The sequence below is a fragment of the Fontimonas sp. FW305-C-3 genome (genome assembly GCF_058783185.1).
On the sequence record NZ_JBYSYK010000001.1, the window covers coordinates 1 to 57,671 of the forward strand.

Annotated in this window: 48 protein-coding genes (1 of these 48 running past the window's edge); 23 read left to right on the plus strand and 25 right to left on the minus strand. The window is 59.9% G+C overall.

All coding sequences use genetic code 11. The annotated features are described in order from the left end of the window. Positions 1-163: 163 nt before the first annotated feature. Together AC3WUF_RS00005 and AC3WUF_RS00010 are read right to left on the minus strand one after the other, a co-directional pair. Positions 164-1,639 (minus strand): hypothetical protein, encoded by a 1,476-nt coding sequence (locus AC3WUF_RS00005; protein ID WP_492421129.1) that lies wholly within the window; start codon positions 1,637-1,639, stop codon positions 164-166. A gap of 13 nt (positions 1,640-1,652) precedes the next feature. Then, positions 1,653-4,121 carry a TonB-dependent receptor gene (locus AC3WUF_RS00010; RefSeq protein WP_492421131.1) on the minus strand — a complete coding sequence of 823 codons (2,469 nt, stop codon included), beginning with the start codon at positions 4,119-4,121 and terminating at the stop codon, positions 1,653-1,655. A gap of 133 nt (positions 4,122-4,254) precedes the next feature. Between AC3WUF_RS00010 and AC3WUF_RS00015 the strand changes: the two genes are divergently transcribed. Beyond that, positions 4,255-4,896, plus strand: a complete 642-nt coding sequence (locus AC3WUF_RS00015; RefSeq protein ID WP_492421133.1) for a TetR/AcrR family transcriptional regulator — start codon at positions 4,255-4,257, stop codon at positions 4,894-4,896. Positions 4,897-5,147: 251 nt separating this feature from the next. On the opposite strand, the gene AC3WUF_RS00020 is transcribed toward AC3WUF_RS00015, so the two are convergent. Further along, a complete protein-coding gene (locus tag AC3WUF_RS00020; protein WP_492421135.1) occupies positions 5,148-6,524 on the minus strand; it encodes a serine hydrolase domain-containing protein in 1,377 nt (458 codons plus the stop codon). Between the two features lie 59 nt (positions 6,525-6,583). Here AC3WUF_RS00020 and AC3WUF_RS00025 point away from each other — a divergent pair, with 59 nt between their 5' ends. Together AC3WUF_RS00025 and AC3WUF_RS00030 are read left to right on the plus strand one after the other, a co-directional pair. Next, entirely contained in the window at positions 6,584-7,693 is a 1,110-nt protein-coding gene (locus AC3WUF_RS00025; protein WP_492421137.1) for an NAD(P)/FAD-dependent oxidoreductase, read from the plus strand. 15 nt (positions 7,694-7,708) lie between these two features. Next, a complete protein-coding gene (locus AC3WUF_RS00030) occupies positions 7,709-9,172 on the plus strand; it encodes a M81 family metallopeptidase (RefSeq protein WP_492421139.1) in 1,464 nt (487 codons plus the stop codon). 30 nt (positions 9,173-9,202) lie between these two features. On the opposite strand, the gene AC3WUF_RS00035 is transcribed toward AC3WUF_RS00030, so the two are convergent. Then, a complete protein-coding gene (locus tag AC3WUF_RS00035) occupies positions 9,203-9,838 on the minus strand; it encodes a TetR/AcrR family transcriptional regulator (RefSeq protein ID WP_492421141.1) in 636 nt (211 codons plus the stop codon). A 99-nt stretch (positions 9,839-9,937) separates the two neighbouring features. Here AC3WUF_RS00035 and AC3WUF_RS00040 point away from each other — a divergent pair, with 99 nt between their 5' ends. Beyond that, complete coding sequence (locus AC3WUF_RS00040) at positions 9,938-12,262, plus strand: TonB-dependent receptor (RefSeq protein ID WP_492421143.1); 2,325 nt, start codon at positions 9,938-9,940, stop codon at positions 12,260-12,262. Positions 12,263-12,322: 60 nt separating this feature from the next. Next, entirely contained in the window at positions 12,323-13,159 is an 837-nt protein-coding gene (locus AC3WUF_RS00045) for an alpha/beta fold hydrolase (RefSeq protein WP_492421145.1), read from the plus strand. Positions 13,160-13,464: 305 nt separating this feature from the next. Here AC3WUF_RS00045 and AC3WUF_RS00050 read toward each other — a convergent pair whose 3' ends face one another. From AC3WUF_RS00050 to AC3WUF_RS00070, 5 genes are all read right to left on the minus strand, one after another. Beyond that, the gene (locus AC3WUF_RS00050) at positions 13,465-14,280 is read right to left on the minus strand and encodes an alpha/beta hydrolase (protein WP_492421147.1); all 816 of its coding nucleotides are present in this window, start codon (positions 14,278-14,280) and stop codon (positions 13,465-13,467) included. Further along, positions 14,277-15,227 carry an alpha/beta hydrolase gene (locus AC3WUF_RS00055; protein ID WP_492421149.1) on the minus strand — a complete coding sequence of 317 codons (951 nt, stop codon included), beginning with the start codon at positions 15,225-15,227 and terminating at the stop codon, positions 14,277-14,279. The genes AC3WUF_RS00050 and AC3WUF_RS00055 overlap by 4 nt, the downstream gene beginning before the upstream one ends. Positions 15,228-15,240: 13 nt before the next feature. Then, positions 15,241-15,957, minus strand: coding sequence for a TetR/AcrR family transcriptional regulator (locus AC3WUF_RS00060; RefSeq protein WP_492421151.1), 717 nt, complete (start codon positions 15,955-15,957; stop codon positions 15,241-15,243). Positions 15,958-16,204: 247 nt separating this feature from the next. Next, on the minus strand, positions 16,205-16,831 hold the full coding sequence (locus tag AC3WUF_RS00065; RefSeq protein WP_492421153.1) for a tyrosine-type recombinase/integrase: 627 nt from the start codon (positions 16,829-16,831) through the stop codon (positions 16,205-16,207). A gap of 347 nt (positions 16,832-17,178) precedes the next feature. Beyond that, on the minus strand, positions 17,179-20,484 hold the full coding sequence (locus AC3WUF_RS00070) for a choice-of-anchor Q domain-containing protein (protein ID WP_492421155.1): 3,306 nt from the start codon (positions 20,482-20,484) through the stop codon (positions 17,179-17,181). 173 nt (positions 20,485-20,657) lie between these two features. Between AC3WUF_RS00070 and AC3WUF_RS00075 the strand changes: the two genes are divergently transcribed. Continuing rightward, positions 20,658-20,873 (plus strand): GlyGly-CTERM sorting domain-containing protein, encoded by a 216-nt coding sequence (locus AC3WUF_RS00075; protein WP_492421157.1) that lies wholly within the window; start codon positions 20,658-20,660, stop codon positions 20,871-20,873. A 19-nt stretch (positions 20,874-20,892) separates the two neighbouring features. On the opposite strand, the gene AC3WUF_RS00080 is transcribed toward AC3WUF_RS00075, so the two are convergent. Next, positions 20,893-22,743 carry a sensor histidine kinase gene (locus tag AC3WUF_RS00080; protein ID WP_492421159.1) on the minus strand — a complete coding sequence of 617 codons (1,851 nt, stop codon included), beginning with the start codon at positions 22,741-22,743 and terminating at the stop codon, positions 20,893-20,895. 1 nt (position 22,744) lies between these two features. Next, positions 22,745-23,416, minus strand: coding sequence for a response regulator (locus AC3WUF_RS00085; protein WP_492421161.1), 672 nt, complete (start codon positions 23,414-23,416; stop codon positions 22,745-22,747). Between the two features lie 171 nt (positions 23,417-23,587). Here AC3WUF_RS00085 and AC3WUF_RS00090 point away from each other — a divergent pair, with 171 nt between their 5' ends. Next, entirely contained in the window at positions 23,588-27,109 is a 3,522-nt protein-coding gene (locus AC3WUF_RS00090; RefSeq protein ID WP_492421163.1) for an FG-GAP-like repeat-containing protein, read from the plus strand. A 110-nt stretch (positions 27,110-27,219) separates the two neighbouring features. Here the strand turns inward: AC3WUF_RS00090 and AC3WUF_RS00095 are convergent, their stop codons facing one another. Together AC3WUF_RS00095 and AC3WUF_RS00100 are read right to left on the minus strand one after the other, a co-directional pair. After that, positions 27,220-27,846, minus strand: coding sequence for a tyrosine-type recombinase/integrase (locus tag AC3WUF_RS00095; protein ID WP_492421153.1), 627 nt, complete (start codon positions 27,844-27,846; stop codon positions 27,220-27,222). Between the two features lie 203 nt (positions 27,847-28,049). Then, entirely contained in the window at positions 28,050-29,555 is a 1,506-nt protein-coding gene (locus AC3WUF_RS00100; RefSeq protein WP_492421165.1) for a flavin-containing monooxygenase, read from the minus strand. A gap of 131 nt (positions 29,556-29,686) precedes the next feature. On the opposite strand from AC3WUF_RS00100, the gene AC3WUF_RS00105 reads away from it, so the two are divergent. From AC3WUF_RS00105 to AC3WUF_RS00135, 7 genes are read left to right on the plus strand one after another with little or no spacing between them, the layout of a single operon-like run. Next, positions 29,687-31,024 (plus strand): NAD(P)/FAD-dependent oxidoreductase, encoded by a 1,338-nt coding sequence (locus tag AC3WUF_RS00105; protein ID WP_492421167.1) that lies wholly within the window; start codon positions 29,687-29,689, stop codon positions 31,022-31,024. After that, positions 31,021-32,484 carry a flavin monoamine oxidase family protein gene (locus AC3WUF_RS00110; RefSeq protein WP_492421169.1) on the plus strand — a complete coding sequence of 488 codons (1,464 nt, stop codon included), beginning with the start codon at positions 31,021-31,023 and terminating at the stop codon, positions 32,482-32,484. The genes AC3WUF_RS00105 and AC3WUF_RS00110 overlap by 4 nt, the downstream gene beginning before the upstream one ends. A 21-nt stretch (positions 32,485-32,505) precedes the next feature. Further along, the gene (locus tag AC3WUF_RS00115; RefSeq protein ID WP_492421171.1) at positions 32,506-33,981 is read left to right on the plus strand and encodes a flavin monoamine oxidase family protein; all 1,476 of its coding nucleotides are present in this window, start codon (positions 32,506-32,508) and stop codon (positions 33,979-33,981) included. Positions 33,982-33,994: 13 nt separating this feature from the next. Beyond that, complete coding sequence (locus AC3WUF_RS00120) at positions 33,995-34,648, plus strand: c-type cytochrome (protein WP_492421173.1); 654 nt, start codon at positions 33,995-33,997, stop codon at positions 34,646-34,648. Positions 34,649-34,672: 24 nt separating this feature from the next. Further along, positions 34,673-35,311 carry a hypothetical protein gene (locus tag AC3WUF_RS00125; protein WP_492421175.1) on the plus strand — a complete coding sequence of 213 codons (639 nt, stop codon included), beginning with the start codon at positions 34,673-34,675 and terminating at the stop codon, positions 35,309-35,311. Continuing rightward, entirely contained in the window at positions 35,308-36,003 is a 696-nt protein-coding gene (locus AC3WUF_RS00130; protein WP_492421177.1) for a hypothetical protein, read from the plus strand. Before AC3WUF_RS00125 ends, AC3WUF_RS00130 begins: the two co-directional genes overlap by 4 nt. Positions 36,004-36,052: 49 nt before the next feature. Continuing rightward, entirely contained in the window at positions 36,053-36,721 is a 669-nt protein-coding gene (locus tag AC3WUF_RS00135) for a TetR/AcrR family transcriptional regulator (protein ID WP_492421179.1), read from the plus strand. 176 nt (positions 36,722-36,897) lie between these two features. On the opposite strand, the gene AC3WUF_RS00140 is transcribed toward AC3WUF_RS00135, so the two are convergent. Together AC3WUF_RS00140 and AC3WUF_RS00145 are read right to left on the minus strand one after the other, a co-directional pair. Then, positions 36,898-37,128 carry a hypothetical protein gene (locus tag AC3WUF_RS00140; protein WP_492421181.1) on the minus strand — a complete coding sequence of 77 codons (231 nt, stop codon included), beginning with the start codon at positions 37,126-37,128 and terminating at the stop codon, positions 36,898-36,900. Positions 37,129-37,250: 122 nt separating this feature from the next. After that, positions 37,251-37,709, minus strand: a complete 459-nt coding sequence (locus AC3WUF_RS00145) for an Hsp20 family protein (RefSeq protein WP_492421183.1) — start codon at positions 37,707-37,709, stop codon at positions 37,251-37,253. Between the two features lie 196 nt (positions 37,710-37,905). Between AC3WUF_RS00145 and AC3WUF_RS00150 the strand changes: the two genes are divergently transcribed. Then, positions 37,906-39,339 carry an IS1182 family transposase gene (locus tag AC3WUF_RS00150; protein ID WP_492423507.1) on the plus strand — a complete coding sequence of 478 codons (1,434 nt, stop codon included), beginning with the start codon at positions 37,906-37,908 and terminating at the stop codon, positions 39,337-39,339. Positions 39,340-39,612: 273 nt separating this feature from the next. On the opposite strand, the gene AC3WUF_RS00155 is transcribed toward AC3WUF_RS00150, so the two are convergent. Next, positions 39,613-40,467: an adenylate/guanylate cyclase domain-containing protein gene (locus AC3WUF_RS00155; RefSeq protein WP_492421185.1), complete on the minus strand. Its 855-nt coding sequence runs from the start codon at positions 40,465-40,467 to the stop codon at positions 39,613-39,615. A gap of 267 nt (positions 40,468-40,734) precedes the next feature. Between AC3WUF_RS00155 and AC3WUF_RS00160 the strand changes: the two genes are divergently transcribed. Both AC3WUF_RS00160 and AC3WUF_RS00165 read left to right on the plus strand, forming a co-directional pair. Beyond that, the gene (locus AC3WUF_RS00160; RefSeq protein WP_492421187.1) at positions 40,735-41,646 is read left to right on the plus strand and encodes a DUF4382 domain-containing protein; all 912 of its coding nucleotides are present in this window, start codon (positions 40,735-40,737) and stop codon (positions 41,644-41,646) included. 503 nt (positions 41,647-42,149) lie between these two features. Then, positions 42,150-42,536, plus strand: a complete 387-nt coding sequence (locus AC3WUF_RS00165) for a hypothetical protein (protein ID WP_492421189.1) — start codon at positions 42,150-42,152, stop codon at positions 42,534-42,536. Between the two features lie 357 nt (positions 42,537-42,893). On the opposite strand, the gene AC3WUF_RS00170 is transcribed toward AC3WUF_RS00165, so the two are convergent. The 3 genes from AC3WUF_RS00170 to AC3WUF_RS00180 form a co-directional block, all read right to left on the minus strand. Continuing rightward, positions 42,894-43,115, minus strand: a complete 222-nt coding sequence (locus AC3WUF_RS00170) for a hypothetical protein (RefSeq protein WP_492421191.1) — start codon at positions 43,113-43,115, stop codon at positions 42,894-42,896. Beyond that, positions 43,112-43,675 (minus strand): lipocalin family protein, encoded by a 564-nt coding sequence (locus tag AC3WUF_RS00175; RefSeq protein WP_492421193.1) that lies wholly within the window; start codon positions 43,673-43,675, stop codon positions 43,112-43,114. The genes AC3WUF_RS00170 and AC3WUF_RS00175 overlap by 4 nt, the downstream gene beginning before the upstream one ends. A gap of 754 nt (positions 43,676-44,429) precedes the next feature. Continuing rightward, a complete protein-coding gene (locus tag AC3WUF_RS00180; protein ID WP_492421195.1) occupies positions 44,430-45,644 on the minus strand; it encodes a hypothetical protein in 1,215 nt (404 codons plus the stop codon). Between the two features lie 166 nt (positions 45,645-45,810). Between AC3WUF_RS00180 and AC3WUF_RS00185 the strand changes: the two genes are divergently transcribed. Continuing rightward, positions 45,811-49,602, plus strand: a complete 3,792-nt coding sequence (locus tag AC3WUF_RS00185; RefSeq protein WP_492421197.1) for an anti-phage protein Upx-like protein — start codon at positions 45,811-45,813, stop codon at positions 49,600-49,602. A gap of 220 nt (positions 49,603-49,822) precedes the next feature. Here AC3WUF_RS00185 and AC3WUF_RS00190 read toward each other — a convergent pair whose 3' ends face one another. The 3 genes from AC3WUF_RS00190 to AC3WUF_RS00200 all read right to left on the minus strand — a co-directional run bounded on the left by AC3WUF_RS00190 (position 49,823) and on the right by AC3WUF_RS00200 (position 52,173). Beyond that, positions 49,823-50,542 (minus strand): hypothetical protein, encoded by a 720-nt coding sequence (locus tag AC3WUF_RS00190; RefSeq protein WP_492421199.1) that lies wholly within the window; start codon positions 50,540-50,542, stop codon positions 49,823-49,825. A 287-nt stretch (positions 50,543-50,829) separates the two neighbouring features. Beyond that, the gene (locus AC3WUF_RS00195) at positions 50,830-51,591 is read right to left on the minus strand and encodes a hypothetical protein (RefSeq protein WP_492421201.1); all 762 of its coding nucleotides are present in this window, start codon (positions 51,589-51,591) and stop codon (positions 50,830-50,832) included. A 129-nt stretch (positions 51,592-51,720) separates the two neighbouring features. Further along, a complete protein-coding gene (locus AC3WUF_RS00200) occupies positions 51,721-52,173 on the minus strand; it encodes a hypothetical protein (RefSeq protein WP_492421203.1) in 453 nt (150 codons plus the stop codon). Between the two features lie 368 nt (positions 52,174-52,541). On the opposite strand from AC3WUF_RS00200, the gene AC3WUF_RS00205 reads away from it, so the two are divergent. Further along, positions 52,542-52,997 (plus strand): hypothetical protein, encoded by a 456-nt coding sequence (locus tag AC3WUF_RS00205; RefSeq protein WP_492421205.1) that lies wholly within the window; start codon positions 52,542-52,544, stop codon positions 52,995-52,997. Positions 52,998-53,023: 26 nt separating this feature from the next. On the opposite strand, the gene AC3WUF_RS00210 is transcribed toward AC3WUF_RS00205, so the two are convergent. Then, positions 53,024-53,269: a helix-turn-helix domain-containing protein gene (locus AC3WUF_RS00210; RefSeq protein ID WP_492421207.1), complete on the minus strand. Its 246-nt coding sequence runs from the start codon at positions 53,267-53,269 to the stop codon at positions 53,024-53,026. Between the two features lie 452 nt (positions 53,270-53,721). Between AC3WUF_RS00210 and AC3WUF_RS00215 the strand changes: the two genes are divergently transcribed. The 3 genes from AC3WUF_RS00215 to AC3WUF_RS00225 are packed head-to-tail and all read left to right on the plus strand — an operon-like array spanning position 53,722 to position 55,404. Continuing rightward, positions 53,722-54,495 (plus strand): hypothetical protein, encoded by a 774-nt coding sequence (locus AC3WUF_RS00215; protein WP_492421209.1) that lies wholly within the window; start codon positions 53,722-53,724, stop codon positions 54,493-54,495. A 2-nt stretch (positions 54,496-54,497) separates the two neighbouring features. Further along, positions 54,498-55,070: a hypothetical protein gene (locus AC3WUF_RS00220; RefSeq protein WP_492421211.1), complete on the plus strand. Its 573-nt coding sequence runs from the start codon at positions 54,498-54,500 to the stop codon at positions 55,068-55,070. Between the two features lie 4 nt (positions 55,071-55,074). Continuing rightward, entirely contained in the window at positions 55,075-55,404 is a 330-nt protein-coding gene (locus AC3WUF_RS00225; RefSeq protein WP_492421213.1) for a hypothetical protein, read from the plus strand. Between the two features lie 282 nt (positions 55,405-55,686). Here AC3WUF_RS00225 and AC3WUF_RS00230 read toward each other — a convergent pair whose 3' ends face one another. Then, positions 55,687-56,058, minus strand: a complete 372-nt coding sequence (locus AC3WUF_RS00230) for a hypothetical protein (RefSeq protein WP_492421215.1) — start codon at positions 56,056-56,058, stop codon at positions 55,687-55,689. Between the two features lie 116 nt (positions 56,059-56,174). Further along, positions 56,175-56,480 carry a hypothetical protein gene (locus AC3WUF_RS00235; RefSeq protein WP_492421217.1) on the minus strand — a complete coding sequence of 102 codons (306 nt, stop codon included), beginning with the start codon at positions 56,478-56,480 and terminating at the stop codon, positions 56,175-56,177. A 184-nt stretch (positions 56,481-56,664) separates the two neighbouring features. On the opposite strand from AC3WUF_RS00235, the gene AC3WUF_RS00240 reads away from it, so the two are divergent. Continuing rightward, positions 56,665-57,671 carry the 5' portion of a hypothetical protein gene (locus AC3WUF_RS00240; RefSeq protein WP_492421219.1) on the plus strand. The gene runs 1,225 nt beyond the window's last position, so 1,007 of the gene's 2,232 nt are visible here — the first part of the coding sequence; its start codon is at positions 56,665-56,667; its stop codon lies beyond the right edge, outside the window.

Below are 57,671 nucleotides of genomic sequence, written 5' to 3' on the forward strand. Positions count from 1 at the left end.
TCTACGGTCATCGCTACTCCTTGTAGCAAGGCAGTTTCCTGCCTCATGACCGTTTACACAAAATCTAGGACACGCCCAATAGAGGACAATCGCGACTGACCGTTTTGGGCCGGAGAGTCTGCCGTGCTGATGTCATGCCGCCTCTTCGGCAGAGCTACATTGGCTATCCGACGAGGACCGGGGTCGTGCCGTAAAGTGAGCGCAGTGCCTGTGTCACCGCAGGGGCGTAGATGGTGGAATGTGTTTCACCGTCGAAAGATCGGAACTGGACCGAGAGATCAGGTTGTTGCTTCTGGCACTGACGCGAAAGCGCCTCGGTATCGGGAATGCCGGCGATTTCGCAGAACCGATTGGTCATCTCGTCTCCGCCGACATAGAAGAAAGCGCGGTTCGCAGCAGTGGCGAGCGACCGCGATGCCTGCGGCTCCCGCATCAACCACGAACCACTCATGCCCACGCCGGGGCTGATGGAGATGTAATCCCGAAACGGCGATCGTTCCTGGCAAAGCGAATAGCCGACGAAGGCACCGCCTGCAGAATGTCCGAGAATGCCCAGGCGGCTCTCATCTACGGGTAGCTGCTGTGCAAGCTTCGGCAATAAATCGTCAACCAGAAAGTCGTGGAGCTGTGAGGCTTTGCCAACGCATTGGCGAGCATCTTCTCCGCGGGTCGCGAACAGCGCGCGAAACACACGGCCGAGAGGATCGTCGAATGCGTAGCCATCGGGAGGCGGCGAGAACTCCTCGAACCGACGGAATCCGAATTCTATTGGACCCCCGGCGCGAGGCACGCCGATGCCGATGACAATGACGTCTTCGATTTCGCCGCGGTGAGCCAGACGCGCTGAGGCCTCCGCCGCAGTCGAGAACTCGATGTTGGCGTCGAGCACTATGAGTGTTGGATAGCGGCGGTGAGGATTCGCGGCTGCCGAAGCGGGAAGGACCGCAAAAATTTCGAAGTCGCGTTCCATCTTCCGCGCACGCAGCACATGCGGCCCGTCACTGCAGATGGCAATGGACTTGGACAGCAATCGGCCGAACAATGGCCGCAATGCGCAAAGCGCCTTGCTGACGATGGGCTTGCTGAGCACTGCCAGCTCGCTGCCGTATTGATGCCCGGTCCCAAGCTGTCGACGCAGGCCGCTGACCAGCGCCGACACTGGATCGGCATCGCTCAGCAAGGCGCTGATGCCCGGCAGCGGCTTCAGCGCATCGCCGGCACTACCTGCCAGAGCGTCGGCAATATCCGCGAGTCCGCTGAAAACTGTGACCGGGCCAGCGGTAGTGCGGTAGTTCTTCCGACACCAAGGCAGCAGCTGTTGGGTGAAGAGCGTGCCGTAGCTTTGCACGTCGTCATTACCGATGGGCGTTTCCATGGAGATCACGATGCATTCGTGGATTTCCCGGGTCTGCGCCATCAGGCGGCTCATCTCGACGGCCGATCCGAAAATACCGCAGGCGTTGACCAGCAGAACCAGCGGATATCGACGTCTGGCTTTTGCCTCATACGAGGCAGGCACGGCAGCGCAGATTCGATGGACGACACCATCATTTGTCAACTTCAATTCGTGGCTGCGAACACCGGCGTGCCGGCGAAGCGTGGCGTCACGCAGGCTGATGGAGTAGGGGCTGGTGGACATCGGCATGGTTCCTTCAGAACTCGAAGCTGAGCCGCAGCCCGACGGTGCGGGGCGTCGCTACGGTGTACTGCACCGTAGGGCCGGAAACCGCAGTGATCGCGCGCCGATCCAGCAGGTTGTCGCCGAACAGCTGCACGCGCCAGGTGCCAGTCCCTGCACTGATGTTTGCCTTGAGCAGGCTGTAACTCGGAACCGTGAAGTCACCGAAGTCGATGTCGTTGCCCAGTGCATCCTGCTGGGGCGCGGGCTCAAACACAACAGGCTGCGATTCAATGAAGGACAGCGTGACGCTCGCGTCGCCCGTCAACGCGAACGGCAGATCGAAGGAAGAATTCGCCGTCGTGCTGAAAGTCCACCGCGGCATGTTGGGCAGCCTCGACCCTTCCTGCACGGTCGCGGGATCTTCGGAGCGGGTGACGTGACCCTCGCTGAAGCCGACATTGGCCAGCAGTGTGAGGCTTTGGAATGGCAGCCACGCCACAGATGCTTCGGCACCATAGGCAACCGCGTCTCCGGCGTTGTCGAGATGACCGAAGTTGGAAACCGGAATGCTGCCCAGCATCGCGGTGCCGACGACGGTGCCTTGCATGTCCTTCCAGTCGATATGGTAGACAGCGAGATTGCTGGTCAAGCGTCCATCCAGCCATGTGGACTTGGTGCCGAGTTCCTTGTTCAACACGTAGTCGGGCCGGATGATCGGCGGGCCAGCGTCCAGTGCGGACAGGATGTTGGACGTGCCCGAACGGAATCCGCGACTGACCGCGGCGTAGACCATGTGGTCCTGGTTGAAATGCCAGGACGCAGACAGCTTGGGCAGAAAGCCACTGCTCTTCATGCGCTGCTTGACGTGCACGCTGACCGTTTGGGTCTCGGGGTCGATGTTGTCCGGGTCAGAGCCGATCAGGAAAGCTTCCAGACCGTACAGGTAGGTATCGAAGAAGAAATCGATGTCTTCGCTGAAGTACCGGAGCCCGCCGGTGACGTCGAATTGCTCAGGGATGATGTTCCACTTGAGCTCTCCGTAAACAGCATGCTGGGTGAAGGCCTCATCGCCGAAGCCGTGTTCCTGACGTCCCTGGAGCGGGTAGAAGTCGCCGAGGATGGCGGTGAGCAGGCCGCCAGTGGGATCAACATCAGGAATGTTGTCTTCGCGCTTCTCCTCATCAAAACTCTGATTGCGATCGCGGTAGAAGGCGCCGACGATCCAGTCGAAACGCTCGCCGCCAAAGGACACCAGACGCAGTTCCTGCGAGAACGAATCTAGATCAGTAATGACGCGCGTCGAAGCGTTGCTGAAAACATCGGGCGCCTGGCCGAGGCCCAGCGTCAGGAACTGCCCGTTGATCAGCGTTTGCAAAACAGGCGTGCGGCGGCGCGTATCTTTCTCGGTGTCGTAAACGGCGCTGACCGATGTCAGGTTGGCGAACGGCAGCGTCCAGCGCAGCGTCAGGGCATTGATGGCGAAGTCGGTTATGGCGTACTGGTCTTCCTCGCGTTCGTTCGTCAGATCCTCGATGTGACCGGGTTCCACCACCGGAAACTGCTTCTTGTTGCTGTGGTCGCTGAGGTGCAGGAAGTCCGCCTGGAAAGTGTCGCTGAGCTGCCAGCGAAGCAGGCCGCGGAGTGAGTTGGCATCTTCCTCGTCGGCGTCAGGGCGATCGAGCGAAGTGTAGTCAACGTATCCGCCGGTCCGGCGCTTGGTGCCGACGATGCGCGCGCCGAGGCGGTCGTCCCACAATGGAATGTTCACAGCCAGACGTCCGTCGTAGCTGTCGGCTCCGTGCTGCGTCTGGCTGCCCATGAGGCTGCCGCGCATCTCCCAGTCGTTGAACGACGGCTCACGGGTGATCATCTTGATGGCGCCGCCCATCGAGCCTTCGCCATAAAGCGTGCCCTGCGGACCCTTCAGCACTTCGATGCGCGAGAGGTCGTAGATGTTGAGATCGGGAAACACGCCGGAGCCCTGAATGGCGACATCGTCCAGATAGACTCCCGTCGTCGGCGAGCCGTCGCCGTAGCCGAGATCCGACTCGTTGACGTTGGAGATGCCGCGCATGGCGATCCGCGCCGTGCCGTTCCCGGATTTCTGCAGCGACACGCTCGGTACCTGCATGAGATAGTCCTGCATGCCGGTAGCGCCCGCTCTGTCGAGTGCCCGGCCACCGAAGGCATGCGCACCACCGGCGACGTCCTGGATGCTTTCCTTGCGATAGGAAGCGGTCACGACGATCTCTTCGAGTCTGACGGGGCCGTCTGGCTGTTCAGTCAGGGATTCCGCGACACTGCGGTTGCTGCGAAGTGGCTCTACTTCAATGACGCCAATTTCGGCTTCGGGCGGCCGGGCCTGGACAGCCGGCGTGCTTTCGATAGTGTCAGGTTGGCTTTCTGGCGCCGGTCCATCCTGGGCCAGAACCGCGTCGGCCCAAGCGATTGTTGACGCAAGCGCCGCTGTAACCAGCCACTTCTTGATCCTGGGATTCACGCTCTCTCCTGCCACGCACGCACCAGCGAATAGTTCTTATATAAACAAACTGTTTGTGTAAACAAGTTGTTTATTTATTTATAGCGTTTATCATCTCCAGGCGCAACCCGACCTTCTCAATCTGGATCATTCGATGGCCCAACTGCCGGATAGTGCTCGAAAAAAGCCTCGACTCAGCCGCGAGCAGCAGAGAGCTGCGCGCCTGAATGATCTGCTGGAGGCGGCTCGCACTCTGTTCCGCGAGAAGGGCTACGAAGCCGTCAGCATCGACCAAGTAGCGGAGCACGCCGGCTGCTCGCGCATGCCGGTCTACACGCTGTTCGGCGACAGACACAATCTGGTTTTCGAGCTTTGGCGCAGCACGACGGCCGATGTCGAACAGAGCCTGTTCAAGCACTTTGCTCCCGGCACGGCGTTACGGACGAACCTCAAGCAACTGGCAGAGCTGCTCGCTGAAAGCTTCAACTCGGAAATGCCGGCAAACGATTCCGAACGCCTGTTCTTTGTTGTGCAGACCATCTCGCAAAGCCGGCCGGACATCGCCGAGAAAGTATCGACGCTAGCGCGTAGTGTTATTCAAGACGTGGCGAGATTCATTGAGCGCTGTTCGTTGGCGCGCAACGAGCGCCTGCGTAGCGACGCCGAAACCGTCGCGTCGCACCTGGTCGCCTATATCAATGGTTTGGCTACCGTGCAGTTTCAGACCCATAGCCGTAACGTCAAAGCCAAGGACTTGATCCCGATTTTCAACGCGATCGTTTTCAAGGAAGCATAGGGTTCGTATCGAGCGGGGGGCAGACGTTTGGGTTTTCAGCAGCAATCGGGATTGATGCTGAGGAAGGGTCTAGTAGCCGCAAGAACTAAAGTCAGTAATGTCCGCTTTAGAGCGGCAAATGCACGAAGGGGTATATCCACTTCGGGCTGAAAGTGAGCGTCGCTGAGGTGCCAAAAGCCGCCCTCAAGGAAAATCCGCCGGCAGTCTGGTACCAACCCGAAAGCGGACATGATTTCGCGGAATGCTGCTCCTCAATCCTTGCAGCGCGGGATCATGCGCACGCCCATGCGGCAGAACTTTGCACGGCCTGCCGGCTCGCCGAGGAACAGGATGCGGCCGCCCTGGTCAGCCTGGGGTTTATCAAGAATCGCGAACTCATCCGGAGCGACGGCACGCAGATTCAGTTTCATGCTGAGCGGCAGGCCTTTGGTGTCGATTGCCAGCCTAAGATGTCCAGCCTTGCCGGAAGTAACCGTCACGCTCTGCAAGATACTCGCGTAGGTACCAACGTAACGCTGCGGGTCGAAATGGATCGCAGGCGGCACCACAGGCTTTGGCTCCGCAGGTAGGCCGGCGATCTCGGTGAAGATGGCCTTGCGCAGTTGTTCGGGCAGATTCGCGTTTGGGCTGTTGATCAGCAGAGCGAAAGCGACGCCCTGTTTCGGCAGCGCGTGCAGATACGCAAATTGCGAGGTGCCTCCGTCATGGTTGAAGGCTGGTGCTTCCTTGTCCGGCCGTAAGAACCAACCGAGCCCCATATGAGTGTAGACGCCCCGGCTAAACGGCGGCATCGACACCTGCGGCGCGTGCATCGCGGCGAGCGATTTCCGGGACAGGATCGGCGTCTTGCCCGTCTTGCGGACCGGGTACTGCATCTGCGCCTGTGCGTAGGTCAGCAGTTCCGCGGCGGTCATGCTCAATACCGACCCGGCGCCAGCCATGCTCATCGGCAGGTACGCAAAGGCCGCCAACGGCCAGCGGCCGTTGACGGCGTTGCCGTGGCCCATCGCCATGCGAAAGCGCAGGGCTTCGGCTGGCTGCGTGAGCACGCGCGTCATACCCAGGGGCTTACAAATGCGGTCCAGAACCAGCTGGTTCCAGCTACTTTTGCGTAGAACTTCGATGATGCGCGTCAACACCACGTAGCCGGAGTTGCAGTAAGTCATGTACTCGCCCGGAGTATGCACCTGGCCGAGCTTGCCCATGCCGCGCACGTAGCCTTCGGCGGTGCCGCCGGTCTCGCTATCGGGCGGCAGATAGTCGCCGTCCATCCCGCTGGTGTGCGTGAGCAGATCGCGTACTGTGAGTTTTGCTGCGGTGACATCGGCCGTGGCGAAGTCAGGCAGGTACTGGCGCACCGGGGCATCCAGATCGAGCAGGCCGTCGTCCACCAGCTGCATTGCCAGGGTCGCGGTGAATGTCTTGCTGATCGAGCCGATCTGAAACAGCGTATCTGGCGTCGCTTCAATGCGCTCTGGCGCGTTGGCCCAGCCTGAAGCTGCGGCGTGGATCACGCCGTCCTTTAAAACAGCAAGTGACACTCCGCAGACACGATGCTTCTTTCGAAGGCGATCGAGCGTGGTTTGCAGGTCGTATCCAAGCAGCTTTATGGGGCGGGATTTTTTCATTGAGTGCTTCATGCTGCGTAAATGCATTTACGTATCTAATTTCGTATATATTAATTTATATGAAAAGCTATGACTTTGCGATTGTGGGAGCCGGCATTGCCGGGGCTTCGGCGGCCGCCCGTCTGGGTGGACAGGCCAGTGTGCTGATGCTGGAACAGGAAGCTGCACCCGGTTATCACAGCACTGGTCGTTCTGCCGCCCTTTACAGCGCGCTTTATGGCAACGACACCATCACTGCCATCACCCGCGCCAGCCGCACTTTCTTCGATGCGCCACCCGAGGGTTTCTGCGAATACCCGCTTCTGTCCCCGAGGGGCGTGCTGTTTGCGGGCAGCGAATCGGACGCTCAAGCCATTGCCGAGATTGCCCGTCTGCCACTGGCGCGGCGCATGGACACTGCGGAAGCACTGCAGCTCGTACCGGTCCTCACCGCGGAATTTGCCGCGCATTGCGCCTGGGAGCCGGACGCCTTTGATGTAGACGTGCACGCCTTGCACCAAGGCTTCCTGCGCATGGCGCGGCGCGCCGGTACGGAGTTGGTCTGCCGCGCCGGTGTGACTGCGCTTTCGCGCGAACAGGACGGCTGGCGCATCGCCACCGACAATGGCGAATTCATCGCCAAAGTAGTGGTGAATGCAGCAGGCGCATGGGCCGACCGAGTCGCGCAACTCGCGGGCGCACGCGCGCTCGGCATACAGCCGCTACGGCGCACCGCGATGATCGTGGACGCCGGCTTGCAGGGTGATTTCCGTAAATGGCCGGCGGTGATTGCAGGCGATGAGTCCTGGTACATCAAGCCAGACGCCGGCTTGATGCTCGCTTCGCCTGCGGACGAAACACCGACCGATCCCTGCGATGCACAGCCAGAAGAAATCGACATCGCCATCTGCGCCGACCGCATCGAGAGTCGCACGCGCCTGCAGATCAAGCGCATCGTGCGCTCCTGGGCAGGGCTACGCTCGTTTGCTCCGGATCGCACACCGGTGATCGGCTATGACCCGCAGGTCGAGGGATTCTTCTGGCTGGCCGGACTGGGGGGCTATGGGGTTCAGACCAGTCCAGCACTGTCTGAAGTCGCTGCGGCACTCGCCCTGCGGCAGGAAATCCCGTCCCACATCCTCGGCGAGGGATTTGATCCCGCTGCAGTGTCGCCGAAACGTTTTGTCTGAAGCGGGAATCCGGCAATGAAGATCTTTAGCACCTTCTTCGCAACTGAAACCAATACTTCGGCGGTCGTGCCTACTGGCTTCGCCGACTTCGAGCACGCTGGCGTCTATCGTGGCGACGCCAGCACGCGGGATCCTCGGGGCTTCGGCGCCTCGCAGGTCGAGCTCAAGCGCCTTGCTGCTGCCGACGGGCACACGGTGGCGGAAAGCCTGACCGCGCACGCAATGCCATCGGGCATCACCGTTCGCGCGGTGTATGAACAGTACCGTGACTGGATTCTCGACGATTTGAGAGCGGCAATGCCGGTGCAGGCCGTCGTGCTGGTCCTGCACGGCGCTATGGTTGCCGATGGTTACGATGACTGCGAGGGCGATCTGATCGCAAGGGTGCGTGAGATCGTTGGACCTAGCGTGCCTATCGGAGTCGAACTCGATCTGCATTGCCACATCAGCCCGCTGATGCTCGAAAGCTCCGACGCGCTCGTCTGCTACAAGGAGTATCCGCACACCGACACCCTGGAGCGGTTAGGCGAGGTCTACCGGCTGGTGGTGCGCCAGGCGCAGGGCGAGATCCGGCCGGTGACTGCGCTGCACGATCTGCGGATGATCGGCCTCTGGCATACCACGCGCGAGCCGATGGTGTCGTTCGTCAAAAGAATGCAATCCTTCGAGGGCACGGACGGCATCCTGTCGGTGTCGTTAGCGCATGGCTTTCCCTGGGGCGATGTACCGGACACGGGCGCCAAACTTTGGGTAATCGCGGACGGCGACCTGGTCAGGGCGCAGCAGCTCGCCGACCAGCTGGGCGAAGAGTTCTGGCAGCTGCGCAGCGAGACCTATGCACCGCCGATCTCGATAGCGGCGGCCGTCAGCAGGATGACGTCGACGTGGCAGGGCCCGCTGGTATTCGCCGATGTGGCCGACAATGCAGGTGGCGGCGCCATGAGCGACAGCACGTTCATCCTCAGGGCCATGCTCGATGCCGGGATCACCGACTCGGTCATCGGGGCTTTCTGGGATCTGGGGGCAGTCGCCTTGTGCCAGAGCGCGGGCATCGGCGCGAAGCTGAATCTGCGAATCGGCGGCAAATGCGGTCCGCTATCGGGCGATCCCGTGGATGTGGCGGTCACGGTCAAAGCCATCGTCGAGGACCACGCCCAGTTTGGGCTCAATTTTCGCTGGCCCATGGGCACCGCCGTCTGGGTACGGACGGACGGTGGCATCGACGTGCTTCTCAATTCCGTCCGCTCGCAGATCTTTGCGCGCGAGGCCTTCGAGAACCTCGGCATCCGCCTCGAAGGCCGTCGCGCGATCGTGGTCAAGTCGACCCAGCATTTTTATGCCTCGTTCGCGTCCCTCGCGAAAGAGGTGCTGTACGTGGGCGCGCCAGGGTCGATCACACAGAACTTCGCCGAGATGAACTACCAGAAGCGCGACAATCACTTCTGGCCGCGGGTCGCCGATCCACGTAAACCAACATGACGATCAGGGCCAGCTGAGAGCGTAGCTCCGCTATTTGCTCTTGCCGCCTTTCATCTGAGCCCGAATGCCGGCGCGGAAGAGTTCCAGCAGCTGCCACAACCGCTGCTCACCGGGGCCGCCCAGCGTCTCAAAGGGCGCGAGGTTGATTATCGATTCGGCGTAAATCCGCTCGGTATGCGCATGCTCGAACACGACGGCCTTGATGGCCACGAGCGCGTTGTGCGCCAGCGCGCGATCAAGACCCGCTTTCACCAGCAGTTCTATGCCAGGTTTCACGAGACCGAGCGAGTGCTCGGCCAACTTTCTCTGTTCGACGTCGAAGGATTTGTAGCTGGACTGCAGGGTGACAACAAATGGATACCGCTGCGTCAGCTTGAGCAAAACCTCAACGTAGCTGTCGAGCCAGGCCGTCCAGCTTGCCCCCTTGATGCCCTCGATGTGCATCAGCGCCTGCGTATACATGGCGGTATGCAGCCCGACCTTGTCGCCAAAAAGACGGTAGATGGTGGTCACGGTCGTGCCGAGCGCCTCTGCCAGCGCAGGCAGGTTGATCTCGGAGTCGGCAAGGTCCATCGCAGCGGCCAGGACGGTCTCCCGATCAATGCTTCGCGGTCGACCGCGAGTCCGCTTCTGAACTGCCGGAGCGTTCTTCAACTTCATTTTCATCCAGCCATCTCTTTGTTGTGGGTCGTTGACATCGCCGGTGCGTCTATATTAGCTTAGTTAAATACGTATTTCTTTACGTAATTAAAACCGGAGACACTCGTGAGACATCGCCTGGGTGCGGGAATCTTGACGCTGCTGGCGTCGACACTGGGCGTCTCTTGGGCGCAGGACCCGCCTGAAACGGACACCGTTTCTACGCAAGCGCCGCAGCCGTACGAAGAGACAATCCCGGTCGAAGCCTCTGCCCCGGCACCTGTCCCTGAGGCGGACAAGAGCGCTCCCGTGGTTCTTGAGGAGATCGTGGTAACCGCAAACAAGCGCCAACAGAGCGAGCGCGAGTTGGCAGGCGCCGTGACTGCAGTCACGCGCGAGCGGCTCGACGAGGCCGGCGCATCGAACTTCAGCGAGTACTTGTCGCTGTCGCCGGGTGTGAACTTCAACAGCGGCACGCCAGGCTACTCGGTCATCACCATTCGCGGCATCTCCTCGGACACGATTCCGACGCTCACGCAGACCGCAGTCGGCACCTACTACGACGACATTCCGCTCACCGATCCGGGTACGCCCACGGTCGTGCCGGACATTGACGCCTTCGACGCCGACCGCGTCGAGGTTCTGCGCGGCCCGCAGGGCGCGCTGTATGGCTCGTCCTCGCTCGGCGGCGCGGTGAACTACATTCCGGAATCTCCCGATGCCTACAATTTCGGTTTCAAGGCACAGGCGGTCGGTGACCTGAAAGAGAACAGTTCGCTTGGCGGCGGTGCTCGACTCATGGCGAACTTGCCGCTTCCGATTGAAGGCGCGGGTTTGCGCGTCGTCGGCTATCACATACAGACGCCCGGCTATATCGATAACATCGGACTCGAACGAGAGGAGACCAATTCCTCGACTAGCAGCGGCGGTCGCGCGATCCTTGGCTTCGAGCCGACGCATTCCTCGCGGCTCCGCTTCACCGCGCTGACACAACGCACCACCGTTGACGACGCCGGCTATGTGGACGAGTCGCTCGGCGATCTCAAGAAGACCAGCACCCAGCTTGAACCCAGCAGCAACGAGTTCAAGCTAGGTGCACTGCGCTACGAGATCGATACCGAGTACGGCAATTGGACTCTGGTCGGCGGCTATCAGGACAAAGCCAGCGACCTGAGCTACGACGCGAAGAACGCGTTGGGCCTCGCAGCCACGGGCCAGCTGGCTCCGCTTATTCTCAGGCAGGCCGGTGACGTTAAAGGCTACAGCGGCGAACTGCGCTACATCTCGCCTGAATGGGATCGCTTCGACTTCCTCGCAGGCGCCTCTTACGCGAACCGCGACCAGAACTTCGAAATTGTTCTCAACTCGCAGGATCTAGCGCAGACCGCCGATCTTCTGCGCGCGACGCTTGCTCAACTCGGCATCACGCTGCCGGGCGTGATCGAGGGGGCGACCTCGATTTTCAGCGAGTTTGCCAAGATCGAGGCGCCCGAGACTGCGCTGTTCCTCGATGGCAATCTGCGCATCACCGACACGATCAAGCTGTCCGCTGGCGGCCGCTACTACCACAACGTTGTCGACAGTGACGTACTGGCTCAAGGCCTCCTCGTCCTGCCTGGCGGCGGCACCGAGTACCGCAGACAGAATTCGCAGTCCGCACATGGCTTCAACCCGAAGGTCTCGCTGTCCTGGCAAGCGACACCGGATCTATTGCTCTACACGCTGTACTCACGCGGCTATCGCCTTGGAGGCCCGAACCTCGCACCCAGCACACCGCTCATGCCGATCCCACTGTTCTACGGCTCGGACGAAGTGCGCAATTATGAAGTCGGCATCAAGACCACCTGGCTCGACGGCGCGCTGAACGCGGACCTCACCGGCTTCTGGATTGATTGGGAAGACATCCCGCTGTTGCTCACGAACCGTCTACAGCTGTTCAAGTACATCGACAATGTCGGTAATGCGCGTAGCCGCGGGATCGAAGCAAGCCTTGCCGTGCGACCGCTATCGTTCCTTACCGCGCGCTCATCTCTGACCTGGCTGGACGCGCGCCTGCTCAACGATTTCGACCCGAACAACGGACTGCCCCCTGCGAAGGCCGGTGACCGCCTGCCTGGCTCTCCAGAATGGACCACAGCGACCTCCGTTATTGGTTCGTGGACCTGGGATACGCATATGCCGTCGGTCGCGTTGATTCATCGGTACGAAAGCGCCTCGGCAACCAATCTGTCGTTCCCGGATATTACCAAGGGCGACTTTCATCTTCTGGATGCGCGCGCCACCGCGCATTTTGGCCCCTGGACGATTGCGGCATTCGGCAAAAACCTGACCGACGTGCGCGGCACCAACGCATCCAACAACTACAAACAGCCAACGGGCAACACAACGGTACTGCGCTTCATCACACCTCCGCGTAGTTTCGGACTGGAATTGAGCTATGAGTTCGAGTGACGCAGGCACCGCCGGCCCGAGAAGTTCCGCGAAGTCAATTGCAACAGACCGCAGCCCCCTATGACCACCGCCGTCACCATCAATGTAAACCGCATGAAGCTGGACGATGGCCGCACGCTGGCCTGGGCCGAGTACGGCGATCCACACGGGGTGCCGGTGTTCTACTTTCATGGCGGCGGCGCCTCGCTGATCGAGGGCGGCTGCTTTGACAAGGATGCGTACGATGCGGGCATTCGTTTGATAGCACCGTCGCGCCCCGGTGGCCTGCATTCCACTCCCCGGCCCGGGATGCGGCCCACCGATTTTGCGGCGGACTGTGACCAGCTCGCGACCCACCTGGGTATTGGCAAGTTCGTCGTGACGGGAAACTCGAACGGGGGCCTGTTCACGATGGCAGTCGCGCATCAGTTGCCCGACAGGGTGATCGCCGCAGTTGCGGTCAACTCAACCGTGCCGCTCTACGATCCAGCCGTTTGGCCACTGATTCCGTTCTCGCTCAAAGCCGTCATGCTGTTCTTTCGCGCATTTCCAAGGTCGTATGTGCCGATGAACAAACTGGCGGTGACCACCAGCAGGGACAAACTTTTTCCCAAGGCAGTCGAACCTCACATTGCGCAAATCTACTTCGACAACCTGATGTCGATTTCGCAAGAGAGCATGGCGCCGGAGATCGGCTTCATGAACAGCCGCTGGGGTTTCGATCACCGCGCGATCCGCTGTCCGGTTCGCATTCTTTACGGCGTCGAAGACGCGGGGAGTTGTTACGGCCCCAAGTGGGCGTCCGAATTGCCCGATGCGGAATTCATTGCAATTCCCGACGGGCACCTTCCGATCGCACCAGCAGCACGCCGTATCCTGATCTCGGCCTGGCAAAGCTTGAGCGTCCCCGCCGAGTGACCGTCGACGCCGATCGTGCGCGGCGTTGCGCCGTTATGAACATCTGAGCACGCTGCGTGCGCGGCCATCCGCGGTGCTGTCCTCAGAGCCCCTGAAGTAATGCCCCCTGAGCTCGACCGTCCGCTTCGCATTGCATAGCGGACTATAGAGAGCTGCGGCCCAAGGGCGGCTTTGGGCTGTTAGCTGCCGGCGGAGTCGGGCGCCGACAACATGCCGTTATCGTCGGTAGACAAAGGGCGGCTATGAGCCGGAAGCGGACGTTCGCGAGTGGCTGCTGGCAAGCCACAGACACGCATCAGCAAGCCTCAGCTGCCATGCGTGTACAACCAACGCAGACCATGCGCCAAGTTCAGGAATGGCGCTGTCGCATGCCCGTGCCCGCCATGGATTTCGGCGCGCAACTCGATGCCGGGCTGGCGCGCTGGAGCCAGTGCCTGGATCATCCGGTGCCAGGAAACGCCCAGATCTCCTTCGTACTGGTGGGCGCAGGCATCTTCGTTGTCGCCGAGGCCGAGATAGACTCGGCCCCGCAAGCTTGCTGGCGTGGCGTTCACCAATCGATCAAGCACGGCGCGCCCTGAAAGAGTCCCGGGGCTGGCCAAGATGTAGCGGTCAAAGGCAGGTAGTTGTTCGGCGAGCGCGTAAGCAGAGAAAAGGCCGCCATAAGAGTGACCGAAAAGTCCTGCCGGTTCCGGCGACAGTTCGTACTGCTTGCGCAACAGCGGATCCAGTTCTTCTGCGATAAAGCGAAGGAAGCGGTTGGCTTCGGGAGCTGGCTGGCTCGGAACAGAGGACATGATTCCATCGTTGATGCCTTCTTCGGGAGGCACCAGAAGGCCGTTGCGATGGCGCAAGAGATAGTCCACCGCATCGTGGTGCGAGCGGACCGGGGTACCGACGCCGACGACCATCAAGGGAACGATGGGCTCGCGATCGCGGGCAAGTGCGCGGGCGATGTCGATGGCCGCAGGCGTGTAAGCATAAGGGTCGACGACATACAGCAGCCGGGGTGGCGTTTCGACAGGGCCTGGCACGGGCGACCCCACGATGATTTCCAAGGTCCTCCCGACATGATCGCTGGCGACCTGAAAAATATCGGTCAAGGGAGCGATGCTGTTCATGCCTGCGCCCCTCTCAACTTCTGTTCACGCTTGGCTTGCCTGAACATCCGCACCAGGCCCCACAGCAAACCGAGATAGCCCCGCGGATGGCGCAGGATCATGCCCAAGCCATCCCGGCCCGTGGAGGGTAAATGCCAGCGTAGTCCGTTGATCAGCGCGGTACTGGCGACAGATTCAAAGGTTTCGGCGGTGAGAATGTCAGTCCTGGACTTCAGAAGTGGACGGTGACGTCGTCCAAGTACTGTCGCCATGTCATGAAAACCACGGCTAATGGCACCGTTATGACGAGGAGTCGGCGCGTCGAGTCGGTCTTCGCCGCTGATCGTTAGGTGTAGGCTGCCGCTCAGAGCTCCGCGTGGCGCCTGCAAGATCTTCTGGCGCGTCGGAGAATCGTCCAGCAGTGTCGGGCTTGCAATGATGTAGCGATCAAACATCGGATGCCTTGTGGCGAAGGCATGGCAGGCGAAGAGCCCGCTGAGACCGTGACCGAAGAGCAGGGCTTTCTTGTTCAGGGCGCGGGTGCGCTTCCGCACCGCAGGATCGACCTCTGTGTACAGAAAGTCGAGAAAGGTTTCCGCGGCGGAAAACGCATCTCCTGCGGGATCACCCTGCGGCACCAAGTCCTGTATCTGGCCGCGCCCCAGATATTCCGCATAGTCCGTTGCCGTACTGATGCGCGGCGCTACTGACACCACCGTTACCGGTTGCGTGTTGAGTGCATTGGGTAGCCACAACGAAAGCACACGCATGATGGATGTGGCGAGACCTCCGTGCATGGGGCCGTCAACGACATACAGAAGCCATGCTGGAGGATTGGGAACCCCGGCAACCATCGGGCATATCGGCTCGCTGATCGTGATGTCATAAGCGATGCCAGTGCCGGCGGCTTTCAGGCTGAAACGCTGGCCAAGCGGGTCGATGGGTGCGTTGGGAATGGGCGTGAGCATCTGAGAGGCGCAATCAGCGCTTTTTGGCAGGAGTGGTACGAGCGGGAAGCAAGCCATCGATCAACATGACGAACGATCGGTGGTAAACATCTGAGTTCTCCGACGCTTCGAGCAACTTGGCGGTCTTGGGCGTGAGTGCACCGAACTGTCTGACAAAGGCCTGCATGCCTTGTTTCTGCAGTTTCTTGCTGGGTTGATGAGAAATCTGCAAACCCCAGCCGTACGCCAGGTTGACCACTATTCCGTAGATCATCATGGCCCGCTCGAGATCAATGCCGGCCGAGGTCATGACTTTCATTGCCTTGCCCAGATGTTCCGCGAGTGCTGTCGTGCTGGCCGGTCCGTGATAGGTCCCCAGAGCGGGGTACGTCCGTGTGATCTGCAGCCACTCCACGGACTGTCGAATCAGCTGCTCCCGTAATCCTTGCTGATCGTTCGCGTCCAGCGGACTGATCTTCGCGATGATGCTCGCGGCTATCGCGTCTTCGAGCTCTGCAAGGCTCTTGAAGTAGCGCGAGAAAGCGCCGACCGCGATGTCGGCTTCGCGTGCTACCGCGCGGAATGTCAGGGCATCTGCCCCTTCGCGGGCAAGCATGCGGACGGCGCACTCCACAATTTCCTCATGACTGGTCCGCGGCCGCCGGCCCGGCTTTGCCGCTGTCGCAAGGCTTTTCGTTTCTGGACTTCTGGAGGGCATGTAAATGAGAACAATGTACTCTTTCTTGTACATTGCGGGAAACGCGACGGCCAGTCAAGGTGGGCCCGCCCACATTCCTATCGGTGTCCGATGTTCGCCATCGCCGCATGAGAGCGGCTAGCTAGGAAGGGCGCCGACTACCTCAGCCTATGATTGAGCCCGTCCTGTGCAGTCCGGCGGCTCCATGTCCGCTTTCGGGCAGCCAATTCGGCGTGCCTAGCTTCCGCTATGGGCTGGTTTGCGACCCTCGGTTGCACGCCGCAAACCAGCCACTCAAGCACTAAACCTCTGTTTGCTCTGCCATCTCAAGTGCATCGTCGACCTCGATGCCTAGGTAGCGGACAGTGCTTTCGAGCTTGGTATGCCCTAGCAGTATCTGAATCGCCCGAAGATTCTTTGTTCGGCGATAAATCAGGGTTGGCTTGGTTCGGCGCATCGAATGTGTGCCGTATCCGGATCGGTCCAGGCCGATGCAGGTTACCCAAGCGCCAACGATCCGTGCGTACTGCCGCGTTGAAAGATGCGACGAATGGTGGATCCGGCTAGGGAACAATGCATCGTCCGCCGATAAGCCAGCCTCCTTCACCCAAGCTGAAACTGCATCACGGGTCGGTTCGGTCAATTCAAATTGAACTGGGCGATTGGTCTTCTTCTGCATGACGATCGCCCTTGCCGCGATAGTTAACCCGTGAAAAAGGTCGCGAACCTTGAGATTGACGAGGTCAGAAGCTCGCAGCTTGCTGTCGATCGCCAAGTTGAAGAGTGCGAGATCGCGAACTCGATCGGCAAGCTGCAAGCGGACGCGTATCGCCCAGATGTCCCTGAGCCGCAACGGGCTCTTTTGACCTACAAGCTTTCCCTTATTCCAAGGCCCATGTCGTTCCGGTGTAGAGATTGCCGATTGCATGGCGCTCTCCCGTTTGGATGGATTCCCACTGTGCTCGCTTCATTCCGGGCGTGCTAAGCCCCAAAGCGGACGGATCGACGGGCGGATTGGTGCCAGAAGCGGAAGCCCACGAAGGTCTGCATTTCGGCATCGTAGTGGATCCCTAGTCATCCTTTAACGCGTCGAATAATGCTTACACCTCTGCAGCAGCATTCGGCGCGACTATCCTGTTCGCCAAGGAAAAGAAGCGCGCACCGTGATCGATCCAGAGCTTTTTGAGAACGACGAACTGATCCGGTGCGACCGCACGCAGATTTACACCCATGCTAACCAGTTGCGCTCCACGCGGCGCACGTATCTTTACTCAGTCAGCGTCTTCGGCGCATCGAGCTGTCGTTTCGCACCATTGCGACAAACCAGAGCAGTATCAGAAGCGGAGCGCCCAGAGCTCCGCCGCCCCCGGCACCATCTACTACACCAGTGGTACTGACCGTAAAGGATGCGCTGAACTCGCCGAGCGTGATCGTCGCTGATGCCGATTGCTCCGGTTCCAATGGTGCGATCACCTGCAGCGCGAGCGTATCCCCAGGGCGTAGCGCACCAGGCTCGGTGGTGAATGCGCCGCCATTGACGCTGTAACTGCCGCCGACAATGCTGATCGGCAAGGTGTCGACGAAGCCATCGACTGTAACGGTGTTCGAGACTTGCGGGGTGCCCGGCGCGGCATCGCTGACATCAGTGAAATTGATCACTGAAAACTCGAGGACGCGCAACGTCACACTTCTACTGCTGGCACCGCCTGCGCCTGTGCAGCGCAGGCTGTAGTTCAGAGTTCCCGCTTGAGATGGCGTGACCTCCAGCGTGCCCGACGTGGCACGACTGCCTGTCCATGCACCGCTGGCCTCGCAGCGGTTGGCATTGCTGCTGCTCCAAAGCACGGTCGCCCGACGGCCGAGGGTGATGACTTTAGGCTCGACGGACAGGGTTACTGTCGGCGACGGGACTGGGGTTGGCGTGGGCACCAGCGTCGGCATCGCGGTCGGAGTGGCAGTTGCGCTAGCAGTGGGTGTAGGTGTGGCCGTCGGCGTGGCTGTCGGCACTGCTGTGGGCGTTGCAGAAGGTGTTGGAACGACAGTAGGCGTCGGAGTAGGCGTTGCGACGAGCGCGAAGCTGACATTCACGCTGCGGTTTCGATCCATCGTTACATTACAGGTCGCACCTGAGCAGTCGCCGCTGAAGGTGCTGAAGGTGGAGCCGTTATTCGCCGTCGCGGTCACTGTAACGGCTGTTTCGTAGTCGAAGAGATTCGCGCAGTCGACTGTGCTAGATCCCACAGTGCAGGCCAGGTTGCCAGTGCCGGTTCCCGAGGCAGTTAACTCAAGCGCGTACTGATTGATCGTAAAGGTCGCAGAGAGGCTCTTGTCGTCGTCCATCGTCACCACACAGCTACTTTCGGTGCAGCTGGCTTCCGACCACGTGTCGAAGCTGTACCCCGGAGCAGCGACGGCAGTCAGCGTGACCTCGGACTTCTCAGGGAAGATGCCTTCGCAGCTCGTGCCGCAATCAATGCCTGATGGCTCGCTGGTCACAGTGCCATTACCGACCTTATCGGCGACTAGGCTAAGGCCTCGCAGCTCATAAGCTCCGGCATCGCAGAGCTGTGGCGATGTCGTTCCATCCGGCCGCGGTAGACCCCGCTGATCCGTACCGCGGGCGCTGCACAGTGCGTTGTCTGCTGGAATAAGATCGCGGGCGGGAGAGTCGGACTGCAGCGCCACGGTTTGCGTCGGGCCACCGTTGTCCGCCAAGACGGCAAGCTTCGCATCAGTAACGCCGACCTGATCGCTGGCGCCCATGCCACAACCTGAGTGCATGCCGACAATGTTGTAGCCATCGTTCGTCACGATTGCCGTGCTGGTACAGTCACCGCCGGCGCCAACATTGCCAACCATGACGTTCCCGCCTAGTGTCAGGTTGCCGGAGGGGTGGTTGATCGCACCGCCAAATCCGGACGCGCGATTTGCCGTGAACGTGCTGCCTCTCGCGACGATGCCGGCTGAATGTGCGTTGATACCACCGCCGTTCTCTGCAGCTGTGTTGTTAGTGATCGTACTGGCGCTGAGGTCGAGTGTGCCTCCGGAGACGTAGATGCCCCCACCAAGGGAGGCCTCGTTGTTGGCTACCGTCGTGCCACTGATAGTGAGCAGCCCGGAGAGGCTGATGATGCCGCCGCCCGAACCGTCTGTTCGGTTGTTCTCAATTGTGCTATCGACGATGTCCAGGGTTCCAGAGTTCCGAATGCCGCCACCGGTATTTTGGGGACGACCTCCCCTGATCGTTAGGCCCGCGAGCTTTACACTCGTGTTGGCGAGAATGGTGAATGGACGAACGCCACTCTGGCTCTGGCCATCCACGATCACCCGCTGACCTTCGGCGTCAATGATCAGGTCGTCATCGATGTCGACCATAGAGCTATCTAGCAGAATGGCATCGGTGCCTGGCAGCGAGAAGCGAATGCCGTCGGAGCCTGGCGCGCTGTTGGCGGTGCTGATTGCCTGCCGAAGCGTGCAATCCGAATCGGAGGCGCAAGTGCCAGCCGTATCCGTATTGCGAGCGACGCTCAGCCAGCGCATCTCGTAGGAGCCGATGTCGCAGGCCGCCCCCGAGGGGCGCGCGATGCCGCGTTGATCGATCCCAGTGCACAGCGCGTTGTTCGCGGGAATGGCGTTGAGCGCGAGCGAATCGGGGCGTAATGCGTGGGTTTGCGTTGCGCCACCGTTGCTGGCCAGCGGTGCGACGCTGGCTTCAGTCAGCCCAGTTTCGTCGGTGCCCGCGACGGAACATCCGGACTGCCTGCCAAAAAGGTTATAGCCGCCCGCGTTGACGACGTCGGCGCTGCTGGTGCAATCGCCGCCGGTACCGATATTGCCGACCAACAAGGTGGTGCTCAAGGTCAAAGTTCCATCCGGAATATTGATGCCGCCACCGAAGCCCCCCGCCGAATTGCCGACGATCGTGCTGGCTGTGACCGTCACGCTGCCTTGGGTGCTGTTGATCCCTGCACCATGGCTGACTGAGCTGTTGCCCGAGATCGTGCTGGACGTCAGGGTGACAATGCCTCCTCCATTGAAGAGAGCGCCGCCGCCCGCTGAAAAGTCACCATCCACACTGTTGCCCGAAAGGGTACTGCGGGCGATGCTGATCGTGCCTTGTTGATTAAAGATGCCTCCGCCCGAGCCCCCGAACGCTTGGTTGCCGGAAACCGTGCTGTCGACCATAGCGATCGTGCCTCGGTTAAGTATCCCTCCACCCGAGCCCGCTCGGCCATTACGCAGAGTCATCAGTTCCAGCGTCAGATTGGCATTGGCCGCGACGCTGATCAGGCGGAGATTGGATGCCGACCCCGATCGCTCGAGCATGCCGTTCCGGATGGTCAAGCGGCCGCCGTTGACGATGACTGGCAGGCCGTTGACGGAGTTGTTGGGCGACGTCAGCGTGAACGTCAGCCCTCCCAGATCGATGACGTCGTCTTCGACACTCGCGTTCGCGGAGCCGATGTCGGCGATCAGCGCCGCTACGGTGGTCGGTGCGTACGTTGCGGCCCAAGAGGGCGAAGCGAGCATCCCTGCAAGCACCGAGACGTAAATGCAAGCTTTCCAGCGCCAAGTGATCATGAGCAACCCCCGTTGAACGCCCTGAGCTTAAGTGCAGGATGGCTCTCTTCCAATCACATGAATTGGTGGTCAGGGTTTTCCTGCAAGCGTTAGGAGGGCAGCGACATCTCCACCGACAGCATCTCATGAGTGCGCGCGGGTTTATCGCGCCAGGCGACTCTGTGCAGGTGCGCGTGACCAGCGCATCGGATTCGGAGCAGACGACAAGCGTGACGGTCACGATCGGCAGCGGCAATGCCGCGATCATGGCGAGCTTTGCGGTGACCACAGCGAATGCGACATCGACACCGCCGCCTTCGGGGGGCGGTGGCGGTGGTGCGTTCGGTGCATGGCTGTTGCTGCCGTTAGTGATCGCGGCGTTCGCGCGTCGTCGTCGCGTGCGAACGTGATCGCCCTGCGCGGGGTGATTCAGCCCTGAACCGGAGGAGTCGGAATGCGCAGCTCGACGCGGGTGCCGCGCGACAGTCGCTGCCAGCTTAGCGTGCCGCTGAGGCGTTTGGCGCGGCGCTGCATATTGCCCGTACCGTACTGCCCGGCCCGGCTTGATGCCTGGTGGTCATAGCCGACGCCGTCGTCATCGATGACGATCTCGATCCACTGGCCTTCCCCGCCCGTGCGCGCCCTCAGGCTCAGCTGCCGCGCGCCCGCATGTCGCACGGCATTGATGCAGGCCTCCTGAGTGATGCGCAGCAGTTGAAGCGTGCGGGTCGGGTCCCAGTTCAGGTCGGGCATCTCGCGCAGATCGAAGTCGAGTGCGATGTCGGCGTCCTGACACAACGGTTCGAGGCGATCGCGAAGCAGAGCAAGCGCGTTCGCCGGCGAGCGGTCGACCGGATCGAGTGAGGCGAGGATCAACCGCAGGTCGTCCAACGCGTCGCGAATCGCCTGTGCGGATGGCTCTTCTCCCGCGCCCTGGTTCTCGAGGCGAGCCAGCGCCGCGACTAGAGTTCCCCCCATTCCATCGTGCATGTCCGCGAGCAGGCGCTCGCGTTCATCGGCCAGTGCGCGACTTTTCTCGGCGGCGGCCAGATCCTTGTACGAACGCTCAATCTCTGCCTCGCGGGCGGCGACGCGGGCCGTCAGTTCACTATTGAGCTTCTCCGAATCGGTCAGCGCCCCCACATAACTCTTTAACAGATTGAACGTCGCGGTCATCAGCGTCATTGTCGCCGGAAACACGAAGAACAGGCCGTCGGAACGGTCGATGAAATCGGGAAACCCGATCAACAGCGGGTTGTCATGGGCATTTACGACAAGCAGCAGCAGGCCCGACTGCAGCATCGACACTGGCACATCGCGCCGTGGCTTGCTGTATTCGCGGTTGAAGAAGAACAGCAGCAGAAACAGGGCGCCGGCGAGATCGATCCACAGCGCAGCTGGCTGAATCCAGCCGTACGAGATGTCAGCGCCGAGTGCCACGGTGCCGCCGAGAATCGCCACTGGCGCGATCGCCGCCGAGATCATCTGGCTACGCAGGAATGGCGGATCGAGCGCGTTCAGATAATCCATGCCGACATTGCCTATGGCGATGCCGAACCAGATGAGGACCAGAACGCTGACAGCGTCCCACCACAGCGGCGGTAGCAGCGGGGCGGTTACCAGCGAACAGATTACCCAGGCCGAACCGAGGTAACAGGCCAGCGCATAGTGCAAGAAGAAGCGCGTTTGCGGGCGGATGATCCACAGCACGGTCGCAATCGCACCGATGATCAGCCCGGCGACAACCAGCATCGCCGGATAGGCAACCTTGAGGATCCAACGATACCGGTAGCGCGGCTCCAGCGCCGATTCCAGACTAAGGAAGCTGGCGCCGAGAAAGCCCGAGCCGGGCGGTGCCTCACGCACCCGCAGCGTCAGTTCGTTACTGCCCGTTCTCAGATAGTCATTGGGAAAGCTGAGCAGTAACGGATGGAATCGATGCCTTTCGAGCGGCGCCTGCTCCAGAGTTTCAAGCGCCACGCCGTTGATGCTCAGCTGCGCATTGCTGCCAATGCTCGAGATGTACAGTGCATAAGGCGCATCGCCAAGTCGGTCGATTTCAAAGCGGCCCTTGTAAACCACGGCCCGGGACGTTGTCGACGCCGAACTCCACTGATGCGGCAGCTCGACCGCGGTTTCCTGCGCGTGCTGGTCATAGATCGACCAGCGCACGGCGATGTCGTCCGCAGCCGCAGACTCGCGATGCAGCCATTCGATGCAGAGATACAGCAGTAGGCATAGACCGATATGCGCAAGCACAGAAAGTGCGCGGCTACTCACTTCAGCTCGAACCCTTGGAAATCAGACCGCGCGCCTGCGCTGCATAGACAGCCTCGCCGCGCGAATTGACTGCGAGCTTGCGGTAGATCTGCTTTATGTGACTGCCGACGGTGTTGATCGAAATGCCAAGCTCGGCCGCGATCTGGTTGTACGAACGACCTTTCGCGACGAGCTGCAGCACGTCGAACTCACGCGCTGAGAACGGCGATTCCTCGATCGGTGCGAGCGGCGTCAGTTCTGCGGCACGCGGCGCCCGAAAACGCCGCAGCAAGAAGCGCGCGACGGACGCGCTGATCGGCGATCCGCCATCGACCATTTCCTCCAGTGCGCGCGAGATGTGCTTGCTGCTGGCATCCTTGAGCAGATACGAAGTCGCTCCGGCCTCAATCGCCGCGATCACGTGCGCCTCGTCGCCAAATACCGTGATCACCATGACCTGCGCCGGCCGGCTGTGCTCGACGGCCGCTCGAATCAGCTCGATGCCGTTGCCGTCCGGCAAGCCGAGATCGACTACGACGATGTCAGGGGCGGCGCTGGACAGCGCCGCTAGCGCTTCTACCAGTGTGCCCACGTCGGCGACGACGTCGAACTGCGGTGCGGAGACGATCGCCTGCAGCAGGCGTTGTCTGACCTCCGTGTCGTCTTCGACCAGCAGGATCCGATTTCGGGACATCGGGGCACGTCTTGATGTGATGGACGGGTCGATGATAGCAATCACGGCGGTGGCGCCTGTCGGAAAATTGCCATCACCAATTCCTGTGATAGGCGGGTCACGGTCTGCCTTCTATGCTCCGGAAATCAATGCCGATGAGCACACGCGGCGTCGCCTTCCGGAGAGAGTGTGATGAGGGGCAGTCCACGCGCGGTCGTCATTCCATTGTTGTTGGGAACCGTGCTCGGTTCCGCCATCGGTTCTACAGCATGGGCGCAGGTTGGCCTCGATGGCGACGTCAGCATCAGCGAACCCGATAGCGGCACCGCGACGCTGAACTTTCAGGTCAACCGCAGCGGCTCCAGCGGCAAGGACATCGTCGTCACAGTCGAAACCAACGACCACCCGACCGATCCCGCGCACGCAGGGGTCGACTACGCGCCGCTTGCTTCCGGCACTAAGCTGCGCATTCCCGATGGCTTGCCGTACGCCAACGTGCCAGTGACGATCTACGGCGATCTGCTGCCCGAGCCGGACGAGAACTTCTTCCTGCATCTGACACAGGCGGTTGAACGATCAGCGCTGTCGTTTCCGACACAGCGTCTTCCGTCGGTCCGTAATCTCGTATCGGTGAAGATTGTCGATCTGGATAACGACAGCCGGCCCGATCTGATTGTGTCGGGGGATGGCCTGCTATCTGTGTTTCGGAATTCAGGCCTTGCAACAGGCGAATACCGCTTCAACACGAGCGTGGACTTCCCAATACCCAGCAGCCGGCTCGATGTCGCGGACTTCGATGGCGACGGCAAGCCCGACCTCGCAGCTGTGAGAAGTGGCGGCAGCGAACTGCGTGTACTGAGAAACGTCAGCGTTACGGGAACTCTGGATGCCGCCAGTTTCGACGTATCGGTACTACCTATCCCGGGTTTTAGCTCCCTTATCTCCGTTGCTGCTGGCGATGTAGATGGCGACGGCAAGCCAGATCTCGTCATGTCATCGGCGGCCGTCAGCGGCATCGCCGTGATCCGCAACATCAGCACGCCGGGTGCGGTGGGCTTCCAGCCCAGACAAGTCTTCGCTACAGGGGACACTATACGGGACGTCGCGATCGGCGATCTCGATGGCGACGGCAGGCTGGACTTAGCTGGTACAGGTGAGAGTCCCCCGCAATTAGGTGAGACTATCGGGACAATCTTCGTCTTGCGAAATACCTCGACGCCGGGCGTCATCGACGCCACGAGTTTCTCTGCTGCGCAGAGTTTCTCGGTTGACCTACCCTTTAACATAGCCATCGGCGATCTCGACGGCGACGGCAAACCGGATCTCGTCACAACGGGCAACCGGACCTCCAGTGTCAATGTCTTGCGCAACAGCAGCGTAGTAGGCGTGATCAACGCTTCGAGCTTCGGGTCCGATCAGAGCTTTGCGGTGAGCACCAACCCTAACGGTGTAGAGCTGGTCGACTTGGATAGCGATGGCAAGCTTGATATCGCAGTGTCAAACATCAACGGCGGCAACATCTCTCTGCTGCGCAATACCAGTACGATCGGCAGGATTGACGCGACGAGCTTCGCGCCTCGGCAGAATTTCAGTACGCCTGCCCGCGCCGTTGATCTTAGCTCAGGCGATCTGGACAGCGACGGCAAGCCCGATCTGGCTGTGGCACTCAATAGCGAATCTGGCGGCGCGATACTGCTGCGCAACACCAGTGCAGTCGGAGCAATTGATGCGTCGAGCTTGGACCATCGACGCGCGTTCTCGACCGCCTCGAATCCAGTCGCAATCGCGCTGGGCGATCTGGATGGTGACGGAAAGCTGGACATCGCAAGCGCGAACTTCAGCGCAAACAGCGTTTCGGTGCTGCGGAACATCAGCACGGGCGGCACTATCCTGCCGGGCAGCTTCCAGGCGAAGCAGGACTTCGCAACCGGCATTGGCCCCAACTCGGTCGCGATCGGCGACATCGACAACGACGGCAAGCTAGATCTGCTGACCGCGAATCGCACCAGCGATACCGTCTCGGTGCTGCGCAATACAAGCGCTGCAGGCACGATGGACGCGAGCAGCTTTGCTGAGAAACAGGATTTCGCAACCGGCCCGAGTCCGCGATTTGCCACTCTTGGCGACATCGACGGTGACGGCAAGCCGGATATAGCCGTTGCGAACTTCAACGCCAACAGCGTCTCACTTCTGCGCAATACGGCTGCGATCGGCACGATCGACGCCACAAGCTTCCAGGCGCGTATGGACTACGCGGTCGGTACGCAGCCGAACTATATTGCGATCGGCGATCTCGATGGCGACGGCAAGGCGGAACTAGCTGTCGCCAATCTGGGGAGCGACAGCGTTTCCGTGCTGCGCAACAGCAGCACGTCGGGTGCCGTTGATGCGACCAGCCTATCCATGCCGCAGAACTTCCTGACGGGCTCGACGCCTGACTCGGTCGCGATCGGCGACCTGGATGGCGATGGCAAGGCGGATCTTGCGGTTGCGAATCAAGGCAGCAGTACCGCTTCGGTCCTGCGCAACAGCAGCACAACCGGCGTGATCAACGCGTCCAGCTTCCAGGCACGCCAGGATTTCGCGACCGGCGCGAGCCCGCGCTCCGTGGTCATCGAAGACCTGGACAACGACGGCAAAGCGGATCTTGCGCTTGCGGACAACGGCGATGAGGGCGTCTCGGTGCTGCGTAACGTCGCCGCCGTCGGTTCGATCGATGCAACGAGCTTCGAGCCGGTCCGCACTTACTGGGCGGGTTTCCAGCCGCAGTCGGTTGCAGTCGGTGATCTGAGTGGCGACGGCAAGGTGGATATGGCGGTTGCGGCGAGCGGCAATTCAGCTGTAGCGGTGTTCCGGGCTATCCCGGATGCTGCAGCGTCGATTTCCACGAACGAGGCAACGGGCACGATCCTGGCGAGCGATCCGACGCCAATCCCGACCCCGACTACGGCTCCGACACCGACACCGACACCGACACCGACATCCATACCAACCACGGCCCCGACGCCCACTCCGACAGCCGTACCTACAGCGAGTCCGACGCCGACGCCCGTCGCTACACCCACACCGACACCCTCGCAAACGCCGGCAGTCACTGCAACACCGTCGGCAACGCCAACGATCACGCCATCACCGACCCCCACGGCGACAGCTGTGCCTACGGCGATGCCCACTGCGACACCGACAGCTGCCCCCACTCCAACGCCTGGCCCAGACGTCCGCAGCGCGGTCACGACCGATCCGCAGGATCGCGAGATCGTCCTGACACTGAGCGACAGCGGCAACATTGTCGACTTCAGACGCACGGCGCCGCCAGCGGGCTTGGAAGACGATTTCGCAAACGGCTATTACCGGGTCGAGTTGAATCGCCTCTCGCCGGGCGCAAGCGTCGTGGTCATCATCGACTTCCCGCCCGGCTTCAAGGCCGAGGCCTATATGGCATGCGTTGACGGCACCTGTGCCGAGATTCCCGAGGCCGATTTTGACGGAAACGCGCTGACGCTCACCCTAGTCGACGGCGGCGCAGGCGATGCCGATGGAATTGCTAATGGCGTTGTGACGGTCGAGGGCGGGCCGAAGCTGCGTCGCGGTGGCGGAGGCGGCGCGCTCGATCCTTCGATGCTTCTGCTGCTAATGGCCGCGGGAGCACTTTTACGTCGCTGGTTGATTATGCAAGGCGGGAACTCGAAGCTTTTCTATGTCTGGCACCCCTGAACGCAAAAGCCTGAGTGGCCGCGTCCGGGCAGCTATTCTTATGTCGCGACGAGCCGCTCTGGGCTGGTTTGCGACTCTCGGTTGCAGGTCGCAAACCAGCCACTCAAGCACTAAACCTCTGTTTGCTCTGCCATCTCAAGTGCATCGTCGACCTCGATGCCCAGATAGCGGACAGTGCTTTCGAGCTTGGTATGCCCTAGCAATATCTGAATCGCCCGAAGATTCTTTGTTCGGCGATAAATCAGGGTTGGCTTGGTTCGGCGCATCGAGTGTGTGCCGTATCCGGATCGGTCCAAGCCGATGCAGGTTACCCAAGCACCAACGATCCGTGCGTACTGCCGCGTTGAAAGATGCGACGAATGGTGAATCCGGCTGGGGAACAATGCATCGTCCGCCGATAGGCCAGCCTCCTTCACCCAAGCTGAAACTGCATCACGGGTCGGTTCGGTCAGTTCAAATTGAACTGGGCGATTGGTCTTCTTCTGCATGACGATCGCCCTCGCCGCGATAGTTAACCCGTGAAAAAGGTCGCGGACCTTGAGATTGACGAGGTCAGAAGCTCGCAGCTTGCTGTCGATCGCCAAGTTGAAGAGTGCGAGATCGCGAACTCGATCGGCAAGCTGCAAGCGGACGCGTATCGCCCAGATGTCCCTGAGCCGCAACGGGCTCTTTTGACCTACAAGCTTTCCCTTATTCCAAGGCCCATGTCGTTCCGGTGTAGAGATTGCCGATTGCATGGCGCTCTCCCGTTTGGATGGATTCCCACTGTGCTCGCTTCATTCCGGGCGTGCTAAGCCCCAAAGCGGACGGATCGACGGGCGGATTAGTGCCAGTAGCGGAAGTTCGTGAACGACTGCTTTAGGGTAGATAGGTCAAGCCGAGCCGAGCTGTCTTGCGGCAGCCAGCCCTTTAGTGCGACTGGGAACAGGAAGTAAAGGGTCTAGAAGGCCATCGTCGGCGCGGCGCTGCCGAGGCGGTCGCCGCCGCCATCCCGCGAGGACGTGAATCGCAGGTGTTCGTCTTCGATCTTGGTGCCCAGAAGCATTTTTCGATCGCGCCCGTAGTGCATGTCCACGCGCCACGGCGCGGTCTTCCCCTGACGCGGCAGGTGGTGACCATCGCGGCGCACGTAGCCTGCGCGCAGCGAATCGAGCATGCCTTCTTGCAGCCGGTTGCCTTCGCGGTCATGCGGGGTTGCGGTTTCATAGGAATGCGCTTCCATGTGACGGAACAGACGGCAGAGATAGCCGGCGACGAGGTCGATCTTTAATGTCCAAGAGATATTGGTGTAACCGAATATCCATGCCAGGTTCGGCAGATCTTCGACCAGAACACCCTTGTAGGTCATCTGTTCGCCGAGCTGACGTGGAGCACCGTCAACAGATAGTTGCATGCCGCCGAGCATCTGCAGCTTGAGGCCGGTTGCGGTTACAACGATATCGGCCTCGATCTCCTTGCCGGAGGCGAGCAGTATTCCTTGTGCAGTGAATCTCTTGATGCGATCGGTTTCGATGCTGGCTTTGCCGTTTCGGAGTGCTTTGAACAAGTCGGCGTCGGGAACGACGCAGAGGCGTTCGTCCCAGGGCATGTAGCTGGGTGTGAAATGACGCATGTCGATCTCTGGCCCGACATGCTTGCGCACCCGGGACAGCAGGAGCCGCCTCATCAGGCGCGGCCAGCTCCGACAGGCGATGAAAGCCGCACGATGAAGCAAGATGTTCCGGCTCCGGGCGATACGATACGCCCACGCACCCGGCATCACGCGCGCCAGCGCAGCGGTCAGCTTGTCCCTCGAAGGGATAGAGAACACATACGAAGGAGAGCGTTGAAGCATCGTCACGTGACCGGCCGTTTCTGCCATTGACGGCACCATCGTGATCGCCGTCGCACCGCTGCCTATCACGACGACTTTCTTGCCCTGATAGTCGAGCGCATCCGGCCAGAGCTGAGGATGGACCAGCAGCCCCTTGTAGTTAGCCTCACCCGGAAACTCCGGGCGGAACCCAGAGTCATGGCTGTAGTACCCAGTACAGCCGATCAGGTAGCCGCAACTGTACTCGCGGACCTCGCCGCTGGTATGCCGCGCGGTCAGATGCCAGCGACTCTGCTGGGTCGACCAGTCAGCGCTGGTGACCTGCAGTCCGTATTGGATTCGCTCCGCCACGCCAGCGTCGCGCGCGCTGTCGTCGATGTATTGCCGGATAGCCGCACCATCGGCGAGAACTCGTGCTGACGTCCAGGTTCGCGAGCCGTAGCTGAAGCTGCTCATGTCCGAATCCGAGCGGATACCGGGGTAGCGGAACAGGTCCCAAGTGCCGCCGATTCGGTCGCGCCGCTCCAGGATCGCCAGTCGCTTGCCGGGGCATTCATGGGCGATCCGGCGTGCGATGCCGATGCCGGACAAGCCTGCGCCGATGATCAAAATGTCGTAGTGCTGCGCGCTCACGAGACCACTCCGGAGATCAGATGGAGCCAACAGCCTAGCGGCGATCACTAATTTACACAACACACGTTATTTTAATTGTGCTATGGTCTGTCCCGGATCAATGTCACGGATGCGCACCGGGCGGTCGGAACATGGCAGGCAACTTCCTCATCAACGGCGGATGGCTGGAGCAAGCGGTTCAAACTGAACCGGCGCTCGACCGCGACATCAGTGCCGACGTGGTCATCGTCGGCGCCGGGTACGCCGGACTGTCGACCGCACTGGAGCTCGCCGCGCGAGGAGTGAAGGTCGTAGTGCTGGAGCAGTCATTCGCCGGCTTCGGCGCTAGTGGGCGTAACGCCGGATATCTGGTCGGCGGTCAGGGACTCGAGTACGAGATGTTCCTGAAGCGTGTCGGGCGCGAGCGCGCGAAGCAGATCGTTGGGTTCTACGACGAGGGCGTCGCCTACGTCGAACGCAAGCTAGTCGAGCACGGCATCGACTGCGACTACAACGCATCGGGAACGATCCGTGCCGGCGTGCATCCCGCGCAGGAGCGCAAGCTGCGGGAGAGCATGCGAATCGGCATCGAGCTCGGCTCTCCTGCGCAGTTCCTCGACACCGCCGCGATGCGCGCGCGCGGGATTCCGCCGGCGTTCCTTTTCGGCTGTCATCTGCCCACGGGCGGCACACTCGATCCCGGCAAGTACATCATGGGCCTGCGTAGTGCCGCACTGCGAGCCGGCGTGAAGCTCTACGAGAAGAGCGCAGTGCAGTCTTGGACAGCAGGATCGAGCGTCCGGTTACAAACTGCGCACGGCAGCGCGAGCGCGCCGTTCGCGGTGTTCGCGACCAATGCCTATACGCCGCAGTTGGGTTTGTTGAAGAACAGGGTTGCTCCGATGCGCGTCTCGGCAATTGAGACCGAACCGCTGTCGGCGGCGCAGCTTGCAACACTGGGGTGGCCGCACCGCGAAGGGATCGTCACCTCGCACTGGACGATGGAAAGCCATCGACTGACGGCGCGGAACACTCTGGTACTGACGACCAAGCAGCTCGACTACGTCTACGGGGCCAGGACGCCGAATGTGCCTGACAACACTGCGTATCGCGCGCTTAGCGCGACGCTGCACGATCGCTTCCCGTCACTGCGCGGTATCGCGATCCGGGCGAGCTGGAGCGGCTATGTCAGCCTTGCGTACGACGCACTGCCGGTTGTCGGGGAAGCTGGTGCGCAGCGCAACTTGCTCTATAGCGCCGGCTGTTCGGGGCACGGCGTCGGCACGCAGTCTCTAGTCGGGTTGCTGCTGGCACAGCGCATTCTCGGTGCTGAGCATCCATTGCTGTCGGCTCTACGCCACAAAACACCGTCGACCCTTCCCGAACCGCTGCAGTGGCTCGCGGTGAAATCCGCGCTTGCGCTGACACGCCTTCTCGATGAGCGGGTCAATCGCAAAGCGCGCCGCGCTGCGGCCGAGGTCGTGTCATGAAAGCCGATCCGCAGCGCAGGAAGCTGCTCAAGTTTGCTGGAGCCTCTGCCATCTCAGCTGGGCTGGGTCTCAAAACAGACGCGGCGTTCTCTGGCACTTCCGATCCCCGCGAGATTCTGGATGTCGCGATCGTCGGTGCAGGACCATCCGGTCTGACGACCGCGCGCGATCTGCAGCGCGCCGGATGCGAATCGTTCGTCGTTCTGGAAGCGCGCGGCCGCGTTGGGGGGCGCACGTTCAATCACGATCTCGGCGATGGGCGGATCGCGGACTCAGGCGGCCAGTGGATTGGCCCCGGGCAGACCGCAGTCGCAGATCTCGCGCGCGAACTCGGTGTGCGGACGTTTCCGACGTACTACCAGGGCAAAACCGTTCTCCTCGGCGGCGCTGGCCGCATCGCGCTCGACTTCAAGGGCGGCTTGGGTTCGGACAAGGCGCTGGCCGCTAAGCTCAGCGCGATGGCCCGCGACGTGCCCGCCAACGCACCGTGGACCTCGCCTAAGCTGGCCGAACTCGACAAATTATCGCTGGGCGAATGGTTGGCGGATCAGGGCATCCAGCCTTCGGATCGAGAAGGCTGGGACATCTCAAGCCGCTTGACCGGGGGCTCCAGCGTCGCCGGCACCGGGCTGCTGCAGTTTCTCGCGACGATCAACTCAGGCGACAGCGATTTCCACCGCATTGAGGAGATCCGTCAGTCGGCGCAGGAAACGCGGTTCGTCGGTGGCGCGCAAGCCTTGAGTCTGCGGATCGCGGAACAGCTCGGTGAACGGTTGCGCCTGTCCTGTCCTGTGCGCCGGATCAGCGACTGGGATCAAGGCATCGTCCGCTTGCATACGGATCAAGGCGAGTTTCTGGCGCGTCGCGTCGTCATGGCACTGCATCCAGCGCTGTGCGAGCAGATCCAGTTCTCCCCGGCGCTACCGGAGCGACGTGCGGCGCTGCAGCGCGAATGGCCAGCGTTCGCACCGCTGCGCAAGACCGCGATGGTCTACTCGCGACCGTTCTGGCGCGACAGCGGACTCAACGGCCAAATCATCCAGTACGGCGGGCCGGTGCTGTGGGCGTATGACGACTCGCCGCCGCGCGGTGAAATCGGCGTCATCGGCGCGTTCATCTATCCGGCGCAACTGCCGTCCGATCCAGTCGCTGCGCGCGAGGTGCTGACGGATATCTATCAGCAGGCACTCGGCCCCCAGGCGCGCAAGACGTTGTCTTTTCACGATCACGACTGGGGCACGGCCGACGCGTGGAGCATCACTTGCCTGCCGGCGGTGCCACCGGGCTTCTGGAGCCGGCACCGCGACGCGGTGCGCATGCCGTGCGGTCAGCTGATCTGGTCCGGTACGGAAACCTCCGAACGCTGGGTCGGCTACATCGACGGCGCGGTCAGCGCCGGACATCGCGCCGCACAGCAGGCGCTGTTTGCACTGCGCCAGGTCTCGACTCCCTCCCTCTGACGACGATAGCGAGAGTTCCTTATGACCAAGCCATCATCCCCTGACACGTCGATTGATCGGCGCCGGCGCCAGTTGCTCGCGCTCGCCGGCGCATCCACCGTCGCTGGCATGGGCTTTCCAATCCGGGCGGCCCCTGCGCAGGACGCTGTCCGAACTTCGACTGACGTGCTCGACGTCGCGATCATCGGCGCGGGTCTGGCCGGGCTGACCGCAGCACGTGACCTGCTCCAGGCCGGCTGCGAGTCTTTCGCCGTGCTCGAAGCGCGCAATCGCGTCGGCGGACGGACGCTCAATCACGAACTCGGCGACGGGCAGATCTCCGACGCGGGCGGGCAGTGGATCGGGCCCGGCCAGACTGCGGTCGCGGATCTTGCGCGCGAGCTCGGCGTAGGTACATTTCCGACGCACTACGAAGGCAAGACCGTCATGATCGGTGGCGACGGTCGCCTCGCGATTGATCTGCATGGCACCTTCGGCACCGACGAGCGCATCGGCGAGAAGCTCAGTGCGCTTTCGCGCGACGTGCCGTCGGCGGCGCCGTGGACCTCGCCGCGAGCAGCGGAGCTCGACAAGCTATCGGTTGGCGACTGGCTCGCGCAGCAGGACATCAAGCCCGAGGATCGCGTCGGCTGGAACGGCAGCGTCACGCTGTCCGGCGGCGTGACGCCAGCGAAGATGGGCCTGCTTCACTTCCTTTCCATGATCAACTCGGCCGACTGCGATTTCATGCAGCTCGACTCGATCAAGCACAGCGCGCAGGAGACACGCTTTGTCGGCGGGGCGCAGCGACTGAGCCTCCGTCTCGCCGAGACGCTCGGAGATAGGTTGCGTCTGTCGTGCGCCGTGCGCGGCATCGGTGACTGGGATCGCGACGTAGTCACCCTTCACACAGATCACGGCGTGATTCGTGCGCGGCATGTGATTGTCGCGATTCATCCCGCGTTGTGCCAGCAGATCCGTTTCGATCCGCCACTGCCTGCAGGCCGCGCGGCGCTACAGCGCGCTTGGCCGGCGCATTCTCCGGCGCGCAAGACTGCGATGGTGTATCCGCGGCCGTTCTGGCGCGACAAGGGACTCAACGGGCATCTGTTCCAGGTCGGCGGTCCGGTGATATGGGCCTGGGACAACTCGCCCCCGCAGGCGGAGATCGGCGTCATCAACGCCTTCGTCTACAACGCCCAGCTTCCCTCGGATCTTGACGCAGCGCGGCGCACTCTGGCCGCGATCTACGCTCAGGCGCTCGGCGATGAAGCACTAACCCCGCTGTCGTATCACGACCACGACTGGGGGCGGGCAGATCCCTGGACGATCACCTGCGTCTCGGCAATTCCGCCGGGCTTCTGGACGACGCACGGCGCGGCGCTGCGGCCGGCGTGCGGGCGGCTGATCTGGTCGGGCACCGAAACCGCGGAAATCTGGGCTGGCTACATGGATGGCGCCGTTCGCTCGGGTCGCCACGCCGCACTTCAAGCGCTGAACGGACTGCGCAAGTCCTGAAGGGAACCATCAAATGAAGAAAATCCTGCTACTGGGCGGTACTGGCATCCTCGCGGTGTTGGCCATCGCCTTTGGCCCGACGCTGCTCGACCTCTATCGTCTGCTCGCCTACGTCGATGAATCCGCTATGGCCTACGAAACAAACGGCGGTCCCTGGCCACAGCTCGCAGATACCTGCGCCGGCTGCCACGGCATCAACGGCAACTCCCTGCACCAAGCTTATCCCGGGCTCGCGGGCCAGCCAGCACCTTATGTGGCCGCGCAGCTCAAGCGATTCTCTAGCGGCGCGCGCGCGAACCCGACGATGACGCCACTGGCGATGACACTCAACGCCGACGAGGTGCAGCAGCTCGCCGAACATTTCGCCCGGCAGGCTGTTGAGCCGAATCGCTGGCTGGAGGCGAAGCCCGAGATCGGCGAGCGCGGTCGTCAGCTGGTTGCGGAGCGGGGCTGCGCTGCCTGTCACGGCGAGAACATGATGGGGCGCGATCAGAACCCGCGTCTGGCCGCGCAGGGTTCCGACTATTTAGTCGCGCAGCTCAATGCCTTCGCTGACGGTAGTCGTGCCGATCCGACGGGTGCGATGAACGCCCTTGTAGCTGCGATACCGCCAGAGGATCGCGCGGCAATCGCCCAGCATCTCGCCAAGCTCGCGCCGGCGAAGTAATCCACCTCAAATCCGGATTCCATCATGGACCTCAAGATCATCCTGCTGCTCCTCGCAGATCTGCTGTTGCTGTCGAGCTCTCTGGTCTACGGCGTGAAGTTCCTGCGCAAGAAGAACTACCTGCTCGGCCTGGAATGGCTGGTCATCACCGTGTCGACGACGCATCTGCTGATTTACTTGCTCGCCGAAGCGCAGTGGGCATACAGCATTTCGTTCTTTCTCGACGCGTTCTCGCGTGGCTTCGGCATCCCGGTGATCGCCGTCGCAGGATTGATGGTACTGACTCATGGCTACCGGCCGTCTGTGCGCGCCGACGTGGTGTTCTTCGTCGGCGCGTTCACCGGCACCGTCGTGCTTATCTCTGCCGACATTGTTGCTAAGCCGCTGCCGTACTTTTATCTGCTGATGTGGACGCTGTTCTCGCTGTATCTGGCTTACTTCGCGTGGCGGCTGCAGCGTGCCGGCGAGACCGGCCATGCGATCGGCATCGTCATCGCACTGTTATCCGGTCAGGCGATCGCGTCGATCTACGATTTCTATCGTATTCCCGGCGACGAGGATCAGGTCATCTTCCTCATCCTCGCGCTGACGGTTTGGGCGTACAGTCTGGCCGAGATGTACTACGCCTATGGCGCGCTTGAGCGTGCGGAGGCGCGCGCATGAACGCCGTGCCCGATACAGCAACGCGATTCACCGCCTGGAGCGCGATGCTCGGCGGACTGTTCGCCTACCTCAACGTCGCGCTGGTCGTGATGGCCACCGGTGGCGACACCGGCATGATTCTCCACGGCCCATCGATGCTTAGTCTGCCGTCGGAAACGCGTGATCTGTTCCGCTGGGGCATGTTCGCTGACATTCTGGGCTTCTATCTGCCGGTGCTCGTCATCGGTGCCTACCTTTGGCATCGATATCGCGATCAGGCCGGTGCGCTGGGCGACATGGCAGTGCTGGCGATCACGTTGTACACGGTGGTCGGTGTCGCGGGTGCCGCCATGCAGCTGTCGGCACTCGATCCACTCGCGCAGTTGCATTCGGGTGGCGATGAAACGGTCAAGGCTGCGGCAGGAGCAGCTTGGACTGCGATCGCGTACGCAAGCCAGAAGGGGCTATGGTGGTGCGAGGGACCAGTCGTGTTGTTCTGGGGCCTGGTTGTCGGCAGGCAACTGCGCGAGGTGGGCTGGTCCCGCGCCACGTTGCTGCCGCTGAAGGTTGTTGGCGTCTGTTTCGCTCTGTTCTTCGTCGTTGGCATGTTCCCGGAACTGGACGCCTGGATGAAGCTGCTTCTGATCGTTGCGGTCGTGGTCTTCCCCTTCTGGATGCTGATGTTCGGCTGGCAGCTGATGCGCCGGATATGATGATCGGTAGCTACAGTCACCCAACCGCCACACAGCCGACACCGCATCGATGGGCAAGGACCAGACTCCTCCGAAGACCAGTCGCAACCGCAACCTAAAAGCTGGGGTACAACCTGCCGCGCGCCGCGGCCGGCCGACCGGTGATCACGATGCCAAGCGCGCTGCGCTACTGAAGGCAGCGATTTCGGTGATCGCGGAGGAAGGCTACGCTGCGGCGTCGCTGCGCAAGGTTGCGCAGCGCGCCGAGCAGACCACCGGTGCGGTGACCTACTACTTTTCGAACCGAGAAGAGATGGTCACAGCGGTCGCCGAAAGCGTGTTCGACGAGTTCAATTCCCTGCTCCAGAACACCGGCGAACGTGTCGATGTCAAGGCGCTGCTCCAGCAATGGCTGGCGTTGACAGAGGCCGACGATCCGGATCTGTGGCCTGCGTTGTTTCAACTGCTCGCCCACGCCAGGCACGAACCTGCGTTCACTGCGGACGTGCGACGTCGATACGCGCAGTTTCGGCAGCGGTTCACTGTGATCCTCGAACGCGGTCAGCTGCAGGGCGTCGTGCGTAAAGATATTCCCGCCGACTTGCTCGCAGATCAGATCAGCGCGATGAGCGACGGATGGTTGATGATGTTTCCGATCGAGCCGAAGCGATTCAAGCCGGAGCGGCTCAGGGCGCTGCTGGATGCGACGGTGACGCTGATTGGCGTTCCAACTACCTAAAGCGAGCGACTGCTTTAGGTTGAACATGCCGATCGACATGCTCAGATTCGTCGGCATGCATCGCCGGGCTGATCGACATCAACATCCGACCGCCGAAGCACATAAGGCAAGCATCAGGCAGACGGCACCGTGCCGGGGGAGGCCGTATCAAAGCCCAACTTGGGCCCAACCCAAATTTAGTTGAGCGCTGTTTCTTGGGAGCCAAACGACTGGATCTCCCCGAAAATCAGGCGAAGCGCCTTCTTTGTCGGAGCCGGCTTTTGCTGATTCAACGTCACGAGCTTTTGCTCTGCAAGGCGTCTCAGTTGAATCGCATCGAACTCGGCGGGTAACTCATCGAGCGCCATCCGCACGAGCAGATGGTGATCATCGGGTGACAGTGCAAAGGGTCGGATGCGCTCAGTCATACGAAGTCCTTGAAAATCACAAAAAACGAAACACCGGCTCCCGCATATGGCGCAGGAGCGAGTATTCAAGCCAATATGAGCGGGAAGCGCCGGTCGACGCCTCCCGCTCAATGGGGCAACCGTTAGGCTGCCTGCTCGATGGATACGACGTTGGGATTAGACGCGGCATTCACGGCAATCCGCCGCGGCTTCGCGGCCTCGGGCACGCGGCGCACCAGATCGACATGCAGCAGGCCGTTCTTGAGCGTGGCGCCTTCCACTTCAATGTAGTCATCGAGGCGGAACGTCAGCTTGAATGCGCGCTGCGCAATCCCTTGGTAGAGATACTGCGCGTCTTCCGTCGCGCCTTCGCGACGGCCGCTACTGATCGTCAGTACATTGCGAACGACTTGGATGTCCAGTTCGCCCTCGTCCACACCAGCGGCGGCGACAACGATTCGGTAGTTATCCTCCGAGCGCTTTTCGACGTTATAGGGTGGGTAGGACACGGCCTGTGCGGAGAGGGCCGTCTCGAAGAAGTCATTGAACCGGTCGAAGCCGATTGAGGAGCGGAACAGCGGGGTCAGCGAAAAGGTATTCATGAAAAACCTCCTGAGCATTGGCAAAGTTTATTGTCAGAACCCAGACATCGGCATTCCGACCTTCCTTATCTAGGAGCTACTTTTCAACTTTCAAGAAGGGCAGCTGATCAGCGGCTGTCGCCGAAGTGCCGAGGCTGTGTGAAAACGTGGCCTGATGCTTGCTGCGGATTGTGATGAATCTGCAGCGGGGCTGGCGATGCCAAGATTCGTTGAAGGCGAAGATCGAACTCAGAGCACACTGTTTCCGGATCGGCTCGATGACTATATCGCCGATGACAACCCGGTTCGTGTAATCGATGTCTATGTCGACGAGCTGGATCTGCGACGGATGGGCTTCGACAAGAAGCCGGCCGACACAGGCCGGCCGGGGTATCACCCCGCGACGATGCTCAAGCTCTACATCTATGGTTATCTGAATCGCATTCAGTCCAGTCGGCGACTAGAACGCGAAGCGCAGCGAAACGTTGAAGTGATGTGGCTGAGCGGGCGGCTGAGCCCCGACTTCAAGACCATTGCTGATTTCCGTCGCGACAACGGCACGGCCATACAGCGGGCCTGCAGCCAGTTCATCGTGATGTGCCGCCGTATCGGGCTGTTCTCGGAAGGCGTGGTCGCGATCGACAGCAGCAAGTTCAAGGCTGTGAACAATGGCGATCGAGCGTTCACTGAGCGCAAGCTGCAAGCGCGCTTGGCCCAACTGGAAGAAAGCGTCAGCCGCTATCTGGTCGAGCTCGACCGGGCTGACCGTGAGCCGTCCCTTGTTCCTGAAGCACGGGTTTCCCACATCAAGCAGAAGATTCGGGATGTCCGCAAGCAGATGCGGCGGCTCAATGGGATCGGCGAACAGATGCGTCAATCCGAGGACAAGCAGGTTTGCCTGACCGATCCCGACGCCCGGTGCATGGCCAGCCGGGGTCGAGATACACCGATCGTCGGCTACAACGTCCAGACCGCGGTCGATACGCAGTACCATCTCATCGTGACCCACGAAGTCACCAACGTCGGCCACGATCGGCAGAGTCTTGCCCCGATGGCCAAGCATGCACGACGTGCCATCGGCAGCAAGGAGCTGACCGCCTTTGCGGATCGCGGTTACTTCAGCGGTGAGCAGATCCTGAAATGCGAACAGGCCGGCATCGTGGCCTATGTCCCGAAGTCTCAGACCTCGAACAACCGGGCAAAAGGCCTCTTCGACAAGAGAGACTTCCGGTACATCCCCGCCAAGGACGAGTTCCGCTGCCCTGCAGGTCAGCGTGCAGTCTGGCGATTCACGACCGTCGAACACGACCAGACGATCCACAAGTACTGGTCATCTGCCTGCCCGAAATGTCCCATCAAATCGAAGTGCACGACCAGCGAGTACCGCCGCATTTCGCGCTGGGAGCATGAACACGTGATTGATGCCATGCAGAATCGGATGGATCGGACGCCCGATGCGTTTCGACTGCGCCGGCGAACGGTCGAGCATCCCTTCGGGACCATCAAGGCGTGGATGGGCTCAACACACTTCCTCACCCGAACAAAACCTCGGGTGAGTACCGAGATGAGCCTCCACGTCCTGGCCTACAACCTGAAACGTGGGATGCAGCTGTTTGGAGTGCAGCAGCTGATGGGAATGATCAGAGCCTGAAGTGTCAGGCCGTTGCGCCTGTTCGACTTATAGACCGCGCGAGCGGCAAGATCAGGCCAAGAAATCTTGGGCGATTCGCCGGCTCATCAGCACGTGCCGCCAATCTATGGTTTTCACACGGCCTCTGCCAGTTGCAGTCAGTGAAGAATGTCCGCTTCGGGGGATTACATCGGTGCGCCACTCCGCGGGCCGTCAACCCAATCGCGTATCCAATTGATGGGGCTATCTAAGCTCGGCACTTTTAAGGGGCAGGAAAGGGCGAGCTTCCGCAATCTAAAGCCGCTGCACCGCAAAAATTGGGCGGGCGCCGCTCAGGCCTTTGAGTTCGTGTTCACCACGTGACTGGAATGTGATCCCAGATCCATCCAGTAGGTCGTGAGTCGTACCGGAGACAAGCACTTCTCCGGGACCTGCCAACGCCGCAATCCTCGCGGCAGCATGAACGGCGATGCCACGCGCCCGGCCGCCCGCGATCTCGACCTCGCCCGTGTGGACTCCGACACGGACACGCACACCGAGATCGGCGACCGCCGGGTCCATGATTGCCGCAGCATGGACGGCCCGGGCGGCACCGTCGAACAATGCGAGAAAGCCGTCGCCTGCCGAATCGATTTCACGGCCCCGATGGCGGTCGATCGCCGCGCGAATCCTGGCGTTGTGCTCCTGCACGAGTTGAGCCCACGCGTGGTCGCCGAGTCGTTCAAGCGTGGCAGTCGACGCAACGATGTCGCTGAACAGCAGGGTGGCGAGGACTCTTTCGCCAATCGCCTCCGGCGTCACGCCGTACTGATGCGCGCTGGCGAACTCGATGGCGTTCCAGGGTTCGTCGCCGACGACCCACGCATCATGTCCAGGTGGGATTTCGTAAGCTTCGCCGGCTCGGATGACGAGACTCGTGCCATCGTCCATGCGCGCCTCCATTGCGCCCGAGATCGCATAGCCCAGATGGCGGAACTGACAGGACTTCGTTCCGACAAGAGGCTGCACGTCTTTCGACCATTGCCATCCTGGCTGAAATACGAAGTGGCCCACCGAAATGTCGTCGAGCGCGACGATGTCACACTGCCCCAACGGAAACTTGCGGATCTGGTCAGGAGTCGCAAAGCTCTTTCGCTGTAGGCGCGGCATGAGCTCATGTTGCGCCGGAGACTTGCCCTATGCAACGTGCAGCCGATGGGCTGCCAACCGCCCGCCCCGTGAAGTACCTGTGGCGGCGGTCATAGCCGGCCGCATGCCGGTCATTCGGCACCTGCACCCCCAATCGGGTGTTACAGCGCGCCGCTCCCGAGCGCCGCCTCCCCGGTCTTGAGGGCATCGTGATGTGAGCTTTCGGTTCAGTCCAAGTTCATTGGGTCAGGATTACACCATCGATCCCCCTGCATCCGGATTGTCGTCATGATCGACCGCAAGCTTCGTAACGCCATGGGATGCATTGTCGTCACTTCCGTTCTGGCTCTGGGCGCCTGTGGTGGCGATGGCGGGAGCGGGGACACTACGCAATTGAAGCTCGCTGTTGCCGATGCACCGGTAGACGGCGCCGAAGCTGTCGTCGTCAAGTTCACCGGTGTCGAATTGCTCGGGCCGGATGAAGGTCCGGTGCTGATCGAGTTCAGCGCACCCAAGACGATCGATCTGCTCAATGACAGTGGTACAGCCTCAGCCGTGCTGTTCGATGAGCCGGTGCCATCAGGCACATACACGCAGATCCGGTTGCTGGTCATCGCGGACGGCAATCCGAGCGATTCCTACATTGATCTCGCCGACGGCAGTCGACAAGGCTTGCGAGTGCCGAGCGGCAGCCAGACAGGCCTGAAGCTTGTGTCTGGATTCGAGGCGCCGAGAGGTGGCATTGCCAACTTCACGGTCGACTTCGACCTGCGCAAGGCGGTGACCTGTCCGCCGGGCCAGAACGGCGTCTGCATGCTCAAGCCGGCACTTCGCCTTGTCGACAATGACACCGTCGGCAATATTCAAGGCGTCGTCAGCGCGACCCTGGTTCCAGACGGCTGCAGCCCAGGCGTGTATGTCTACCCCGGCACAGTGACCCAACCGCAGGACAATGACAGCACGGCGGTGAATACAGCCGCGCAGCCGGTAGCGTCGAAAGTGCCGATGATCACCATTCAGTCCGCTGGCGGTTACTACTATCAGGCAAGCTTCCTGACGCCGGGCTCCTATACCGTCGCGCTGACCTGCGATGCAGCACTCGACGATCCAGACCAGCCGGACAACGAAGTCACCTTCGGCCTCATCGTCGGCAATATTGTAGTAAGCAGCGGTCAGACCACGACTGCCAATCTCCCATAGCCCTCGTACTTCATTTCTTGATCATGGATTTGTATTGCTCCGAGGCCATATGAAATTCGCTATACCCGCGTTGATCGCCGTCCTGACCAGCGGATGTGTTCTTGTGCCGCTGGATGGATCTGGGGGCTCGTCTGGCAGCGGAAAGGCCGGCGGAGGAACGGTGGTCTTGTGCCATAAAGGGAAGAAGACGATGGAGCTTCCTCGCGAGGCTGCTCAGGCCCACATCAATCATGGAGATGGCTACGGCCCGTGCTGATTTGAGGTACCAAGCCACCAAGCAGCTCTTCAGGAACGTTTCGAGGTCTCGCGCTGAGTTCGTAGTTGAATAGAAAGCCCCGCTCTGGGGCTCACAACTCGAACTTCGCAATGTTTCTTTCGGGCAGCTCTTTGCCATCGCCAAGGGGCCAAGGTAGCTTTGAGGACGAGTATAAGAATGAGGTCGTGTCCAGCAGCAGAGCCGAAATTGGCCGAACTTACGAACTCACCCACTTAAAGGAGACGGTATGCGCAAGATCCTGATGGCGGCAATTTTTTGCGCTAGTGGAGCCGCGATGGGCGCCGATGTCGGCGTGTCAGTTTCAGTCAGCGAGCCCGGTTTCTACGGTCGAGTCGACATCGGCGATGCCCCGCGTCCGCGCCTCCTGTATGCGGAGCCGATCATCATCGATGAGGTGAGAGTAGTCTCCGCCCCAGTCTATCTACATGTCCCTCCGGGGCACGCGAAGGACTGGGGAAAGCACTGCCGCAAGTACAACGCCTGCGGGCAGCGAGTCTACTTTGTCGAAGACACTTGGTACTCCGATGTGTACGTGCCCCATTACAAGAATAAGAAAGGAAAGCATGACAAGGGTCATGGCAGGGACAAGCACAAAGGGAAAGGCAAGGACTAAGTCACACAGTTGCCACACGCCTGGAGTGGCCTCTATCTAGCGGCGGCTATGCAACAGTATTCGACGGTGACATGACCTGCGCAATCCGATCCCGCTTGAAACATAAGCTCCACTGCCTCGGCTCGCGTCCATTCGAGCAATTCACGCTAACCGGCTCAACGGTCCCTAAGCATGTCTTTTGCGAGTTATCACGCCCAGCGACAAGCGGTCATGTGCCGCTTGCATTCGCTAACGACTGGCCGCTTTCAGGACACATTCCCTTGTGCGGCTGGCAGCAGTGCTCATAAGGAAAGCGATCGTCGCGGATCAACGCGTCTTCGTCGCTAAGGACCAGCGATGCGTGGCGTTACACCGAACTCACGAATCCGGTACCAGCGGACTGTCGTCACGGACCACGTCGCCCGGTTCGCGCGGTACGTGGCGGGTCGCCCACAGATTGTCGACAAGATTGGGATAGCGACGACCGGCAGCTTTCGCGCGTTCACGTGCGGCCTCGCGCTGGTGCGGTGTCAGCGGGCTTTTCTTGCCTGCGCCTGCTGGGCGGGGGCGCTTCCAGATCGGGCGTGGGTCGTCGCTCATTGCGCGGGCTCACGCGGCGCAGGATCGCTTTTCTGAGGCACCCAGATGATGCGATCGGCGCTGACGCCGAGCTTGTGGGCGGCCTCGACGAAGCGAGCGCGGTCAATGGCCTCGACCGTGGGACTGCGCGACAGCAGCCATAGCGTGTTCGCGTCATTACCGGTGACGAACGCGGTGCCATAGTCATCGGACAAATAGAAAATCATGTACACCGAGTAGAATGGACGAAAGAACGAAACCTTGAGCAAACCGCGATCGCGGGCACCGATGAAACTCGCTTGGCCTTTGGCTTGCTTCCATTCGCCGGTTTCTGACTCGAGGCCCTGATTGACCACGCGGATGCCGCCATCATCGCGCGCGCTGTAGCTGGCGGTGACCTGTTCGAGTCCGCGCTCGAAGCGATGATCCAAACGCGCGATCTCGTACCAGGTCCCGAGATAGCGCTCAGGTTCGAAATTGGATACCGCTGCCGCGTGCTCCGACACAGGTACGGCGATGCACCCGCCAAGAAGCAGAGCGAGCATCGGCAGTAAGCTGCGCAGCCGAAATGCATGAAACATCGTCAGCGTGCCACACCGCGGCTCACGGCAACGAGCGAGCCGATCGGCCAGTTGTGTTTCGCAGCTGTCAATATCTATTCCTGTCAAGTTCACAGCAAATAGAATAGCGCGGCGGGCTGCTCGAGTAGAGATGCGTGCTTGTTCACAGGAACGTTCCTAGCGCCTTCCTTATACGGCTAAGCCTCGGGTCATGCGCGTTAGCTCATGGGCTGAGCCGCAGAATGAGTCACGGCATTGACGCAGCCGCGCGTTGTTGTGGCAGATGGGTGCCGAAGCACATCAATGATCGTCTGTTCCGTGTAGTAGCCCCTAACGAGTAGTTGATCGTCCGCTTCGGAGTACCGTTTCGGCAAACGCTTAGGACAGCTCCGGGCTGAAAGCAGTCGTTCCACACTGGTCGCAATGTGATGCCACACAAAAAGCCCGACGACTCGGGGGGAAGTCGCCGGGCTACGCTCACCGGCTTGGGAGTGCCGGGGTCCGCCTAAGGGAGTGGAGGCGGACAGCGGGGACCGGGGGATGTCGCCGCTCTAAAAAATTAGATGGGGATGCTGCGGATTAGTTCAATGCCCCACCGACGGAAGCTGAACGCCAGCAATACCGTCAAGGTTGAGTGCGACGTCACCTATCCCCTTCGGTCATAGAGGGCACATGATTAAGCCCTTCAATGTCACTTCAAATGGCCTGGCGCCCTACTTTGACTCTCACTCTCGCTCGGCCTTCAAAGCCCCACCATCGAACGAGGAGCCGGCATCTACTCTGATGCGCGCGATGACGTGGACCCGGTTTCGGATGACTCGACGGTCATTTGCGTAGCCTGTGCTAGTGCATTTAGTGAGGATGTAAGCTGCGTAAGAAATGCATCGTATGTGGCGAAGAGATCCGCGCCATGTGGAAGCCCCAGGCGATCGTGAACCGAGTTTATGCGATCCACCTGCCCTTCCTTCGATCCTAGGTGCGAGTAGGCGACGCGAAGATCGTAGAGCGCATACAGCGGCGCCATGCTCCCAGAGACATCGACAGCGATAGCGAAGCTTTCGAGTAGCTTCTGTAGCCGCTTTAGCGTGCCCAGGCTGCCTGATTCTTGACCGCGCGCGGCGAGTGCTCGGCCGAGGGCTTTGTTGTCGAGCGATTCTATGTAGACCTTATTCAGCGCATCGGCTACGGCCTGTCGCTGAAATGGGGTATCGACAACTGGACGCCGAATGGTGCTCGCCAAGTCGAAGACTTCGCGCTCCAGGTGAGCCATCTTTTCTCCGACCTTCTTGAAACAGGCTTCGAGCAAGTCTGAGCGCGCCCGGAAGAGATCGTCTTCCGGCGGACAATCTGTGAACTTGCACTCGATCTGACCGTCATAGAACTCCGAGCCGATGGAATGGTCTGAGTCGACGTTTTCGGAGCGCAAGTAGTACTGCTCCGACTCTGGCAAGCGGGCCACGTCACCCAGCCACATCACTACGCGGCCGTAGCGATTGACCCCGAACGGGACGTGGAAGCCATCTCCCTGTCGGATGTCGCCGTAGGTTCGCGATGCAAAGGCGATTCTGTAGGAAGGGTGTGCGTCGTACTTGAGAAGCACGTCCCTGCTGAAGAACAACGGTGTGAGGAACCCCTCATCAAAGGGCCGCACTAGCCCGGGAATGTAGTGATAGTCGTCCGGATCGTAGATAAATGGAACTTTCGTAAAGCCATAGTTCTTAGTTATTTTTTTGCGAAGTACAGTGACAGTTGTAGATCGCTCTTCGAGAGCTCTGCGATGCAGCTCAATCAGGGAGAAGCGAGTGCGATCCGGCATGAATGACGCCGTGCATAGCGGGCATACGAGCATTGGAAGACCCGCAACGGATATGGAAATACCGGACACATCCTCAGAAAAGTCGGAGAAGCCGAGATCCATATGCGTTGAGCAATGGTCGCAGTAGATGCTCCTGATGGATCCATGCTCCGGAAAGAGTTCGTCTACACGCATAGGCCTGATTTTCGAGGACTGACTACAGTGGCTCGGGATTGAGTCAGAAGATTACAGCCATTCAAACTTTGGCGCGGCTCGAGCACGCCCGCAGGTGCGCCCTCCGCGTAGAGAGATGATCGACATAGAGGAGATCGTCTGACACTCTTCTAGACCATGATCGGGCATGCTCATTCTCACTATGCCAATTGAATCTCCAGAAGATCTTCTTGATGAGGCGCTAGTTGATGATCTGATGCGCGCAGGTCAGCACGCAGGAGGGCGCGTTCCGATAAAGGAAATCCTCGACAACCATCCAGAGATTTCGTCTCGTTTACATGACCATTCACCACTCAGTGTGGCGGCTACGTTCTCCGGCCTGTTGACACTGCCGGACTTGCACGGCAACTGCCTCCGGCTCGAGGCCTTGGTTCACATTGGCTTGTATTCGCCCCAAGGAAGAAAGGGTCTGAGGAAAGAAACAGCTGCGCATCTTTTTCGAGCACTCGGGACAGGCATTTGTGGCCGCCTGGAGGATCCCCCCGAGGATGTCTTCGTCTCTCTAGTAGGAACCGAATCCGGTAACTTTCGGGTTCTAGAAGGCATATGGGAAACGAACGGATTCTTTTTGCAGCGATTTGTTAACGCCATCGAGTCGGCCGCCAGAGGGAACGCCAACTTTGAGCCGCTTCGTCGGATCACCTATTCGCTCTTAGCGCTATCTGACGCAGTTTGTGAACGATCCGGACTATCTCCGTATCAGCGGGGAATCTCTCCCCCATTGCCCGCGCTAACAAAGCCAATCGTCGACAAGCTTCCTGATCTCCGGCGACGCGTAATCTTCACCGAGACAGACCTGGAGTCTCTCGGCATCGATATAGGTTACCTCGAACCATTCGTGTTCTCGCCATCCAAACGCTCCAGTATCTGCGACGAGTCAATATGTAACTCTGCCCTGGAGCGCCAACCCCTCGCGTACGACGGAAAGCAGGTTTATCTACTCCTACCGACGGCAATCTCGATTGCGATCCGTCATTTAGCTCTTGGAATCTTCGTTGGCAGTGGCGCCAGAGATATCTTTGTCGACTTTCTAGCTCATGACTACAAGCGCCTGCTTTCGACTCTCCCATTCCTAGCAGACGTTCCGAAAGTACCAATTCACTTCAAGCGGCAGTCGGGGGCGATGGTTTCTAGCTCCACCGTGAGGGTCGACCATGGCCGTTACGTAAACCTCACGCTGTTCTGCGATACCTTGCAGGCAGTAGAGACGACTGGCATTACCGGCCAAGACCCGGAAGCAGCGCGCATTGAGAGATGTGTAGCTTCCGCCGTTGAGAGCGTTTGCAACAAAGAGAATCTTCCCGACTTTCGCGAAGGATTATGCATCGTTGTGGGATGCGGAGTAGGTAGGACCGTGGAGTTCGACCTCCCGGAGCTTCCTCCTGATTGGATGAGACTCTCGATTAGCGCCGCCGACTTGGCAACTCTTAACGGCCTAGGTTCTTTCGGGTGGATGCCGTTGTGGCGCTTGCTTCAAACGGAGGATCGACTATCAGAAGCGGGAGTTTATCTACAGAATCTCAGTGGCCTTCTCAACTTAATCTCATGGGCACAGTCGCAGAATGGGCATCTAGTTCCGCACGCTGAGCTACCGGATGACTTCATACACGAGGGACGAGAAAGCATCATCTCCATACCGCAAAACGGGCTGCTCGACCTACGCACTGAGGTTCAGTCTTTCTGGCGCGCACATAAAGTACGAAACACGGAGGGCAGATTCGTCTCCGTCCAGAAAGACGCGCGCTCTCTGTTCGATGAAGACAATCACCTTCCGCTATACGCGTCAGATTCGGGTCCTGGCGAGAAGCCCGCGATTGTATTTGAAACTCCGAATCGATCTTTTTGGGCGACAGTAGATTGCGAACATGACGTCGACGGCCGCCAACTCTTTGAGCGCTGGAGTCTCCTGAAGACATGGGTGGGCAAGCTGGCCCCCGTTCTGGATCGAGAGCTTCCCGACCTCCCGCGTGGAGCCGTCGCTCTTCACGTGACGTTTCAGGTCATTGAAGGAGCGATGCGCGACCTTTCCCGAGTGGACAAAGAACAGCTTGATGGCGCGATATCGGTGACCGTCAATCCAACCAACAGGCTAGTTTCTTTGTATGTCGGCCGGGACTTTGAAGCGGGCCTGTTTGACCCTATCAACACTGCCGAACGCACTCTGGTGCGCAAGGCTGTGGAGGGATTTATACAGCTGTCAGGTCGCCAACCCAGTGCCGCTCTGGTTGTCGAGCTTGCTGACATGACTGTCCAGAACACCGCCGCTCGCCATGCACATCGATGGCACGCGCGCACGTTCCGGGATTTCGTACCACCGCCATTGCGCGGCAGGCCTCCGACGATCACTAACTACGATGCGGCGCTGATCAAGCTTGGCGTGGGGTGGCTTGCGCGGGCACGCGAGGAAGGGGCCACTATCGAAGGCAAGGAAGAATGCGTTCGTTACTTGAACACGCTAGTTTCAAAGCTAGAACAGGACTTGTGCTCGGACGTTAGGTCTTTCAACCGTCAGAGCTTAGTCAAGCTCTGTCTGGACGCGCACGAATGTGCCGCGGTCGACCGAGGGCGCTGGGAGAAAACGACGAGCGCCTTACTCGGAATACACCACGATAAAGTAGCAGCTCAGGAAACCATTGCTGAGCACCAGTACGGGCTCAATGCCGTTTTTCAAAGTGCGCGACTTGTTGCAGAGATGGCAATGGCAGAGTCTCCGACAGACGACGGGATAGATCCAGGACTGCTGGATCTATCCTACCTGATGGCGAAGATGCTGCACCTCGTTGGCTTGGGCGGATGGTCGGACACTATTCGCTGGGACGCCATGGAGCCATTCATCAAGATATCGGCGCTCGGTGACGTACAGGCTCGCAAAGGCCCATTTGACGACATGAAGGTGCAGTTCGGGCGACGCTTGAATGACGATCGAATCGAGGTATCGGTGGATAATTACCCCACCCATTTTCACCCACCTACGCCTGTCGCCACGGTAGAAGATGCCTTCGAACCAGAATTCTTGTTGGCATGGCATGCAGAGTTTGCCTTCTCCGTCGATGAGGCCAGGTGCTTTGCCGATGCACTTGAGGACATTGGCCTAGCAGCGCACGAGATGGTTTTCGCGATCAGAAGATCCGATCTCTTACAGAGGATCGTCGAAGACGCTCCTCGCCTGCAGAATACTGCCAGCAAAATTCTTGAAGAGTACCTGTTCCCAGCAAGATCCAGCTTTCGCCCCTGCCCAACAGGCTACCGAGAGCGGGACATTGACTTGTGGCGCTTCAGACGCAGGCTAGGACTGCTCCGGAAGCCGTTGTTGCCGGTAACTGTTGAGGACGATCCGCTTCTGCTTGTCTCCCCTGGATTCTTTCGAGATGGTCTTGTGTACACACTAGGCCTTCATCACCGCGGCGATCTATGGACGTTTAGAAGCCAGAAAATGTCGTCTTGGGTAGGGAAAGCGATGGATGCTCGCGGCAGAGCATTCTCTAGTCTCGTCGGCGAGAAACTCACGTCACTGGGCTGGGACGTCGAGATCGAGGTTCCTGTAACTAAGCTTCTCAGAAAGGGATTCAATCGTGACTACGGCGATGTAGATGTGGTGGCGTGGAGCCGAACGTCGCACCGCCTGTTGTTGATCGAGTGCAAGGATGTGCAGTTCAGAAAAACCGATGGCGAGATTGCGGAACAACTATCTGATTTCCAGGGCGAGGTGAAGGCCGATGGAAAGCCCGATTTACTGCGCAAACACCTAGATCGTGTAGAGATAATTCGAGAGCACAGGGCGCAACTGACCACATTCGACGCCGAGGCACAGATCGAGGGACATCTCGTGTTCAAGAATCCTGTACCGATGGCTTATGCGTGGAACAGGCTGCAGACGCGAATGCCTCTTTCGTTGTTCGACGAACTCGATCGAATCTAGTCGTATACCTTTTCCTCCTCGTGCGCCTGCAGGAGTGTCTCCGGAGTATCCGATCACCATGATTGAGAGACTTCTCGCGTTTGTGCGCGATGCGAACAGAACCGAGCAGCTCGGCATTAGTCCGAGAACAATAATGTCCGCTGGGTTTGATGTCCTCCCAGCGGTCAGTACCTACGATGCCGCCCAGCAAACTCGTCGCCGAAAATGTACTTCGTTGACATCAATATCTCGCGTGGACAAATACGGGGGGTTGGCGCCTACGAATTGCATCTTTGCTGTCGGTGAGCCACTTGCCAAACCCGATGGTCACAATGGCACCGATTGCGAGAACAACTAGAACATTCGCTCCCCAAAGAAACGGGATGGGCCATCCGGTCCAACTCGCTAGAAGTTGTGGCAGGAATGCGACAAAAAAAAGATAGCCGAGCAATCCATACGTCATTCCCGCCTCAAACTCCTCCTTACGTTGCGATGGCATCGATCCGTAGTAAACGTCTGAACAGCCAACGCAGACCGTGACCCCCTTCTTTACAAATCTTCCACAATGGGGGCAGCCGAATCCCTCGTAGAGCAACTCCTCAGATACTTCTTTGCCTTCCAACTCCAGTCGCGCTCGCTCTTCCGCAATAGATTTCCACTGAAGAATGACAGCAACCGTGTATCTGAACGGATCCGCATCGACAAGCTTGGCGCAATTCTGGCAGAGCCATATTCCATTAAGAATGGACCTTCGCTCATCAACCGATAGGTCCGGATCGTATCGGGGGCCGTTCTGAGCAGCCGACGTGATGTGGGCAGCAACGCCGATGCGAGTTGCTTTCTCAGGGTTCTCGTTCGGACCTGACGTCAAGCACCGGCACGTAGGGCTAGAACATCTGTTTCCAACACGCTCCTGCAGTATCTTCTTTGTCCCTTCAGAAAAATCATCTCTATTGCTCATGAAGGCTCCAATCCGTCGGTTTTCCTGTATGGAGGATAGCTTCTATTGATCCATCTTCTTTGAAAAGTCTGGTGCCATAATCGCACCGGAGTGGGCGCTCTTCATCACACCAAGCTCAAGCCAAAATGATCAAGGACCATGCTGGCTCCCGTTATCCGCGGTCTGGCGATGCTTGCGGGTTATCGTGAGTAGAGAGCTACGATACGGAGCTCGTCGGTTCAGCGATGTCGGCACTGCGCAAGGTGTGCCCCGATCGGCTTGGTAAGAATCGCGTGTGTCTATGGGCACTAATAGTGCCCCAGATCTTCGGGTGTAACTGTAGCGGCGCTCTCGTCTCTCAGCATGCTGATTAAAGAAGCATACTTCTCTTTGAGCAGAGAACTGGGGGCGCGTTCAGCAATTTGGCGCACTTTTTCGGCCAGCACTGTGCGCTCCTCCGCCGATCGGCCCAGCTTTCGTGGGTCAGCGATCACGTATCCATCTATATCTCTTCGAAAGTTCGCCAAGAGGTGATCGATGAATTCTCCCGTCTGTCCCAACGAAATGTCCGACAGAATCTTGTTGATCCGTGACGAAACGAGCACTCTCGATACTCGTGCAATCTCGGATTCGAGACGATAGGCATGGATGAACGCGGGGCCGATCAACTCGTTCTCGTCCCAGTAAATATCTCCGAAATCGATTGCGCCTCGAAGGGTGTACCCATGCTCAATGGCGCTGGCCCACACGGCCATGATGTTGGACATCATTACCTCTAGACCCAGGACGAGATCTCCTATGATCAAACGAGGCTCCAGTCCAAACGCAACCGTGATGCTGTCTGAGACTGTGTTTACGCGGCAAGCGTATTGCCGCCATCCCGTATCCGACGGCGACTCGCTCTTCTCTATTTTCGAGACTGGCAATGCTGATTTTATTGCAAGGAGCTGGTCTAGCGGATTGGATGTCGGGGAGTGCCAGTTAGTAAGTATGTCTTGTGAAAAGCCAAGGATATCCAGGAAGCATACATAGCCGACGCCCTTGAATCGGTTTGCGTTGCCGAGAATCACGTTGAGGGTTCCTCTTAACCGCATTCAGCGGCTATTACATGCATTTGGTTCGATCGCGATCCCTTTCCGAACCCGGTTGCGCAATCCCTCCGTAAGGAATGCTCGGCGGGACAACGCCCACCTCAATGCTTAACGATGCAGATGATCTGCCGTCGGTTTGGCCGCGCTGAACGGATATCGCGTCGTTACCCAATGTCGCAGGCAGCCCAGCGGATCTTTCATCGCTGCTTGTTGCTCTAGAGAGCCCGGCGCGCTGCTTCCAAGTGCACCCTTGCGCTCCAGCGTGTTCGCCATATCGACCATCGATTCGATCGACTCGCCAATCTGCCCGGAGAAGCAACGGTGCAGCAGGTACGCCGTACGTGGCCAAGTCGATGCGCTTTCTACATCACAATCAGCGCTGAAATCTGGATCTCCCAGGCCGTCGAACGGGATACCCAGAACATCTTGGACTGCATGGTCCAACAAATGCGCGAGGCGGTGATATCCGACCTGATTGAGATCGCCCTCTCTCGAGATCGTCGCTGAGCAATGCGGGCAGCGGAACTGATCGTCATTCATAGTCTGTTCTTCAGCATTCATCGGCTTTCACCAAAGTGTTTTCAACAATGAGTGCTCGTGTCGTTAAGTCCGCTGCATGAGGACGCAACCCGAGTGCTTTTGCCGATATATCTCGGGTTGCTTCTGAACGCAAGGAATTCTGTTGTTGCGTCTCTACATATCATTCCGGTATCCGCCTCTTTCGATTCTGACCTGAGGTCTCGATTGGTCCGCTTGTCGGATACCGGTTGAGTTCGCCGTTCGTCAAAGGCAGTATTGATTTCGACGGATCATGTTGCTCGGTCTCAGGCTGATTGATCCGCCTCACCTCTCGGGCTCAGCCCACTTCATAGCGTTCTGATTTTCCGCATATGTACAGCGGAACGGGCGCTCGCGCCCGCCAGAGAGAGATGGATAAGCCCAACGAGATTTCTTTGTCAGACCTGCTGCCGCTTCATTTTGAAGGTGGCTTTAAGCTCGAAGCCTTGGCTGACGACTGCGCGCACTGCGGCTGGGTCATCAGCGCGCCGAGGTGGCGAGCAGAGATCAGCTGGATCACGCCAGCATCCTGCGTCATTACGCTTTCCACATCGTGTCTTGGATGCGGAGTCGATCAGACGCGCCGAGTGCGCATCCGCGCCCAGGAGCAAGGCTGGGCAAGTATTGATTGGATGGTTGGTGACAAGTGGGAGACCACCGTGATTGGCAATGTCACGTGGACAGAGCGGGTCTTGCGCGCGTTTGGTCTGTCGAAGCCACCGACGCCGACGTCCGAGCGAACCCCTCTCGATCAAGGGACCCTGCAGGCGATCGGCCTGCTCGCGCTCTTCGTCTTTATTTGTGCCTTCGTGATGACGATCTTGTAGACGGAGCGGCGGCGCAAAGATGAGGGCTAGTCCGACTTGCGACCGAGCGTTTCGTCCAGCAAGTCCGTGGGCTTCACGCGCAATGCTTTTGCCGTGCGCTCCACAAAGTCCAGGGACGAAACGACGACGCCACGCTCAACTTTGCTCAGGTACGGCTGCTCGGTTCCGATCTGTTCAGCCAGCTTTTCCTGAGAAATGCCCAGGCGCGTCCGCTCCAGCTTGACGTTCAAGCCGAACAACTCGTTCAACGTCGCAGCCTTGCGCGATTTCATCCATGAAGCGTCCATGGATTCACGCGCCCCTTCTAGGGACGTTGATTTCTTATTTAGATATTATCGTGTATAATTGATTCACTGATGTATCTGGCTGGCCGTGTTGTTCGGCCCTCAAAGAGATACATCCGACCCGGCCTGTGGTTTTGGCCGTGCCCTAACCCCGTCGAGACACTTCGAGCGTACGCCAAGCTGCCCCCTCTCATAGCGGATTAGGACTTGATCTCTCGTGCGCCTTGGAAAGGTGTGCCTGAGGTATTTCTTGAACCCAGAGATGGAGGTGTAATTTGCTTAATCGCTTTCTCGTAGTAGTCCTGCTGGCCCTGCTCACTGCATGCAGCGGCGGCTCAGACAATCAGGGGTCAGGCCCCAACCCCGACAGCACCGTGGCCGATGGTGAGGCTGCCCGGGTAGCTGCGATCTACCGCTACCTACAGGGCATGGGGTCCCTGATGATTTCCAACCTGTCGGAAGTCGATATCGGAGAGACCCGGTCGGGAACCACCGCATGCAGCGGCGGCGGCTCTGTCAGCTACACCGATACAACACCCACCGCAGGCGCAGACCCGACCGCACTCATCGCGTTCGACGACTGTGTCGAGGCCATTGGCCTGGTCGACGGCTTCATTGAAGTAAAGCAGTTTTTGATTCGGCTGCAGCCGAGCGGTTTCGGTGATTTCAATGTCGGCTTCAATGCCGATGTCACGATCGATGGCTTTGGCATGAGCTTCGAAAGCGTCACGGGACGCACCTATCTGCTGCCGGACGGCTCGATCCAGATCGAAGTCCGGAATGGTGCCGACAACGCGGCGGTGCTGACGGCGCCTGACGGGGTTTTCGCTTACCTCGACGACGCCAAGATCAATCTGCTGTACAGCCCCAGCTCTGACTCGGTGGATTTTGGGACGTCCGTCATCCGGATCGTCGATCCGCAGGACAGCAATCTGGGCGCTCGCGCCATCTTTGCGGACTTCGTCGTGCCGGTCTCGGACGGCCCGGGCCTGCTGAGTGTCGGCATTCCGCAGAGCGGTGGGTTTGCGTATGACCGCAGCTTCGATCCGACGGCCACCGACCTGGAGGGCACCGGAACCACACGGAATGGTCTTCTGGATCTGACGCTCGATCCGCTGCCGCCGTCGAGAGACTTCTCGGGCGATGCTGGGCAGTACGCGTGGGAACTCATCCTTGAGTCTCCGCTGCTTTCTCTGCCTGCCGGGGAGCCGTAATCATGCGCCTCCTTCTGGCATCTATTGCTGTCTCCACCCTGCTTGTCGGCTGTTCGCGCGTTGAAGCTGTTGAGATCGACAAGACGCAGCAGACCATGTTCGCCGCAGCATTGAAGGAGGAGATGACTTCGTGCACGGCCGAGACCGCCTTCAAGGTCAAATGTGACGCCGAGAGCTGCGCCACTCGTTTCGTCGACGGCTCGGAATTCACAAAGCCGATCGGGCACTTCACCCTCAAGTACGACTTCGAGGACAACATTCGGGCCGGGAAAGTCATCGGCTGGGGCATGGGCCAGTTGACCAGCCGAACAGCGATGAGTCGCCTCAATCAGCGACTCGACGGCAAGAGTAGTGCACCTAACGGGATCACGGTGGAAGGGCCTGCCGGCCCTATCCGCTTTGACCAATTGCCGCTGCGCTACCTGGAGTTCGAGGCGGCTTGCGACGACAAGCAATGGTCGGTGACCCGGCTGGCAGGGCCCGACGCGCAGAAGGCGCTGGCCGATCCTGCACTCTTTGCCAGGCGGGTGCTGATCTCAGCGATGGAGACGGCGAGGCAACGGCCGAAGCGGTAGCTTCGTGTCTCCCGAGGACGAGGCCAAGAGTTTCGGGGTTAGCCTCGCGACGTACAGCCATTGGCCGCTGGGTTGGCACCAGATTGTTCTGGACGTACTGCGCAAAGCCGCGGCCTGCTCGGGCGCGAGCGTGTACATAAAGGAAAAGTTTGGCGAACTGCGAATTCAGGGCGGATGCGCGGAGCTTGAAGATGCGATTCGCGGCGCGATGATGCTGGCCTGTACGACCTGCATCATCTGCTCCGGCGCTTGTGCGCGGCCGCGAATCGCTGCATTGCCAGTCTGCGGCGCGTGCAGGCGATCCGATCTCGACGCTCAATGGGTGGAGTTCTAGCTGTGCAGAAGCCCGCCGTATTTCTCAATCGACCGACGCCGGATTCGTGTCGGCGTGGGGGAGCAGCTGGGCAGTCGCTTCGGAGACTGTCACTGAAGTCATATCAGGGCGAGCCAGCGCAATGTCGATGATGCTGTCCTACCCTGAGCTGCCAGCATGAGTTAGGTAGATGGTAGCCAGAAAGTCGCCGGATGGTTTTTTGTCCGGAGCTATCGGGAAAAGCTCGATCCTTAGGACCGAGCTTTTTTATGCCTGCTGCTCGCGTTGCCGTCGCCTTCTTGCCTATGCGCCGTCGTCGATGATCGACTCGACGGAGAAAGCCTGGCCGTTTTCCGCATCGACCGCCCTGTATTTGTAAGTACGCACTCCGCGCCGATCACGATCGGCAATCACCCGCAGGTGCGCAATCAGCGGACGCACCATCTCGATCACTATCTTTCCGCAGCCCGGGCACAGATCAGCCCGGTAAAGCATGCCGCCTATGTCGAGGTCGATGGTGACAAACCTAGCGAGTTCCGCGCCAACGGAAACGGCGCTGGGTTCGTCGGCGTTGGACATATGCCGGTGCTGCTGGACGCGATGACCACAGCGGTCACAGATACGCCCCAGCACTGGCGCGGGATAGGTAACGACCGTGGTATCTAGAATCTTCATGCGGTTTCTCCGGATGCAGGCCGACCGCCGATGTGGCAGCCGATCAGGAAAACCGCTTTGGTGCGAAGTGGGACTAAATTCGCAGCGGCGTGATTATATCGAATCCACGGTCGTCCTCATCGGCGTCGCCGGCGGCTTCCACGATGCTTCATCGCGGCAGCTACTGGGTCGTGATAGTCGGGCGTGATGTCCGGCGCAATGCGATCTAGTTCAGTCAGTGCTGCACCCAGACCTGCATCGCTCTCGTATGCCAACATCCATGGCCGCTCGCGTCGACCATCGATATCGGCCACACGGCTATACCAGACACCGGCAGATGTGCTGTTTCCGAACACTTCGAGGGAGCGAGCTGCCAGATGGCGGGTTCGCTCCAGGCCGTCCGGATCATCCGGATAGGTATTGTGGTAACCCAGTGCACCCATGGTGTTCGCAGTTGAAGTTCTCATTGCATAAGCGTCCCAGACGACAGGCTCAAAGTACGAGCCTGTGGAAGCCGTCTCAACAATGGCTCGGAATTCAATGTACCGGCAAAATGGCTCACGCTACTCTCCCGATGGTTGGACACGTAATTGCGAGAGAAGTCCTTGAGAGCTGGGATATCGCTTTATGAAAGATAGGCCTCCCGTAAGTCAGGTGGAGGGCAATCTGTTCGACAGGCGCATGGAGCGGGGTCTGGCCGCCGGCAGTTGCGCGTCCGATTCTGCGTCGGCAGTTGTAAAGATGTATGTCGACGGAGCTCCGAAGGACCGCGGAAAGCACAAGCTATCGCGCGCCGCCCTAGACCTTCAGTTCTGGTCGAGCACTGTCGTTCAGAATCTGTCCGACGCCCAGTGGGGATCGGAGATCATGTTGATAGCGTTGACGCGGTATCTCGGGCAAGAACGAGTCGCGTCTGTTGCGGCGATGCGCCGCGCTGCTGAATGTGCGCCAAAGAACCTGATTCGGGCCGCACGACATTCCCGCCTTGTACTACGGCCCGATTCGGCACGCCGCACCGAGCTTGATCAGGTCTCGGTGGGAAATACCGAGCTTACAGAGCTATGCGCCGTGCTCGATATCTTCTCAAGGGAACATCGAGCATGCACAGAAGATCTGCAGCGAGCGCAGAATGAACTCAAGTCGCTCACCGCATTCGAGTTGCTGATATACGCCAGCCTGTACGCCTTTGAGTATCTCGTACCGACAGCAATTCATACGTCCGATACCCCCAGACGTAGCGATGCCATGCGGCAGTTGGCATGGGATGCCATCAACGATTTGCTCATCTGGAGACTAGGGACTGCTGAACCTGGGTCTCTGACGCTAACCGACACCATCATCGGCCAGTCCATACGAGATCACCTCACCCCGTCCATCTCAGTGGGAGAGTCGGATAGCTCAGAACATTTCCGACTGCGACGATCGTTTGAGTCTCTGTTGGCCGCTCAGATAAAGCTCAACGAGTTCGTATCAAGATCTGCTGATGCTTTCAGCTACGACGATGGAATCCGGTTTGTACGAAACGGAGATCGTCTTGAGATCGAGGAGGTCGACCCAGTTTCGCGGCTGATTTGGGACTTAGAGAACCGAAAGCTGGAGCAGCTTGACCGCTACTGGCTCAATCGCGCCATCGA

Coding starts and splice junctions, on each gene's coding strand:
- AC3WUF_RS00015 (WP_492421133.1), top strand. CDS start 4,255: ATGGCCCAACTGCCGGATAGTGCTCGAAAAAAGCCTCGACTCAGCCGC.
- AC3WUF_RS00210 (WP_492421207.1), bottom strand. CDS start 53,269: ATGAAATCGCGCAAGGCTGCGACGTTGAACGAGTTGTTCGGCTTGAAC.
- AC3WUF_RS00030 (WP_492421139.1), top strand. CDS start 7,709: ATGAAGATCTTTAGCACCTTCTTCGCAACTGAAACCAATACTTCGGCG.
- AC3WUF_RS00060 (WP_492421151.1), bottom strand. CDS start 15,957: ATGTACAAGAAAGAGTACATTGTTCTCATTTACATGCCCTCCAGAAGT.
- AC3WUF_RS00235 (WP_492421217.1), bottom strand. CDS start 56,480: ATGGGTGCACTGGGTTACCACAATACCTATCCGGATGATCCGGACGGC.
- AC3WUF_RS00190 (WP_492421199.1), bottom strand. CDS start 50,542: ATGAGCAATAGAGATGATTTTTCTGAAGGGACAAAGAAGATACTGCAG.
- AC3WUF_RS00230 (WP_492421215.1), bottom strand. CDS start 56,058: ATGAAGATTCTAGATACCACGGTCGTTACCTATCCCGCGCCAGTGCTG.
- AC3WUF_RS00120 (WP_492421173.1), top strand. CDS start 33,995: ATGAAGAAAATCCTGCTACTGGGCGGTACTGGCATCCTCGCGGTGTTG.
- AC3WUF_RS00005 (WP_492421129.1), bottom strand. CDS start 1,639: ATGTCCACCAGCCCCTACTCCATCAGCCTGCGTGACGCCACGCTTCGC.
- AC3WUF_RS00150 (WP_492423507.1), top strand. CDS start 37,906: ATGCCAAGATTCGTTGAAGGCGAAGATCGAACTCAGAGCACACTGTTT.
- AC3WUF_RS00055 (WP_492421149.1), bottom strand. CDS start 15,227: ATGCTCACGCCCATTCCCAACGCACCCATCGACCCGCTTGGCCAGCGT.
- AC3WUF_RS00185 (WP_492421197.1), top strand. CDS start 45,811: ATGCTCATTCTCACTATGCCAATTGAATCTCCAGAAGATCTTCTTGAT.
- AC3WUF_RS00160 (WP_492421187.1), top strand. CDS start 40,735: ATGATCGACCGCAAGCTTCGTAACGCCATGGGATGCATTGTCGTCACT.
- AC3WUF_RS00220 (WP_492421211.1), top strand. CDS start 54,498: ATGCGCCTCCTTCTGGCATCTATTGCTGTCTCCACCCTGCTTGTCGGC.
- AC3WUF_RS00180 (WP_492421195.1), bottom strand. CDS start 45,644: ATGCGTGTAGACGAACTCTTTCCGGAGCATGGATCCATCAGGAGCATC.
- AC3WUF_RS00205 (WP_492421205.1), top strand. CDS start 52,542: ATGGATAAGCCCAACGAGATTTCTTTGTCAGACCTGCTGCCGCTTCAT.
- AC3WUF_RS00155 (WP_492421185.1), bottom strand. CDS start 40,467: ATGCCGCGCCTACAGCGAAAGAGCTTTGCGACTCCTGACCAGATCCGC.
- AC3WUF_RS00065 (WP_492421153.1), bottom strand. CDS start 16,831: ATGCAATCGGCAATCTCTACACCGGAACGACATGGGCCTTGGAATAAG.
- AC3WUF_RS00110 (WP_492421169.1), top strand. CDS start 31,021: ATGAAAGCCGATCCGCAGCGCAGGAAGCTGCTCAAGTTTGCTGGAGCC.
- AC3WUF_RS00115 (WP_492421171.1), top strand. CDS start 32,506: ATGACCAAGCCATCATCCCCTGACACGTCGATTGATCGGCGCCGGCGC.
- AC3WUF_RS00135 (WP_492421179.1), top strand. CDS start 36,053: ATGGGCAAGGACCAGACTCCTCCGAAGACCAGTCGCAACCGCAACCTA.
- AC3WUF_RS00035 (WP_492421141.1), bottom strand. CDS start 9,838: ATGAAAATGAAGTTGAAGAACGCTCCGGCAGTTCAGAAGCGGACTCGC.
- AC3WUF_RS00050 (WP_492421147.1), bottom strand. CDS start 14,280: ATGAACAGCATCGCTCCCTTGACCGATATTTTTCAGGTCGCCAGCGAT.
- AC3WUF_RS00090 (WP_492421163.1), top strand. CDS start 23,588: ATGAGGGGCAGTCCACGCGCGGTCGTCATTCCATTGTTGTTGGGAACC.
- AC3WUF_RS00125 (WP_492421175.1), top strand. CDS start 34,673: ATGGACCTCAAGATCATCCTGCTGCTCCTCGCAGATCTGCTGTTGCTG.
- AC3WUF_RS00025 (WP_492421137.1), top strand. CDS start 6,584: ATGAAAAGCTATGACTTTGCGATTGTGGGAGCCGGCATTGCCGGGGCT.
- AC3WUF_RS00200 (WP_492421203.1), bottom strand. CDS start 52,173: ATGAATGCTGAAGAACAGACTATGAATGACGATCAGTTCCGCTGCCCG.
- AC3WUF_RS00140 (WP_492421181.1), bottom strand. CDS start 37,128: ATGACTGAGCGCATCCGACCCTTTGCACTGTCACCCGATGATCACCAT.
- AC3WUF_RS00045 (WP_492421145.1), top strand. CDS start 12,323: ATGACCACCGCCGTCACCATCAATGTAAACCGCATGAAGCTGGACGAT.
- AC3WUF_RS00105 (WP_492421167.1), top strand. CDS start 29,687: ATGGCAGGCAACTTCCTCATCAACGGCGGATGGCTGGAGCAAGCGGTT.
- AC3WUF_RS00175 (WP_492421193.1), bottom strand. CDS start 43,675: ATGTTTCATGCATTTCGGCTGCGCAGCTTACTGCCGATGCTCGCTCTG.
- AC3WUF_RS00145 (WP_492421183.1), bottom strand. CDS start 37,709: ATGAATACCTTTTCGCTGACCCCGCTGTTCCGCTCCTCAATCGGCTTC.
- AC3WUF_RS00070 (WP_492421155.1), bottom strand. CDS start 20,484: ATGATCACTTGGCGCTGGAAAGCTTGCATTTACGTCTCGGTGCTTGCA.
- AC3WUF_RS00095 (WP_492421153.1), bottom strand. CDS start 27,846: ATGCAATCGGCAATCTCTACACCGGAACGACATGGGCCTTGGAATAAG.
- AC3WUF_RS00165 (WP_492421189.1), top strand. CDS start 42,150: ATGCGCAAGATCCTGATGGCGGCAATTTTTTGCGCTAGTGGAGCCGCG.
- AC3WUF_RS00215 (WP_492421209.1), top strand. CDS start 53,722: ATGATTTCCAACCTGTCGGAAGTCGATATCGGAGAGACCCGGTCGGGA.
- AC3WUF_RS00130 (WP_492421177.1), top strand. CDS start 35,308: ATGAACGCCGTGCCCGATACAGCAACGCGATTCACCGCCTGGAGCGCG.
- AC3WUF_RS00085 (WP_492421161.1), bottom strand. CDS start 23,416: ATGTCCCGAAATCGGATCCTGCTGGTCGAAGACGACACGGAGGTCAGA.
- AC3WUF_RS00020 (WP_492421135.1), bottom strand. CDS start 6,524: ATGAAAAAATCCCGCCCCATAAAGCTGCTTGGATACGACCTGCAAACC.
- AC3WUF_RS00170 (WP_492421191.1), bottom strand. CDS start 43,115: ATGAGCGACGACCCACGCCCGATCTGGAAGCGCCCCCGCCCAGCAGGC.